Here is a 54,973-nt window from a genome sequence, read left to right as displayed (position 1 = left end):
TGCTGGTGCTCAACGGCCCCAACCTGAACCTGCTGGGAACCCGCGAGCCGGCGACCTACGGCCATGAAACCCTGGCGGACCTTTCCGCCCTGTGCGGACGCACGGCAGCCGAACTGGGCCTGACCGTGGAATTCCGCCAGACCAATCACGAGGGCGAGCTGCTCGACTGGATCCACGGGGCCCGCGGCCGCTGCGCCGGCATCATCATCAACCCGGCCGCCTGGACCCACACCTCGGTGGCGATCCGCGATGCGCTGGTGGCCAGTGAGCTGCCGGTGATCGAAGTGCACCTGTCCAACGTCCACGCCCGCGAACCGTTCCGTCATCATTCCTTCGTCTCCTCCATCGCCAAGGCGGTGATGTGCGGCTTCGGCAGCCAGGGCTACCGCCTGGCGCTCGACTATTTCAGCCAGACGCTCAAGGGGGCGCAGCCATGAGCCCGACCACCCACAAGGGCGTACTGGCGGGCCTGATCGGCGCGGGCATCCAAGCCTCGCGTACCCCCGCCATGCACGAGCGCGAGGGCGATGCCCAGGGCATCCGCTACCTGTACCGGCTGATCGACCTGGACCTGCTGCAACTGGACGTCAACGCCCTGCCCGAGCTGCTGCAGGCCGCCGAGCGCATGGCCTTCACCGGCCTGAACATCACCTTCCCCTGCAAGCAGGCGATCATCCCGCTGCTCGACGAACTGTCCCCCGAGGCCCGGGGTATCGGCGCGGTGAACACGGTGGTGTTCAAGGACGGCAAGCGGGTCGGCCACAACACCGACTGCCTGGGTTTCGCCGAAGGTTTTCGTCGGGGACTGCAAGGCGTCGCCGTAGACCGCGTGGTCCAGATGGGAGCCGGGGGGGCCGGCGCGGCGGTTGCCCACGCCCTGCTCGACGAAGGCGTGAAACAGTTGACGATCTTCGACGTGGACGCCGAACGGGCCCGCAGCCTGGCGGACAACCTCAACCAGCACTTCGGTGCCGGCCGGGCGCGGGCCGGCAGCGACCTGCCGACGGCCATGGCAACCGCCGACGGCCTGGTCAACACCACACCGATGGGCATGGCCAAGCTGCCCGGCATGCCGGTGCCCCGGGAACTGCTGCGAGCCGAACTGTGGGTCGCGGAAATCGTCTACTTCCCCCTGGAAACCGAACTGCTGCGCAATGCCCGGGCCCTGGGCTGCCGCACCCTGGATGGCGGGACCATGGCGGTGTTCCAGGCGGTCAAGGCGTTCGAACTGTTCAGCGGCGTGACAGCGGATTCGCAGCGGATGCTGGAGCATTTCCAGAGCTTATAAGGCTCGTTTCAGTGAGCCTTAAGTTGCTTAAAGCGCATTAAAACGCGCCTTACTATGGAGTCATTGGGAAATAAGACATGCTATAGTGAGCTTTATCCAATATAAGGCTCACTATGGCGAGTATTATGAAGGCGTTCTTTCCTGTCGGTTGCAGCGACACCCTCAGTAAAATCGGGCTTCTGATAAAGGCCAGGCGCCTCGACCTGGGCCTGCGCCAGTCAGACTTCAGGTCCAGCCTCGGCATCTCCGAACACACCCTGCGCAAGATCGAAAATGGTTCGGAACGGGTGGAGCTGCGCTCCTTCATGCTGGTGCTCTGGCGGCTGGGCATCGACGAGATGATTTTCGGCGCACTGGAGGGCATCGAGCAGTCCTCGCACATCACCAAGCACCTGCCCCATGAAGAGGACGCTCGCGCGAGCCTCTCTTCAAAACGAGTTCGCCTGCGCAAACCCAGGATGGAGGACTTCTGATGTCTCGCGCCTACATCTACATGGAGCATCCGCAGACAGGCGAAACCATCACCCTCGGCCGGCTGACCCTGCAGGGCAAGGTCGGCGAGTTCCTGTATGCCCCCGACTACGTGGCCAGTAACGGCTGGGGCCCCGACCCGATCCACTATCCACTGCGCGCCGAAGCCTATTCCGGCATCACCAAGAATCGCGGTATTCCGGGCTTCATCAACGACGCCATGCCGGACGGCTGGGGGTAACGCCTGCTCCATCGAGTGTACGGCCAGGACCTGCAGGAGCTGTTCAAACGCATGTGCTATAACGCCCTGGCCGGCAACAGCGATGATCATCCGCGCAATCACGCGATTATCTGGACGGGGGCCAGTGGCGCCTTTCTCCGATGTACGACGTACTGCCCATCCTCGACGAGAGCCCAGCCCAGGCACTGGCGATGGCCGTGGGCCGAGAAGGCCCCCGGATAAGCCGCAACAACCTCTCAGCCATCACGAACACTTTGCCCTGTCCCGCGAACAGGCCGAACAGCCCCTGAACGAAGTGATCAGTTGGGAAACGGAACTCAAGGACCACTACGGGCAGTGGCTGAGCGGGGTAGAGTTGCAGAAGGCGCAGGAGGCGACCAGCGCTGCACGGATGCGCTCATGACCTGTGCGGCTGATTCGCACACTCAAATTCGAATCAACGGCGCAGGCCACGGCAGGATGGCTCCTTCAGCAGCCGCTCAGGGCTGGCGGCAGTCGCGTTTCACCGACAGGTGCGGCGCAGGCTCCAGGCGAACCTGCTGCAAGCCCTTGTCGCCCTGAAAGATGAAGTACTTGCTGCGACAGTCCCGGAACATCGGCGAGTAGCCTTCGGCGCGCAGGGCCTGCCCTTCGATGGTCTTGGTCACCGTGTTGTTGCGACTGACCACGGCCAGCACCTGAGCGTAGCTGTCGCCCATCTGCACGCCCGGCTCGACGGTCGCCGAAGGCGACGGCGGCGAAGCGCAGCCGACCAGGCCCATCGCGCCAAGGACCGCCATTGCCAGCCAGCCGAACGAGCCGCGTGCGTGGGATCGCCAAAAATCCGAGGACAGAATCCTGAACTGAGGGCCGAAAAGCATTTCTCATCCTTGTGAATGAAATGTCCGATGGCCAGCAGTGTAACCAGAACCCGGGCAGGAAGGTGCAGTGACGAATCGTCAAACTGTGAGACAGCCCTCAGAAAGCGCCAGCCCTGCCCGGCAAGACCCTCAGGCCTGCAGATAGCGCAACACCGCCTCGCAGATCATCTCCCGGTGCCGCGCCTTGACCTCTTCGTTCGGCAGGTCGATCGGAAACAGTGCGCCGAGGGTATGGCGGTTGGATACGCGGTAGAAACAGAACGAGCTGACCAGGATATGCACGTCCAGCGGGTCCAGGCCACGGCGGAACACCCCCGACTGTGCGCCACGCTCGAGGATCTCGCCCAGCGCCGTGAGGATGGTGACGTTCAGCGAACGAATCGCCCCCGACTGCTTGACGTACTCGCCCTTGTGGATGTTCTCGATGCTGACGATACGGACGAAATCGACGTTGCGGTCGTGGTGATCGAAGGTGAACTCGACCATCCGCCGGATCGCTTCGCGCGGCTCCAGTTCTGTCAGGTTCAGGCGGCTTTCGGTGCTGCGGATGTCACCGTAGAGTTTTTCCAGTACCTCGACATAGAGCTGTTCCTTGCTGCCGAAGTAGTAATAGATCATCCGTTTCGAGGTGTGGGTACGCTCGGCGATCGCGTCGACGCGCGCACCGGCCAGGCCCTGCTGGACGAACTCGACGATGGCTTCCTGGAGGATGTTCTCGCGGGTCTTCTCGGGATTGTTCTTGCGACTCTTGCGCGGCACGACGACGGAGGCGTCAGCCGTGGCGGATAGTTCTGAAGTCATGGTCACTCTGGCTCACGGCCATCTCGGCGGATAGAGGCGATTATGGGCCGCGTGCCACCGAGAAGGAAGCAGGGAGACCCGCCAATTCACCTCCCTGCTTCAGCCAGCGCTACAACCGGGCCTGGCGGGTCCCGCCGCTGCGGGATTTGGCCATCGCCGCCAGACGCACCGCGACGTTCGCCGCGCCGTAGCCGGCATAACCGTTGCGGCGCTGCAGGATCTCGAAGAAGAACCGCCCCTCGAACGGCTCGGTATACACGTGGAACAACTCGCCGCCCTGGGCATCGCGGTCATACAGCACGTTGTAGTAGGCCAGTTCGCTGAGGAACTCGTCGTCGAAATCGAAACGCGCCGCCAGGTCGTCGTAGTAGTTGAGCGGGATATCCAGCAGCGGTACCCCGGCCTCCTTGGCCCGGCGGACTTCGGCGAAGATGTCCTCGCAATCGAAGGCGATATGGTGCACACCGGAACCGCGATAGCTCGACAGCGCGTGGGAAATCGCCGTGTTGCGGTTTTCGGAGATGTTCAGCGGCAGGCGGATCGAACTGCAGCGGCTGCGCAGCGCCCGGCTCTTGACCAGGCCGTAGGGGTCGGGCAGCACCACTTCGTCGTCGGCCTCGAAATCCAGCAGGCTCTTGTAGAACAGCACCCAACTGTCGAGGCTGTCGGCCGGCAGCGCCATGGCCATGTGGTCGATGCGCTTGAGGCCGGCCTGCGACGGTGCGACGGGCAGCAGGTGGAAGTCGGTTTCGTAGAGTTTCTGCCCGGCCGTATCCTGGTCGGCCAGGTAGATCAGGCTGCCATCCGGCGCGCGCACCGCGGCCAGTTCCAGCTCGTTGGGGCCGACCAGGCCGCGATAGGGCTGGCCCTTGTAGGCCACCGCCCGGGCCAGGGCACTGGCGCTGTCCTTGACCCGGATCGCCGTGGCGCACAACGACGGCCCATGGGCCTCGAAAAAGCTGTGGGCAAACGAATAGGGTTCGGAGTTGAGGATCAGGTTGATATCGCCCTGGCGCAGCAGGCTGACGCTTTTCGAGCGATGCTGCCCGGCCTTGCTGAAGCCCAGGCGCTCCAGCCAGTGGGTCAGTTTGGCGCCGAGGCTTTCGTCCACGGCGAACTCGAGGAACTCGATACCGTCGTTCTCACTGACCGGCGGCGGCGCGAACAGCGTGTCGAGATGGGCCACCGGCGGGGCCTCCCGGGCCAACCGCTCGCGGGTTTTCTCTTCCAGATAGAGCAACGAGCGCAGGCCATCGGCGGCATTGGCCCGCGGTGGCGCGGCGCGGAAACCGTCGTTGAAGATTTCCAGGGACAGCGGCCCGGTGTAACCGCTCTGGATGATCGGCGCGAGGAACCCCGGCAGATCGAATTCGCCCTGCCCCGGGAAGCAGCGGAAATGCCGGCTCCACTCCAGCACATCCATCGCCAGGATCGGCGCGTCGGCCATCTGCACGAAGAAGATCTTGTCGCCGGGAATCTGCGCGATGGCGCTCGGGTCGCCCTTGAGCGACAGGGTGTGGAAGCTGTCGAGCAGTACCCCCAGGCTGGGGTGATCGGCCTGACGGACGATGTCCCAGACCTGCTGGTAGGTGTTGACGTGCCGGCCCCAGGCCAGGGCCTCATAGCCGATGCGCAGGCCACGGGCACCGGCGCGCTCGGCGAGCAGGTGCAGGTCATCGACCAGGATCTGCCGCTCGCCCAGGCTGTCGGCCGAGGCGTTGCTGCAGACCAGCACCAGGTCGGTACCCAGTTCCTGCATCAGGTCGAACTTGCGCTCGGCCCGCTCCAGGTTGCGCGCCAGGCGGTCGCGGCGGCATCCTTCGAAATCGCGGAACGGCTGGAAGAGGGTGATGGCGATGCCCAGGTCCGCGCACCGCTGGCGGATTTCCCGCGGGCTGCCGTCGTAGTACAGCAGATCGTTTTCGAAGATTTCCACGCCATCGAAGCCGGCGGCGGCAATGGCATCGAGTTTTTCCGGCAGGGTGCCGCTCAGGGACACGGTGGCTATGGAACGCTGCATGAATCGACTCCCGGCAGTGGGCTTCTTATTGTGGACACGGACCGAAACCGAGGATTGTCGAACCTCGGGAAGTGACCGGATTATTGATGCAGCACGCCACCACTTCAATCAAAGTGTACGAACTGGTTAGTTTTGTGTGCGATTATCGACCACAATGGTCCGCAGCGAATTGACGGTCTTTTGCCCGCTGCGCACCATCATCCGGGCCAAGGCAGTGCTTCAAACGTTCCGCAAACCCAGCCAGACAATTCCAAAAAAAACGGGTAATCGCTCATGCTTTCATCCTCACAAAGCTCCCCTGTGACCCAGGGCAGCACCCGCGGCGGCATCGCCGCCAAACTTCGCGGCGCCATGGCCGTCGGCTCGACCCGCTGGGGCATGCTGGCCCTGGTGTTCTTCGCCACCACCCTGAACTACATCGACCGGGCCGCCCTGGGCGTCATGCAGCCCATCCTCGCCAAGGAGATGAGCTGGACGGCGATGGACTACGCCAACATCAACTTCTGGTTCCAGGTCGGCTATGCCGTCGGCTTCGTCCTGCAGGGCCGACTGATCGACCGGCTCGGCGTGAAGCGGGTGTTCTTCTGCGCCGTACTGCTGTGGAGCCTGGCCACCGGTGCCCACGGCCTGGCGACCTCGGCCGCGGGCTTCATGATCTGCCGCTTCATCCTCGGCCTGACCGAGGCCGCCAACTACCCGGCCTGCGTGAAGACCACCCGGCTGTGGTTCCCCGCCGGCGAGCGGGCGGTGGCCACCGGCATCTTCAACGCCGGGACCAACGTCGGGGCGATGTTCACCCCGATGCTGCTGCCGATCGTCCTGCAGGTCTGGGGCTGGCAGGCCGCCTTCCTGTGCATGGCCGCGCTGGGTGCCGTCTGGCTGCTGTTCTGGGGCCTGAAGTACTTCAACCCCGAAGACCACCCGTCGGTGAAAGCCTCGGAACTGGCGTATATCCAGAAGGAAGCCGAGCCGGAACAACCCGGCGTGCCGTTCTCGCGGATCCTGCGCATGCGCGGCACCTGGGCCTTCGCCCTCGCCTACTCGCTGACCGCACCGGTGTTCTGGTTCTACCTGTACTGGCTGCCGCCGTTCCTCAACCAGCAATACAACCTGGGCATCAGCGTGACGCAGATGGGTATCCCGCTGATCATCATCTACCTGACCGCCGACTTCGGCAGTGTCGGCGGCGGCATCCTGTCGTCGTTCCTGATCGGTCGCGGGATGGACCCGATCCGCGCCCGGCTGCTGTCGATGCTGCTGTTCGCCTGCTGCATCATCGGCGTGGTGCTGGCGGCCGGTTCCAGTCACCTGTGGGTGGCGGTGGGGGCGATTTCCCTGGCCATTGGCGCGCACCAGGCCTGGACCGCGAACATCTGGAGCCTGGTGATGGACTACACGCCCAAGCACATGATGAGCACGGTGTTCGGCTTTGGCGGCATGTGTGCGGCGCTCGGCGGGATGTTCATGACCCAGTTGGTGGGCTACATCCTGACCACCACGAACAACAACTATGCGGTGTTGTTCACGCTGATTCCGGCCATGTACTTCCTGGCGCTGACCTGGATGTACTTCATGGCCCCGCGCAAGATTCCGAAGCTGGACGACTGATCGCGTCGTAACAGAGGGTTATGGGTAGGGCTTGCCGGCCTATTCGCGGGCAAGCCCTGCTCCTACAGTGTGGATGTGGATGTAAATATCGCATGCGCCACAAAACCTGCGGGAGACGGCCGGGCGGCCGTCTCCCGCAGTCTTGTCAGAAGTCGAAGAACACCGTCTCGCCTTCACCCTGGATACGGATATCGAACCGGTAGGCCGTCCGTCCATTCACTTCGCAGCGCTGGGCAACCAGGGTCTCGCGACGCTGCGGCTGCTCGATCAGGTTGAGCACCGGGCATTTGCCGTTGGCCTCGGCCTCATCGGAGAAATACAGGCGGGTCTGCAGGTGGATGTTGATCCCCCGGGCAAACAGCGAGACGTTGATATGCGGCGCCATCGGTACACCGGCGGCGTTGTTCACCACGCCCGGCTTGATGGTTTCCAGGGTCCACTCCCCGGCATCGAAGGTGGTCGCGGTGCGGCCAAAGCTGTTGAACGCCTTCTCCGAGTCGAAGTCTCTGTCGTAGACGCCCTCGTGGTTGGCCTGCCAGAACTCCAGGAAGGAGTCGCGCACCAGGTGGCCGTTGCCGTCGTAGACGTTGCCGAACACCAGGATATGCTCGCCCGGCGCCTCGGGCTTGGCCATGCGGTTCCAGATTTCCTCGGGACGGGGCGGGTTGCCGGCAGCGGCCAGCGCCAGGCCGATGTGCACGTAGGGACCGGCGGTCTGGGACGGGGTTTCCATGAGCAGTTGAACAGGCATGGTCGGTCTCCTCAGCAGTTTTCGAAGTGGGTCTTGCGCTGGCCGCGCAGCACGATGTCGAAGCGATAGGCCAGGCAATCCATCGGATTGGCATTGCCCATGTCCAGGCGGGCGATCAGGCTCTGCACCGCCTCGGGGTTGGCGATCGACTTGACGATCGGGCACATCGGGATCAGCGGGTCGCCTTCGAAATACAGCTGGGTGATCAGGCGCGTGGCGATCGACGGGCCGCTGATCGACACATGGATATGCGCCGGGCGCCAGTCGTTCGGACCATTGCGCCAGGGGTACGGCCCGGGCTTGATGGTGCGGAAGCTGTAGTTGCCATCACGGTCGGTGAGCGCCCGGCCGACACCGCCGAAGTTCGGGTCCAGGGGCGCCAGGTAGCGGTCGTTCTTGTGGCGGTAGCGACCGCCGGCGTTGGCCTGCCAGATTTCCACCAGGGTATGGGGAATAGGCTTGCCGTACTGGTCGCAGACCCGCCCGGCGAGGACGATGCGCTCGCCCACCGGCAGGCCGCCGTTGTTGAAGTTGAGCAGCAGGTCGTTATCGAAACGGCCGAACTTCAGATGGGAAAAGTCCGGGCCGGTGCTTTCGCTGATCGATTGCGGAATGCTCACCAGCGCCTGGCGCGGGGAACGGGCGATGGAAGTCTTGTAGTCCGGGGTCAGGGCCTTGGGGTGCCAGTTACGGTCACGAATGACAAAACGACTGCTGTCTGCTTCAGACATGTCGGTCTCCTGTTGTTTTTATCGGGAAAGGTAGCTGCACGCTACACACTGCAAATCACGCGGTTGCAGCGTGCCCCAAGAGGAAACCGCTGAATATTGAAAAGCCGGGCCCCTTTCATAACCAAATGGTTATGGATAATGTCCTTCGCGATAGGCCTGCCCCACCTCCCGCAGCACCTCCACCGCCCATTGCGCGGCCAGCGCCAGCGGCAGGCTGGCGTTGCTGGAAATACCCACCGAACCACCCGGCTCACGCTGCCCGAGGTCGATCTCGCGCAAATCGCCCCGCGCCAGGTCCAGGCGCACCGCATCCAGCGGCGCCAGCCAGAGTGCCGCGCTGGACAGCACATAGCGCCGGCTCAACGCCACCGAGAGGGTTTCCAGGCGCTGCCGCGAGGGGTTGAGACCACACTGCACGAACAGGCTGTCGGCGAACTTGCGGATGGTGGTGCCCGCCAGCGGCAGCACCAGCGGATAGTTTTCCACAGCCGCACGATCCAGCGCGCCCTGCAACAGTGGATGATCGGGACGGGCCACCAGGGTCATGGATTCGCTGTACAGGTGCTCGAAGGTCAGCCCCTGGATCTGCGGGCTGTCGGTCATTCGCCCGACCACCAGGTCGACATCGCCGACCCGCAACTGCGAGAGCAGATAGGCGCTCGGTCCGGTGACCACACTGACCACCAGCGCGGGATGGCGCTCGTGCAGGCGCCGCACCACTTCCGGGATCAGCAGGCTTTCCACGGTCGACAGCACCCCGAGCCGCACCACGCCGGCGGCATACTCGCCTTCGCGCAAGACCTGCACGCCCTCGCGCAGGGTCTGCACCGACGGCCCGGCATAACGCAAAAAGGCCACCCCGGCCTCGGTCAGGCTGATACCGCTCTTGCTGCGCACGAACAGGCGGGTCTCCAGCAGTTCCTCCAGCTCCTTCAGGGTCTTCGACATCGCCGGCTGGCTGACCGCCATGACATCCGCCGCCCGTGCCAGGCTGCCCTGGCGGGCCATTTCGAGAAAGCACACGAGGTGACGGAATTTGATGCGACTATCGATGTTCACGGGACGGCGGGCTCCGGCTACGGATCGGGACAGCGGCAATTGTGTCTGATATTCGGCGCGGGTGGCGGTTTCTGAACTCAATCGGCAATCCAGTGCCTGACGACCGGACTGGCGGTGAAGCGTCACGGCAACGACACTCAAATGGCACAACGACGGGAGGATTCCCACATGCTCTGGAAAAAAGGACGGCGCAGCGACAACGTGGTGGATGCTCGCGACGATAGCAATGCCGGTGGCGGCGGCCTGCGTTTCGGCGGCGGCAAGGGCTTGAGCCTGACGGCGGTGGTCCTGATCGTCGGTATCGGCCTGTTGACCGGCCAGGACCCGATGCAGATCCTCGGACAGCTCAGCGGCCAGTTGGGCCAGCAGGCTTCGGTACCCACCACCACGCAGACGCGCCAGGCACCTGCGGCCAATGACGAACAGGCGGACTTCGTCCGGGCGATTCTGGGCGACACCGAGGACACTTGGGGCCAGATCTTCCAGCAGGCGGGGCGCCAGTACCGCGACCCGACGCTGGTGCTGTTCCGCGGCCGGGTCAACTCGGCCTGCGGCCTGGCGTCGTCGGCCACCGGACCGTTCTACTGCCCGGCGGACCAGCGGGTCTACCTGGACCTGGATTTCTTCCGTGAAATGTCCCAGCGCTTCAAGGCCGCCGGCGATTTTGCCCAGGCCTACGTGATCGCCCACGAAGTCGGCCACCACGTGCAGACACTGCTCGGTGTGTCGGCGAAGATCCAGGCGGCGCGCCAGCAGGGTCGGCGGATGGAGGGCGACGGCGGCCTGCTGGTGCGCCAGGAACTGCAGGCCGACTGTCTGGCCGGGGTCTGGGCCTGGCATGCCCAGCAGCGCCTGCACTGGCTGGAGCCCGGCGACGTGGAAGAAGCCTTGAATGCCGCCAATGCAATCGGTGATGATCGCCTGCAGCAACAGGGTCAGGGCCGCGTAGTCCCCGACTCGTTCACCCACGGCACCTCCGCACAGCGGGTGCGCTGGTTCAAGGTCGGCTTCGCCCAGGGGCAACTCAGTCAATGCGATACCTTTGCCGCAAAGAGTTTGTGAATGAACGGGGCAGTGGCTGGCTGACCGGAGTGTTTCGCCAGTTGGCTGCCCGCTCGTCCGGTCGGGCGCCATCGCCCGCAAGCCGGCTCCTGCAGGGAGCGCTGTTGCTGGGGCTGTGTGTCAGCGCGGGAGCGGCGGAGCATGGCGTCAGGGAGGTCAGCCCCGATCACCTGAAACTGTCGGGCGGCGAATTGAGCGTCGGCCTCAATCGCGACTGGAAGGGGCCGATGCCGGATGTGCAGCGGGTGCTGATCATCGTCCACGGCCGCCTGCGCAACGCCATGACCTATCTGCAGAGCGCCGAAACGGCCGCGTCCCAGGCGGACCAGGCGCGCAACACGCTGATCATCGCGCCGCAGTTTCTCAACGAGAGCGATGTGCGGCGCAATCACCTGCCCGACCGTCTGTTGCGCTGGCACGACAATGACTGGATGGCCGGTGAGCCCGCCACCGGGCCCGCTGCCATGAGCTCCTATGCCGCGCTGGATGAAGTCCTGGCGCGCCTGGGCAATCGCAAGAAATTCCCGGCACTGCGCAAGGTGGTGATTGCCGGGCACTCCGGCGGTGGGCAGGTGGTCCAGCGTTATGCACTGGTCGGGCACGGCGACGCACAGTTGGCCGGCAGCGGTATCCGGCTGCATTATGTGGTCGCCAATCCGTCGTCCTACGCCTATTTCAGTGCACAACGGCCGGCGAAAGGTTTCGACCCGGCGGGCTGCCCGGGCTTCAACGACTGGAAGTATGGCCTGCAGAACCTGCCGGCTTACGTCACCGGGCAATCATCGGCCCAACTGGAACAGGCCTACGTACAGCGTGATGTCACCTACCTGCTCGGGCAGAAAGACATCAACCCGAACCATCCGGCGCTGGACAGGAGCTGTGCGGCCGAGGCCCAGGGTGCGTATCGGCTGGTCCGCGGGCACAACTACTTTGCCTATCTGCAGCAGCGGCATCCGCAGGGGTTGGCTCAGAAGTTGGTGGAGGTGCCGGGGGTGGGGCATGACGGCAACCGGATGTTCACTTCTGCGCAGGGGCAGGAAGCCTTGTTCCCGCGCTGAGCCTCGTGGCAATCGCTACGACTGGCCAATCATCCGCTGCAACACCGCACAATCCTCGGCATGCCAGTCGGCCAGCTCCGGCCAGGGATTGTCCGGCAGGTTCACCAGCACCGTCCGGGTCCCCGCCGCCCGCCCGCAATCGAGGTCGAAGCGGTAGTCGCCGACCATCACCATCTCGCCCGGCGCCACGTCCCAGGCCTCGGCCAGTTTCAGCAGACCGCCCGGGTGCGGCTTGGGTGGCGCGTCGTCGCGGCCCAGCACATCCTCCATGGCGAAGCAGTCGGCCAGGCCGATCGCTTCCAGGGTGACATGGGCCAGCTCGCGGGCATTGCGCGTCAGGATGCCCAGGCGATAGCCGCGCCCGGCCAGTTCGCGCACCAGTTCCACCGCCCCCACCGCCGGCCTGGACCCCAGCGCCAGGTCACGCTCATGCTCCAGCAGCCAGGCATGCTTGGCCGCCGCCTCGTCGGCCGGCAGCGCCGCCAGGTGGGTGAGAATGTCGTCTTGCGGCGGAATCGACAGGGCCACGCGAATCGCCGCGAAATCATGCACGGCGACGGTCAGGGTGCCGTCCATGTCGAACACCCAGTGACGTACATCGGCCAGGCTCATGCCCAGTCCTTGCGGTGACGGATCAGGCCTTCCTGGGTCACCGACGCCACCAGCACACCGGCGCGGTTGTACACGCTGCCACGGGAGAAACCGCGGGAGTTGCCGGCCCAGGGGCTGTCCATCGCGTACAGCAGCCAGTCATCGGCGCGCAGGTCGGAGTGGAACCACAGCGCGTGGTCCAGGCTGGCGACCTGCATGTCCTTCTGCCACACCGACTTGCCATGGGGCAGCATCGAGGTGGTCAGCAGGCCGAAGTCCGAAGCGTAGGCCAGCAGGTACTTGTGCAACGCCGGAATATCGGCCAGGGCGCCGTCGGCGCGGAACCAGACATACTTGATCGGATCGGCCGGCTGCGGGTTGTAAGGGTCCTTCTCGGTCACCGGGCGCACTTCGATCGGTTTGGGGCACAACAGCTTGTCGCGCATGTGCTCGGGGATCAGGTGGGCGCGCTGGCGGGTGATTTCCAGCTCCGACGGCAGGTTCTCCGGCCCCACCACCTGCGGCATGCTGCTCTGGTGCTCGAAGCCTTTTTCGTCGTACTGGAACGACGCGCTGCAGGTGAAGATCGGGTGGCCCTTCTGGATCGCGGTCACGCGCCGGGTGCTGAAGCTGCCGCCGTCGCGCACGCGGTCGACCGAATACACCACCGGCAGCGCCGCATCGCCGGGGCGCAGGAAGTAGCCGTGCAGCGAATGTACGTGCCGCGCGTCCTCGACGGTCTGGCTCGCCGCCGACAGGGATTGGCCCAGCACCTGGCCACCAAACAGCTGGCGAAAGCCGAGGTCCTGGCTACGCCCGCGAAAGAGGTTTTCCTCGATAGATTCCAGGGTCAGCAAGTCGACCAGGTCTTCCAGCACGTGGCTCATCAAAACGCTCCTCACACAGGGCAATGCCGCCCAGCCTTGGCTGCGGCGGTCGAGGTCATTCGCTGTTCGACGACAGCGCTCATGCCGCAAATGATACAGCGTTTGCAGCCCCCAGGCCCTAGTGGCCCGTGTGGCTAATTCGCATGCTCGACTCCGAGCCCATGGCTTCGCCAGACAGCGTTGCCATTCCTCGCCGTAGCCCTGCTACGACTCGTCATGGCGCCTTGCCTGGCAACCCCCTGGGCCCGAATTTGAGTATTCGAATCAACCATACAGGCCACTAGCCGTGCAGGGTTTCCAGCCACTGGTCGCGGCTGATGCGGTACAGCACGTGCTTGCGCAACGGATGGTCCTCGGCCAGCTTGGGATGCTCGAAATCCGCCGACGGATCGTAGTGCATGCCGATGGCCTGCATGACCTTCTGCGAAGGGGTATTGGTTTCGGTGGTGAAGGCCACCACTTCCTCCAGCGCCAGGCGATCGAACGCACAGCGCAAGGCGGTCCAGGCGGCCTCGCTGGCATAACCCAGGCCCCAGTGCTCATGGGCCAGGCGCCAGCCGATCTCCACCGCCGGGGTGAAGTCGGCGTCGAAGCTGACATGGGCCAGCCCGGTCAGGCCGATGAACGCACCGGTGTCCTTGCGCTCCAGGGCCCACAGGCCAAAACCGTGCTCGGCGAAATGGCCGCGAAGGCGCCCGATCAGCGCGGCGCTTTCCAGGCGGCTCAAGGTCACCGGGAAATAGCGCATCACTTGAGGATCGGCGCACATCCGGGCAAATTCCGGCAAGTCGTCGTCACGCCACTGGCGTAACAGCAGACGCGCACTCTCAAGTTCCAGTATCGGCTCCATCATTCCCCCCTTCAGGTTTCCTTGCCACGCTGTTGCCTGCCCGCAAGTGTATCGCGCTGATAAGATCCTTCACTCATTCCTACATGAAATCGCCATGCCGTTGCCACTGATCTATCACGACGACTACAGCCCCGAGTTTCCGCCGGAGCATCGTTTCCCCATGGACAAGTTCCGCCTGCTGCGCGATCACCTGGTGGACAGCGGCCTGACCAGCGACCCGGCGTTGCTGCGCCCGCAGATCTGCCCTGTGGATATCCTCGCCCTGGCCCATGACCGGGACTACATCGAACGCTACATGGCCGGCGAACTGTCCCGTGAAGACCAGCGCCGCCTCGGCCTGCCCTGGAACGAAGCCCTGGCCCGGCGCACCGTGCGGGCGGTCGGCGGCTCGCTGCTGGCCGCCGAACAGGCCCTGGAACATGGCCTGGCCTGCCACCTGGCCGGCGGCACCCATCATGCCCACTACGACCACCCGGCAGGTTTCTGCATCTTCAACGACCTCGCGGTGATCAGCCGCTATTTCCTCGAAAGCGGGCGCGTGGACCGGGTGCTGATCTTCGACTGCGACGTGCACCAGGGCGACGGCACCGCCCGCATCCTTGAAGACACTCCCGAAGCCATTACGGTTTCCCTGCATTGCGAGAAAAACTTCCCGGCGCGCAAGGCCCGCAGTGACTGGGACATCCCCCTGCCCATGGGCATGGGCGATGCCGACTACCTGCGGGTGGTGGACGATGCGCTGAACTATCTGCTGCCGCTGTATCAGCCGGACCTGGTGCTGTATGACGCCGGTGTCGACGTGCACAAGGACGATGCCCTCGGCTACCTGCAACTGACCGACGAAGGCGTCGCGGCCCGCGACGAAAAGGTCCTGCGCCACTGCCTGGGCCGTGACATCCCGGTGGTCGGGGTGATCGGCGGCGGCTACAGCAAGGACCGCCAGGCCCTGGCCCGCCGCCACGGTATCCTGCATCACAGTGCACAGCGGGTCTGGACGTCATCAGGCTGTCATTGAGTTGTGCAGGCTTACCCACAATGCCTGTGGAACCGCCTGTGGATAACCTGCGTGAAAGGCTGCACAGGCCTTGCAGAGCAAGGCTCACAGGTGGCTGTATGTTTTTCGTACACATGCCGATGCCGTGCCGGTTCGATGGAAGTGTGCAAGACAGGAGGGCCTATTCGCGGGCAAGCCCCGCACCGCCCACCCCACACAAGGCTGTGGAAAAACGTAGAATACGCGCCCCCATCCAGCCGATTCGCAGCCCGCCATGACCCGTCCAGCCCCCGATACTCCTTCCCGCGTCGCCATCATCGGCGGTGGCCCCGCCGGCCTGATGGCCGCCGAGGTCCTGAGCCAGGCGGGTACCCAGGTCGACCTGTACGACGGCATGCCCTCGGTCGGACGCAAGTTCCTGCTGGCCGGCGTCGGCGGCATGAACATCACTCATTCCGAGCCCTACCCGGCCTTTCTCTCGCGCTACGCCGAACGTGCACCGCAGATCGCGCCGATGCTGCGGGCGTTCGGCGCGGATGAACTGCGCGAGTGGATTCACGGCCTGGGGATAACCACCTTCGTCGGCACCTCCGGCCGGGTTTTCCCCAGCGACATGAAGGCCGCACCGCTGTTGCGCGCCTGGCTCAAGCGTCTGCGCGAGGCCGGGGTGGTTATCCACACCCGCCATCGCTGGACCGGCTGGCAGGACGGCAAGCTGGTTATCCACAGCCCGGACGGCGAAAAGCTCGTCAACCCCGACGCGACCTTGCTGGCCCTCGGTGGCGGCAGCTGGGCCCGGCTGGGCTCCGACGGTGCCTGGCTGCCGCTGTTGGCACAGCATGCGGTCGGGGTTGCGCCGTTGCAACCGAGCAACTGCGGCTTCGAGGTCGAGGCCTGGAGCCCACTGCTGAAGGACAAGTTTGCCGGCGCGCCGCTGAAGAACGTCGCTATCGGGCTGCAGCACGACGCCCTGCGCCTCGGCGAGTGCGTGATTACCGTCAGCGGGATCGAAGGCAGCCTGATCTACGCCTTGTCCGCCGGGATTCGCGAACAGATCAATCAGCACGGCTCGGCCGTGATCGAGATCGACCTGCTGCCCGGCAAGACCCGGGAACAACTGCGCAACGCCCTGGCCAAGCCACGTGGCTCGCGCTCGATGGCCAAGCACCTGCACAGCCAGGTCGGCATCGACGGGGTCAAGGCGGCGTTGTTGCGTGAGCTGACGGATGCTGCCTGCTTCGGCGACCCCGAGCAGCTGGCAAACGCGATAAAGGCCCTGCCATTGAAGTTGGTAGCGCCCCGCCCGCTGGACGAGGCCATCAGCAGTGCCGGTGGCGTGACCTTCGAAGCGATGGATGAGCGCCTGATGCTCAAGGCGTTGCCGGGGGTATTCTGCGCCGGCGAAATGCTCGACTGGGAAGCGCCGACCGGCGGCTACCTGCTGACCGCCTGCTTCGCCAGCGGGCGGGTGGCGGGGAAAGGCATGCTGGAGTGGCTGCGGCGCCAGTCCTGAAGTCTGACGACTCGATGTTCATGATCGCTCCCACGCGCCGCGTGGGAACGATCGGAAGATCAGGCTCAGGGCTTGCGCTTGCGCGGCCCGGTATTGAACGCCGGCACCTTGCGCACCGGTTTGACCGGCGGCGCCACGTCCTCCGGTTTCTCGCCACTGTCCACCCAGCGCCCCAGGTTGCGCTTGCCACCGCCCGATTCCTTGGGTTTCTTTGGCTTTTTCGGTTTCTTCACCACGTTGCCGGCCCCGTCGGTCTGCGGCACCCGGTGATCCGGCTCGAAACCGGCCTCGTCCTGCCGCTTGAGGGTCTGGCGGGTCAATGTCTCGATCGCCGACAACAGGTTCACTTCATCGGCACACACCAGGGAAATCGCCTCGCCGGTGGAACCGGCACGACCGGTGCGACCGATCCGGTGCACGTAGTCCTCGGCGACGATCGGCAGGTCCAGGTTGACCACCAGCGGCAGGTCCTCGATATCCAGGCCACGGGCCGCGACGTCGGTCGCCACCAGAATCTGCACTTCGCCCTGCTTGAAGCTGTCCAGCGCCCGTTGCCGGGTCGCCTGCGGCCGGTCGCCATGGATGCCGTCGGCACTCACGCCCAGTCCCTGGAGCTTTTCCACCAGTTGGTCGACGCCGTTGCGGGTCTTGGCGAACACCAGCACCTGTTTCCACTTGTTCTTGCGCAGCAGGTGCACGAACAGTTCCGACTTGCGCTTCTTGTCGACCGTCACCACCCACTGCTTGACAGTGCTGGCCGCCACGTTGCGCGGGCTGACCTCGATGCTCAGCGGATTGTTCAGCGTCTGCCCGGCGAGCAGGCGGATGGCGTCGGAGAAGGTCGCCGAGAACAGCAGGGTCTGGCGCTTCTTCGGCAAGGCCCGGTAGATGTTGCCCAGCTCTTCCTGGAAACCCAGGTCGAGCATGCGGTCGGCCTCGTCCAGTACCAGGGTCTGCAACTGGTTGAACTTGATGGCGTTCTGGCGAAACAGATCGAGCAGGCGGCCCGGAGTCGCCACCAGCAGGTCGACGCCGCGGCGCAGCTTCATCATCTGCGGGTTGATGCTGACCCCACCGTACACCGCGTAGGTACTCAGCGGCAGGTGCTCGGCGTACTGGCGAACGCTTTCGTGGACCTGCTCGGCCAGTTCGCGGGTCGGCACCAGGATCAGCGCGCGCAGCGAGTTGGCGGCGACCTTGGGGCCCTCCATGGCCAGCAGTTGCAGCAGTGGCAGGGCGAAACCGGCGGTCTTGCCGGTACCTGTCTGGGCCGCGGCCATCAGGTCGCGGCCGGCCAGTACGGCGGGAATGGCCTGGGCCTGGACCGGAGTCGGCTCCTTGTAGCCAAGAGTGTCCAGGGCCCGGGTCAGGGGTTCGATCAGGCCGAGAGTGGCGAATGTCATGCAAGTACCATAAAAAAGAGCACCGTAGGAAAAGAGTCAGCGCAAGAAGCCGTGCGCGGCAGTTTAACCTGTCAGGCCCCTTTCGGCTTGCGCCACTGCGGCAAACCGATCAGCACCACGGCACTGATGATCACCGCCATGGCCAGGCATTCGTGCCAGCCAATGTGCTCGTCGGCGAACAGGATGCCCAGCAGCACCGCCACCGCCGGGTTGACGTAGGCATAGCTGGTGGCCGCCGCCGGACGGACATTCTTCAGCAGGTACATGTAGGCGTTGAAGGCGATGATCGAACCGAAGAACACCAGGTAGGCCATGACCACCCAGCCTTCGACGGAGGGCATGTGGGCCAGGCGCTCGCCGCGGGCAAAGCTGGCCAGCAGCAGCACCACGCCGGCCACCAGCATCTCCGCCGCGCTGGCCATGCCGCCGGGCGGCAGTGGCAGGTGCTTGCTCCACACCGAACCGAAGGACCAGGTGGCGGCCGCCAGCAGGATCAGGCCCGCACCCAATGGGCTGCCCTGCAGGTTGGAGCCCATGTTGAGCAGAGCGATACCGATCAGCCCGAGCACGATGCCGGCCCATTCGAGACGGGTGGCGCGGCCCCCCCAGAAGTAGCCGCACAGCAGGGTGAACAGCGGTACGGTGGCGACCGTCAGCGCGGCAATCCCCGAGGCTACGCCGATATGCTCGGCCAGGGTCACCGCACCGTTGCCGAAGGTCAGCAGCAACACGCCGATCACCGCGGCGGCCTTCCACTGCTGCCAGGTCGGCGCCGGCACCCCGCGCCAGCGCTGGTAGGCATACATCAGGGCACCGGCGATCACGAAACGGATCCCGGCCATCATCAGCGGCGGCCAGGACTCGACGCCAATGCGGATCGCCAGATAGGTCGATCCCCAGATGAAATACAGCGCGAAAAAGGCACCGATCAACGGTAGCGGAAAGCGGCGAGGGGCAGGCATGGGAGGCTCTGGGCAGGACAAGGGAAGGCTATTCTAGAAAGGCCTTCGGTAAATAATAAGTTACAAAACCGCGTAATCACGCCGGTACACTTTCTAAATCATGGATATCACGGGTATAAACCGTGATTTCGAAAGTCGGCCTTGCGGAGACCCTGCAGATGGATAAATACGACCGTTTGATCCTCGGTGCTTTGCTGGAAAACGGCCGCGCCTCGTTCGCCGAACTGGCGCGCAAGGTCAACCTGTCGGCCCCGGCGGTGGCCGAGCGGGTCTCGAAGCTGGAGAGCAGCGGCGTGATCACCGGCTACCAGGCCAAGGTCGACCTGGACAAGCTCGGCCTGCCGATCCGTTGCGTGATCGAGTTACGGATGAACCAGCATGGCAAGCAGCAGATCTACGACGATCTGGCGCAGATCCCGCAGATCACCGAATGCCATCGGGTCACGGGCGACCCTTGCGTGATCATGCAGGCGGCGGTGGGCTCGATGGGCGAGCTGGAGGACCTGATCAACCGGGTGGCCCAGTTCGGCCTCAGCAAGACCTCGGTCGTGCTGTCCAGCGCCATCGAGCCGCGGGTGCCACTGGGGCACTTGGAAACCAACGGCAATGGCAAGGCCAAGGGCTGACAAGACATGGAAGCTGGCTCCAGCTTGTGGTGATCGGACCAGGGGGATGTGGCGATCAAGCTTTTGTGGCGAGCGGGCTTGTCGGGACGCCGCACCGCCGCGCTGGGGCGCAAAGCGGCCCCGAAACCAGACAACCGAGAACGCCCAGGCCACTGAGGTGTCCGGTTTTACGGCTGCTTCGCAGCCGAGCGCGGGCAAGCCCGCTCGCCATAGAGTCATTCAGGTCAGCCCCTCACCAGAGACAACCACTCCCAGCCACCGGCACCACCTGCGGCATGTCCCGCAGGCGGATCCAGGGCTCCTTGCGCCAGTGCAGCAGGCTCAGTGCCCCTCCTTGCCACTCCAGCAAGCCCAGGCTCGGCGCCTGGGTCTGAGCCGGTTGCGGCTGGTCGCGCAACATCGGCAGCACCTGGTGAGTCAGCCACTGGCGCAAGTGGCGGTTCTCCGGCAGGTAGTGATAGACCAGCATCGCATAGACACCGGACTCGCTGATCATCAGATGTTCCTCGGGGCCGCTGTTGCCCTGCAGGTTCAGGGTACGACGCTGATCCGGGTCGAGCTTGACCGCCTTGCGCTCGTGCCACTCGATCCCCATCAACCGCCCGACATCACGGGCGCAGAACCAGGCTTCGTCATGCAGGAGCAAGGCGCGGAGTTTCAGGTGGTGGCGGTTAAATATCTGCGGTTCGAAGGCCATGTTGGCTGCAGGTCCAAGCTGCCCTGACGCACCAGAAGCAGTGCCGTTATCAAGAAGGCCTTGTATGGTTTCAGCGAGACTTTCGAGAATGACTTTTCCCATTTTGGAACACTCCGAGAGATTCAAGGAGCTGCCATGTAAAGCCTTCCTACGGACTTGGGTGGCAGCCGTACGCGGGGTAGGAACCGAGCTCTCTCGGACACTCGGCCACGAATCAACGTGCCCGCGCACGGCCACCATAAAGGGCACACTGGCTAAAGAAGCCAGCGAGTATGGTGGATGCTCAGTATCGAAAGAGTCAATTGCAAGGGTTCCTACGCCCTGTCACCGATTTGGCGATGACGCGGAAAGGCTAGCGGCGATACACCACACGGAAAAGACAGCACATGTCGCCACCAGAAGTACGACATTTCCCAAAGTCGGGAAAATAGCCGTAGGTACCGTGCAGGCTTATCCATCTCCCCATACTATCCCTATCTCTGCAAATGGCTGATGGCTGATGGCTGATGGCTGATGGCTGATGGCTGATGGCTGATGGCGAGGAGTTTGCCCAGAATCTTACGAGCGGTTCAAATTCGGACTGAATTAGGTTCATACTAGTCAAGGATCATCCGGCCCAGCCTGATACTCCAACACACCGCTCGCACCTCGATGGAGACAGTCGCTCATGCGCGTCGAGACAATCAGCTACCTGAAAGCACATGCGTCCGATCTGGACCTTCAAGAACCGATGATCGTTACGCAAAACGGCAAGCCGGCTTATGTCGTCGAATCCTATGAGGATCGAGTTCACCGGGATGAAGCCTTGGCCCTTGTCAAGCTACTGGCTATCAGCTCTCGCGAATATGCCGAAGGCAAGTTCCTGACGGCTGACGAAATGCGCGCTCGTAGAGCCAGAAAATGACCCGTACGGTTTTCACCCACGCCGCCATCCGCTCGATCGACATGCAGGAACTCCATCTGGCCAACAAGGTTGGCCATCAAGCCGCCTCAAAGTACTTTGGTGAACTGGAAGATAAAGTAGAAAACCGACTCAACGACCACCCGGAATCCGGACAGCTCTGCCTGCAAGCTGCGGAACTGGGGGCCATTCAGTATCGAGAACTGAATTACAATCCTTATCGGGTTATCTACAGCCATGACGCCGCCAGCGACACAGCCGTTGTGCACCTGGTATTGAATCAGGCACAAAACGTGAGGGATTGGCTGGTGCATTACTGCCTGATTAAAGATCTCGATTAACACGACTCAGGGCAACACTCATCCTGGTTTGACTCAAACACCCCGATACCGCTTCAACTGCTCCCCCACCTTCGCCGCCGGCACTTTCTGCAGCTTGCACAACAGGTCATGGGACAGCTCCCGCAGCCCGTGCTTGTCACGCAATTCCCCAACCATATGCGCCAGCAGGTTCGCCGCCATCTCGGCATCGGCCATGGCCCGGTGCGCCTTCCCGGTATTGGGCAACTGTGCATAGGTGGTCAGGGTGCCGAGCTTGTGGTTCGGCGCCGCCGGCATCAGGCGGCGCGCCAGCAGCAGTGAGCAGGCAAAGTTCTGCAGGCGGGTGCGCTTGATCCGCGACAGCTCGTAGTCCCAGAACTTCTGGTCGAACGCCGCATTGTGCGCCAGCAGCGGCGTGACGCCGACGAACTGGTTGACCTCGTTCATCACCTGCTCGGCCGATGGCGCCGTGCGCAGCATGGCGTTGCTGATGCCGGTCAGTTGTTCGATGAACGCTGGCACTCGCACACCGGCATTCATCAGGCTCTGGTAACGGTCGACGATGCGCCCTTCTTCCAGGATGACCACGGCGATTTCCGTCGCCCGGCAACTGCTGCTCGGCGAGATCCCGGTGGTTTCAAAGTCGATGACCGCAATACGTTCCAAAAGCCCTGCCCTTTCAATAATCGGTTGTTCAGTTTTTCAGCAGCAACGCGCCTTCGATCGGCACGTAGCGGCTCGCTGCGCGAATCAGCGAGTTGGCGGTCAGCCCCGGCACACCATAGGCCACCGCGTCGACCCCGTGCCTGGCGATGATGCGTTCGAGCAGCAGGTCGAAGTCGCCATCGCCGGAAGCCAGCACCACTTCATCGACATTCGGTGCCGCATCCATGATGTCGAGGGTGATGCCCACGTCCCAGTCGCCCTTGGCCGAACCGTCGCTGCGCTGGATGTACGGCTTGAGTTTCACCGTGAAGCCCAGGTTGCGCAGGATCTGCTGGAATTGCTGCTGCTTGCTGTCGCCGCGGTCGATCGCATAGGCATAGGCCTCGACGATTTCCCCACGCCGGCTGATATCAGCCCACAGGGCGGCATAGTTGAAATGGCAACCATAGGCCTGGCGGACGGTGTAATAGAGGTTCTGCACATCGGCGAACACAGCGATTTTCTTCACCGCGAATCCTCATGGCGCAGACGCGCACTGGCGGGCTGACGGACACTCGAAAGCGAGCAGACGCTCAGTATGCCAGCATGGGGCAAGATTCCGCGAACAATCGCCACCTGCGCTTCGTCCGCGAATGGCCGGGAAGACGGCCTTCCGTAGGGGGATAAGGGTAGTCCGGGGCACCCTGGCGCCCCGGATTGCGAGGGATCAGACGTAGGAGTCGTCGTCAGAGAAGGAGCTGTCGTCGCTGTCGAGGAAACCGCCCTGATCGTTATTGCCCCAGGCGTCGTTGTTGGCCATGCGCTGCTCGTCGCCCCAACCGCCACCATTGCCCCAGCCATCGTTGTTGCTCATCGGCGCGGGCTCGATGATTTCCTCGATGATCTGCGGCTGTTGCTGGTTGTGGTGGAACAGGCTGCTGATGCCTTCGGCCAGCATCACGCCGCCGGCCACGCCCGCTGCGGTTTTCAGCGCGCCACCGAGGAAGCCGCTGCCGATCGGCGCGGCCGGGGCCGCCTGCTGTGGTGCGTAGCTGGGTGGAGGGTTGTAGCTCTGCTGCGGCTGGGCGTTGAAAGCTGGCCGCGCCGGCTCACGCCAACCGCCACCCGAGCTGGCAGGGGCCGGAGCCGGGGCCGCTTCGCGATTGCCACCGCCGAAGAGGCTCGACAGGAACCCGCCGCTGCTCTGCGCCGGTGCCGCGCCCTGGGCACGGGCCTGCTGCAATTCGGCCTGAAGCTGCTGGACCTGGGCCTGGAGTTGCTTGTTCTGCTCGTCGAGACTCTTGATCGCGTGCTCCTGCACCAGGATCGATTGAGTCATGTAGTACGGCGCAGCCGGCTGGCGCGTCAGATGCTCCTTGATCCGCGCCTCGGCCTGGGCGTCACGCGGGGCTGAATCCTTTTCGGCTTGTTGCAACCGTGAAAACAGTCCATCGATCAGGGTTTGCTCTTCGCTATTCATGGCGACCTCATCAGATTGCCGGGTAGAAATCGGTCGTCCGGGCCAACGCTGGCAGGGACGTGCATCAGTTATGGGGTTGTTGCAGGAAGTTTCAATGATCCTTACGCAACGTTTACATTTGAGTGTCGGCCAGCCGCATCGGTTAAAGTGGCGCCTTGCTTTGACCTTGATAGCGATCCCATGACTCCGTTCACCGTACTGCGCGACTCCCTGTATTTCTTCCGCCGCAACCTGGGCCGGATCGCCGGGCTCTGCCTGCCCCTGATAGTGCTCGAAACCGTGCTCCAGCACCTGCTGGATAATGCCATCGGCCCCGACGCCCCACCCACCTACGACCTGCTGGCCGGGCTGGTGGTCTACCCGCTGTACACCGCGGCACTGATCCTGTTCCTCGATGCCCGTACCCGCGCAGAAGCACCCGCCAATCGCGTGCTGCTGGCCGCGGCCCTGAGCCTGTGGCCACGCATGGCCCTGCTGGCGGCGACCACCACCGTGGCGACCGTGCTGGGTCTGTCGTTGTATTTCCTGCCCGGCATCTGGCTGACCGTGGTCCTGGCTTTCGCCGAATACCGGCTGGTGCTGAACAGGAGCGAGCCCCTGCGGGCGATGAAGGAGAGCTTCAATCTCAGCCGTGGGCATTTCTGGCTGATCTTCACCTGCATCCTCTGCGTCATGGCGCCGCTGTGGATACTCAAGGGGATCACCGCCAACCTCTACCCGGAGCCGCAGAACCCGCTGCTGACGCTGGTCATCGACAGCGCCCACAGTTTTTTACAACTGTTCACCAGCGTCGTGCTCTTCCGTTTGTATATGCTGATCAGCGAAAAGCCTGGCCGGGACTGACCGGACAGCCCTCAGGGAGCGGGGTTAACCGCTGACAAGGCTGTCGGGTATGCTCCCACATCAACTGCAACGTCATAAGCCGCGCCCATGACCCGTTTATTACGTTACACCGTTCTCAGCCTCGTCCTGATCGCCGCCCTGCTCGGCCTCGCCCTCTACAGCCTGACCTGGCGCCCCGCCGACAAGGAAACCCTGCCCGTCAGTTGCACCGCCCAGGCGCCGGTGCTGGTCGCCGGCCAGGCGCTCAAGGTGATGACCTGGAACGTCCAGTACCTGGCCGGCAAGCGCTACGTGTTCTGGTACGAAACGGCCGACGGCAACGGCAAGGATGAACGCCCGACGCAGGCCGACATGGCCTTCAGCCTCGATGAAGTCTCGCGGGTGATTCGTGACGAGCAGCCGGACCTCGTGCTGTTGCAGGAAGTGGACGACAACGCCAAGGCCAGCGCCTATCAGGATCAGCTCAAACTGCTCCAGGAACGGGTCGCCGACCTCTACCCCTGCAGCACGCAGGCCTTCGACTGGAAAGCCGATTTCGTGCCCAACTGGCATATCCTCGGCAGCGTCGGCCGCAAGCTGGCGATTCTCAGCCGCTACCAGGTCGAACATGCCGAGCGCCTGCAACTGCCCCTCGGCCCGGCCAACCTGATCGCCCGCCAGTTCCAGCCCCGCCCGGCACTGCTGCTCAACTACCTGCCGATGAGCAATGGCGATCAACTGGCGGTGATCAACACCCAGCTGGCGCCCTTTGCCCAGAACGATACCCAGTTGCGCCAGGTGCAGGCGACCACCCATCTGCTGGACAAGCTCGAAAGCCAGGGCACGCCCTGGCTGATCGGCGGCGATTTCAACCTGCTGCCCCTGGGCCAGTATCTGCGCCTGCCGGCGCAGTTGCGCGGCGGCTATTCGGCGGACAGCGAACTGCACGTGCTGTGGGACAAGTACCCGATGATCCCGAGCAACAATGAAGCCAGCGGGATCGACCGCGAGCAGTGGCTGACCTTCTATCCGAACAACCCCGCCATCAGCGGCCCGGACCGCACGCTGGACTACTTCTTCTACAGCGCGAAGATGCGCCGGGTGCAGGCACAGGTGCGCCAGGACGATACGCTGAAGATCTCCGATCACCTGCCGCTGGTGGCGCGGTTTCTATTGCCGGCCGGGCACTAGCGGCCTTCAGGGCCCTCAGTGGGTCGCCGCCGGCTTGGCGTCGATCCGCACCCGCATCAGCCGGTAGGGTTTTTCCCGCTTGTCCTGCCCATCATGGAAACCGGGCGAGCGATGCAACTGGTTCGCGGTGAAGTAAAGATAGCCGTCCGGCCCGATCGACAGGGTGTCCGGCCACTGCGCCCGCGGGTCCTGGACGATGGTCTGCCAGCGCCCGTCGGGCAGGCGCTGGCGGATGGCGTCGTGTTCGTAGTCGCCGGCATACACCGAACCGTTGGCGTCCGCCTCGAGGCCGTCCGAGGCGCCCTTTTCCCCCAGGTCGACGACCGCCTTCTCCAGTTCGGCCTCGCTCACGCTGGCGTCGCGCAGCAACGCGGTCGAAATCGAATAGAGGTGCCGGCTCGACAGCGGGCAGAAGTACAGGGTCTGGCCATCGCTCGACAGGGCAATGCCGTCGGAGGCGACCTTGAGGAAGCTGTTCCCCCCCTGGGCGTCACGGGTGATCAGTGCCGGCTTGCCCTCGATCACCGGGACGAAGGACGGGTCGACCGAAGTCGACTTCGCACCGCTCAGGCGCCGGCTGGCGTTGCCAGTGGCAAGGTCGACCACGATGATCCCGCCGGGACCGCTGACGGAAGAGTCGGTCACATAGGCGACACCGGCCTGGCCGACGCGGAAGTCGAAGCGCACATCGTTGACGTAGGTACTCGGCAGGATGACGCTGGCGGGGAACACCAGCGTCTTCACCACCTTGTTCGAGGCCAGGTCGATCGCCACCAGCTTGGCGCCCCCGGCCCTGGGTCGGGAAAACCCGGGAGCGGCGGTGTCGAGCACCCAGAGCCGGCCACGGCCATCGGCGACCACGCTCTGCACGCTGATGAAGCCGGCGGCGGGGTCCTTGGGATCGGCGGTATTGATCGACCGGTTCGGGTAGGCGACCAGCTTGCCGTCGACGATTTCCGCCACGGTGAATTCGACGTTGTCACCCCAGCGCGGGAAGTTGACGAAAATCCTTCCGGTTTCGCTCACCGTCACCCCCGTCGGCATGGCGCCGTCGAACGCGTAGACCTGTTCGAGAGCGGCCTTGCCGGCCGGCGTGGCGGCCTGCTCGGCGAAAGAGAAAGCGCTGGCGGAAATGGCCAGCGCGAGGCTTGCAACCTTGAAGAGGGTTTTCATTTTCGATTTCCTGGACTTCGAACTGACACTGCCGGGAGCCCGCCACCTCATCAGAGGTTGGCACCGACAGAATGGGAGTGGTGTCAGGCTATCCGTGCCGCTCAATCGGAAAAACCGCCCGATCGGGGCAAGACCTTCAATGTTTCATTGAAAATGCTGGGGCACCTGCCGGAACACGGCAGGTGCCCACCCACTCAGGCGACAGGAATCGGGTTGTCGACCAGCGACAGGTTGAACTGGTGGATCAGCTCATGCTCGCCCTGGCCCTGGTTGGCACGCAGCGGCACGACCCGGTCCACCAGTACTTCGGTGGTCGCGGTTTCGAGCTTGACCAGGGTTTCGCGGATGAACTCGTCCAGCGGCATGGCGCGCTCGTCGCCGCTCTTGTGGATCAGGTCGGTGTCCACCCACGGCGGCGCGATTTCCAGCACCTTGACGCTGGTATCACGCAGGGCGAAACGTTGCGACAGCGAGTAGGAGTGGATCGCGGCCTTGGTCGCCGAGTACAGGGCCGTGGCCGCCAGTGGCAGGTAGGCCAGTACCGAACTGTTGTTGATGATGTACGCCTCGGGCTGGCGCTTGAGATGCTCGACGAACGCCGCGCTGATCCGCACCGGGCCGAGCAGGTTGGTTTGCAAGAGGCCTACGGCCTGCTCATCGTCGTAGTCACCGGAGCCAGGATTGTCGAAGGGCATGATGCCGGCGTTGTTGATGACCACGTTCAGCGACGGATGGCGGCGAATGACTTCCCCGGCGACCGCCTTGATCTGCTGCGGATCGTTGATATCCAACTGGATGGTGTCGATCCCCGGGTTGGCCCGGGCGATCTCGTCCAGCAGGGCCTGGCGCCGGCCGGCGATGATGACCTGGTTGCCACGCTGGTGGAACGCCTCGGCCAGGGCCCGGCCGATACCCGAGGTGCCGCCGGTGATGAAGACAGTGTTTGCGCTGAGTTTCATGGGTCGTGTCCTTCTCAATGAACGGGGATCAGTTGGCGCTGTAGCGAGGCGCCAGGCGGTTGCTGGAAAGCTGGCTGAACAGGGCCTGCCGGCTGGCTTCGTAGTGTTCGAACGGTTGCAGGTCATGCAGCGACGGGATGGAAATCAGCACATCCCGGTCGAAGTCCTGCAGGGCGCCGTCGACCAGGTCGGAGGCCGACATCACGATGCCCGGGTCGAGGTTTTCCAGCGGCAGGCCGCCGATCTGCCAGAAGTCGGTCGCGGTCGCCCCGGGCAGGACGGCCTGGACCTTGATGCCCTGTGCCGACAGCTCCTTGTGCAGCGACTGGCTGAAGGCGGTGACATACGCCTTGCTGCCGCCGTACACGCCATTGAGCAGTTCCGGGGCCAGGCTGACGATCGACGAGATATTGATCAGCGCGCCCTGCCGGCGGGCGATGAAGCCCGGTACCGCGGCGTAGGTCAGGCGGGTCAGCGCGGTGACGTTGAGGCCGATCATCTCGGCCATCCGCTCCACGTCGCTTTCCAGCAGGCTGGTGTGGGTGCCGATCCCCGCATTGTTCACCAGCAGGGTGATGCTCGCGTCTTCGCGCAGCTTGCGCTCGACCCGGGCCAGGTCCTGCGAGTCGGCCAGGTCCGCCGGGAAGACTTCGACGTTGCGCTGGGTGTCGGTGGTGATGCGGCTGGCCAGCATGTTGAGGCGGTCACGGTTGCGGGCCACCAGCACCAGGTCGTAACCGCGACGAGCCAGGCGCTCGGCATAGATGGCACCGATTCCGCTGGAAGCGCCGGTGATGAGGGCGGTGCCTTTGTGTTCCTGAGTCATGTTGCTGCTCCGTCATGTGTGGGGGACTGGAGCCATGATGCGGAAAACCGACTATGTCTTAAACGACGTATATGGTAGTTTTTCAGGACATCAGAACAGGAGCATTGCCATGCACCGAGTGGGCTATTTGCTGACCGAAGGTTTTCAGGTCATGTCCCTGGCGACCCAGGCAGTTTTCGAGTTCGCCAACATAGTCGCGGGGGAGCCGGTCTACCGGATCCAGAACTTCTCCCTGGCGGGAGGCCTGGTGCGCTCGTCCCTGGGCATGCAGATCGACACGCTGGCGCTGGGCAAGCCCGGCCTCGCCGACAGCTGGATGGTGGCGGGCACCCTCGAGCCGCTGACGCCACCAGACGCGGGCGTGCTCGACAGTGTGCGCGGCTTCACCGAAAACGCCCGGCGCACGGCGGGGATCTGCACGGGTGCCTTTGTCCTGGCCGCAGCGGGCGTGCTCGACCATCGTCGCGCGACCACGCACTGGGCCTATGCCGCGGACCTGCAGGCGAATTACCCGGACATCGAAGTCGAGGACGACCGGATCTACATCGTCGATGGGCCGGTATGGACCTCCGCCGGCATGACCGCCGGGATGGACATGACCCTGGGGATGGTGGAGAAGGATCTGGGGCCCGAGCTCGCACGGTCGGTGGCACACCGCCTGGTCATGCATCAACGCCGCTCCGGCGGACAGTCGCAGCACTCCGAACTGCTGTCGCTGTCCCCCAAGTCGGACCGGATTCAAAGCGCCCTGGACTATGCCCGCCAGCACCTGAGCCGGCCGTTGAGCGTCGAGGAACTGGCCGAGGTGGTGCACCTGAGCCCGCGGCAGTTCACCCGCGTGTTCACCGCCGAGACCGGCCAATCGCCGGCCAGGGCCGTGGAGAGCCTGCGGCTGGAGGCGGCGCGGTTGATGATCGAGCAGAGCCGCCACAGCCTGGATGTGGTGGCCCGGGAAACCGGCTTCCGGGACCGGCGTCACATGCGCGAGGTGTTCATCCGCGGCTTTGGCGTGCCACCGCAGGCGGTGCGGCGGGACGCCCGGCGGGTTGGCTGAACAGACGCCGATCACGCGCCTGCAGGTGGGCGGTGTCGGGTGGTTATTTGCGCGGCTTGGCCCGCGCCGTCGCCTCGGCCACCAGCGGATCATCCGGCCAGTAGTGCTTGGGGTAACGCCCCTTCAGATCCTTCTTCACGTCGGCATAGGTGCTGCGCCAGAAGTTCGCCAGGTCCTGGGTCACCTGCACCGGCCGTCGCGCCGGAGACAGCAGGTGCAGCTTCACCACCTGCCGGCCGCCGGCCACCCGCGGCGTCTCGGCCAGCCCGAACAGCTCCTGCAGGCGCACCGCCAGGATCGGCGGCTGCTCGCTGTAGTCCAGGCGGATCGACGAGCCCGACGGCACGCTCAGATGGTGCGGGGCCAGTTCGTCCAGGCGCTGCGGCAACGGCCACGGCAGCAGGTTGTGGACGATGCTCGCCAGTTCCAGGTTGGCGAAATGGCTGAGCCGCGAAACCCGCCCCAGGTAAGGTGCCAGCCAGTGCTCCAGGCTCGCCAGCAGGGCCGGGTCGCTGACGTCCGGCCATTCGCTCTCGCCCTTGTCCGCCAGGTCAAGCTGGCGCAACAGGGCCACCCGCGCCTGCCACTGGCGCAGTTCCGGCGTCCAGGGCAACAGTTCGAGGCCCTTGCGCCGCACCAGGTTGACCAGCGCCTGGCTGCGGGCGCTCTCGTCCAGGCCGGTCAACGGCTCGCGACTGAGCACCAGTTCGCCAACCTTGCGCTGGCGTTCGGCACGCAGCACGCCCTCACGCTCATCCCAGTCCAGTTGATCGACAGTGCTCACCTGCTCGGCCAGCACCGTGTCGAACAGAGCGGGGTCGAACTCGGCCGCCAGGTAGATCCGCTCTTCGCGCTGCCCCTGGCGACTGCCGAGGTCGGCGATCACCAGCCAGGGCTGCTTCATCAGACTGTCGGTTTCGCTGAACATCGCCGCGCGGCCGTTGGCCAGGCGGTATTCCGCACCACCGGCGCGGCGCTGCTGGGCGACCCGGTCCGGGTAGGCCAGCGCCAGCAGCGCACCGAGCCAGCGCGAATGCTCGGGATCGGCCACCGGCTCGGTCGCCTTGCCGCGCAGGTAACCCCGGTATTGCCGCGCCAACTGCCGGGCGCGCTGCACCCCGCCCTGTCCACCGCGGGCCACCCGTTCCTCACCCGCCAGCAAGGCCAGGCGGCTGTGCAGGTCGGCACCACCGCCACGCTGGATATCGCGCTCGCCGAGCAGGGCCGCGACATCGCAGGCCATGTTCGCCAGACCCAGCGCCTGGCCACGCAACAGCAGGTGGGCGATACGCGGATGCGCCGGCAGCTCGGCCATGGCCTGGCCATGGCGGGTCAGCGTCGGTGCTTCGCCCGGCTTCACCGCCAGGGCCCCCAGGCGCTGGAGCAGGTCGCGGGCTTGGGTAAACGCCGCGGCCGGGGGCACATCGAGCCAGACCAGTTGCTCGACCGCCACGCCCCAGCGCGCCAGTTGCAGGGCCAGCCCGGCCAGGTCGGCCTGGAGAATCTCGGCGCTGCCGTAGGCCGCCAGTTGTTCATGCTGGGCCTCGGACCACAGCCGATAGCACACGCCCGGCTCCAGGCGCCCGGCCCGGCCGGCACGCTGGGTCGCACTCGCGCGGGAAATGCGCTGGGTATCCAGGCGGGTCATGCCGCTGCCCGGGTCGAAGCGCGGCACCCGCGCCAGCCCGGCGTCGATCACCACCCGCACGCCGTCAATGGTCAGGCTGGTTTCGGCGATGTTGGTCGCCAGCACCACCTTGCGCTTGCCCGCCGGGGCCGGCTCGATGGCCGCACGCTGGGCCGCCAGGTCCAGCTCGCCATGCAACGGGCAGAGCAGGATCTCCGGGCGGCTGCCCAGGGCTTCCTCCAGTTGCTGATGCACGCGGCGGATCTCAGCCTGCCCCGGCAGGAACACCAGCAGGCTGCCGCTTTCATCGCTGACCGCTTCGTGCACCGTCTGCACCACCCGCGGCTCGATGAACTCGCCGGGCTGGAAAGGCCGCCCCCAACGGGTCGCCACCGGGAACATGCGGCCCTCGCTGCGCACCACCGGCGCGTCCCCCAGCAGGCTGGACAGGCGCTCGCCCTCCAGGGTCGCCGACATCAGCAGGATCTTCAGCGGCTGCTCGTCACGAAACATCTCGCGACCATTGAGGCTCAGGGCCAGGGCCAGGTCGGCGTCCAGGCTGCGCTCGTGGAACTCGTCGAAGATCAGCAGGCCGACGCCCTCCAGGGCCGGGTCATCCTGCAGGCGCCGGGTCAGGATACCTTCCGTGACCACTTCGATCCGCGTGCCGGGGCCCACCTTGCTCTCCAGGCGGATACGATAACCCACGGTTTCGCCGACCTTTTCCCCCAGCTCCGCCGCCAGTCGCTCGGCCGCCGCACGGGCCGCCAGGCGCCGAGGTTCGAGCATCAGGATGGTTTGCCCGGCCAGCCACGGCTCGTGCAGCAGCGCCAATGGCACACGGGTGGTCTTGCCCGCGCCGGGCGGGGCTTCGAGCACGGTTTCGTGGCGTTCGCCCAGGGCCTGGCGCAGGGCAGGCAAAACTTCATCAATCGGCAAGGAAATCATGGTGGCTCCAGAACAGGCCGCCGAGTATAACGGCGAACCGAGCTGCATTAATCACGGTCTTATTCGTTGACCCTTGTATAGTTGGCCTTTCCCCCAGGAGATCCTTGCATGCGTATTTCTTCGCGCGTTATCGGCGGCGTCGTGGTTGCCACCCTGCTGACCCAGTTGACCGCCTGTGGCTCGATCTTTTTCCCCGACCGCCGTGGCCAGATCGAAGGCAAGATCGACCCGCTGGTCGCCGGCCTCGATGCCATCGGCATCCTGTTCTATGTCATCCCCGGGCTGATCGCCTTCGGCATCGACTTCGCCACCGGCGCCATCTACCTGCCCAACGGCACCACCGCGCAGATCGCCCCGGAAAAACTCCATGAATCCATTGGCACCGATGGCCGGGTGGACAACCAGAAACTGCAGGCCATCATCCAGACCGAACTGGGCCAGAGCCTGCCGCTGAACGATCCGCGGCTGATCCAGCACAAGGGCAGCCTGCAGCAACTGGCGCTGTACGGCCTGCAACCTTCCGCCTGATACCCGCCCGCACAAGGACCGCCCCTGCATGAGCAACAGCCCCGAACACGCTCGCCTGCTGCGCCTGGCCACCCGGGCCTCGGTGGCGGTCGCCAGTATCCTGATCGTGACCAAGGCCATCGCCTGGTGGCTGAGCGGCTCGGTGAGCATGCTCGCCGGCCTGACCGACTCGGCGCTCGACGGCGTGACCTCGTTCCTCAACCTGCTGGCGGTGCACTATGCGCTGCGCCCGGCGGATGACGATCACCGCTACGGCCATGGCAAGGCCGAGTCGCTGTCCGGCATGGCCCAGGCGCTGTTCATTGCCGGCAGCGCCATTCTGATCGCGGTACAGGCGGTGGAACGGATCCGCCATCCGGAGCCGGTCGGCGCGCCCTGGCTGAGCATCGGCGTGATCGTGCTGTCGCTGGCGCTCACGGCCGCGCTGCTGGTGCTGCAACACCGGGTCATCCGTGCCACCGGCTCCACCGCCGTGCGCGCCGACTCGCTGCATTACCGCTCGGACATGCTGCTCAACGGCAGCATCCTGCTGGCCCTGGTCTTCGCCAGCCTCGGCTTCGCCCAGGTGGACGCCTGGTTCGGCCTGGGGATCTCGGCCTACATCCTGTGGAGTGCGATCCAGATCGGCCGCGAGAGTTTTGCCGTGCTGATGGACGAGGAACTGTCGCCCGAAATCAGCCAGCACATGCTGGAGCTCGCCAAGGGCGTGCCGGGTGTGCTCGGCGCCCATGACCTGCGTACGCGGGTGTCGGGCAACCACTGGTTCGTGCAGTTGCACCTGGAGTTGCCGGGGGAATTGACGCTGTCGGTGGCCCATGGCCTGAGCGACCAGGCCGCCGATGCGATCAGCGCCGTTTACCCGAAGGCCGAAGTGCTGGTGCACGCCGACCCTCGGGAAGTGGTGAAGCGCCGCGACTGATCAGTAGTTGACCTGGTAGCCGCGGCTGCTCAGGCAGTTGCCCTGTGCCTGGCGGTAGGTCTGCACCACCGAGGGGTCCGGGGCATAGGTGGCCCGGGCCGGGTCGAAGCCGCTCTGCTGCACGGCCCAGCGATAGCAGTCCTCGCCATCCTGCTGCACCTGCTCGGGGCTCTGGCCGTTGGCCGGGTAGGCCACCACGTCATAGCCATTGCCCGATGGCGTCGGCGCCACCTGTGGCGCGGCGGCGGGCGGATCGACCACCACGTAGTCCTGGGTATCTTCCTGATAGAGGTAGTAGGCGCCTGCCGCAAGGAAGAACAGCGTGCTGCCGACCCAGACTTCCCGTGCATAGTCGGGCAGGTAACTGATACGGATCCCGCGCGGTGGTGCGACCACCACATAACGTGGCCCCTGCGGGCGATACCAGTAGCCGCCGGAGAAGAAGTAGTCCTGCCCGCGATACGGCACCCGCCAGTTGCGGTCGGGGAAACGGTCGATCACATAACCGGGACGATACTGCGGCCCGGGGCCCCAGCCATTGCCATGGCCGGACGGCCGCCCCGGCCAGCGGTGGTCGTTGGGGTGATCGAAGTTGCCACCGGGCCGGCCGTTGTAGCCGCCGGGCTGCCAGCCGGGGTTGTAGCCGTTGCGCCGGGGAATGTCCGAGTAGTTGCCACGCAGCGGCTCCTGGGTCTGGCGCACGGTATCGGGCCGGCTCTGGATCGGCAGGTTGTTCTGCGGCTGTGGCGCCGGGCGACTCTGCTGGTTGGGATCGTTCTGGGGTGGACGCGGCTGCCACTGGCCGCCGAAGTTCTGCTCGCGCCGCTCGAAGTGCGGGTTGTTCTCCGGACGGGGCTGGCTGTTCTGCGGATGGAACGGGGTCATCTCCGGACGGGCCTGGGGTGCCTGCGGGCGAACCTCTGGTGTCTGCGGACGCGGTTGGACGTTCTCCGGGCGCGGCTGATTGTTCCCCGGCCGCTCCTCATGACCGCCCGGCCGCCCTTCGGGGCCACGCTGGCCACCGTTGGGATGGGGATGTTGCTGATTATCGTCACCCCGATCTTCAGCCAGCGCTTGCGCACCAACACTCATACAGAGCAAGCCAACACCTGCCAGACGCCAGATGCGCGATTTCATTCGGTTCCTCACTGCGGTTCAGGGCATGACCATAAGACTGGGAAAGCGGATTCCGGTTCTGCAACACTTTATCAGTCACGCGACTTATTTTACGCCCAATAAAAAAGGGAGGCTCGTCAGCCTCCCTTTGGGGAATTTCGTCCGTGCTCGACGCTTTTGACGCCGGCTCACCTCACACCGTCTTCTGGACCGTGTGTAGCCCGGGGGCCTGCACAACCCTGTGGGATTGCCGGCCGCGGCGCGCCTGATTCGGCGGACCGCTGTGGACTCGATGTCCGGGCAGTGATTCGTGTTGCAGTGATTCTGGTGATAAGAATAGGCCGACAGCGGCGGCAGGCGATTGCGAACATTGCTCGAATAAACATGACTTGCGCAATATTTCGCTTCAGATGGATAATTCAGCGCAATTGTTATGATAAAGGTCTGAATGATGAGCAAACTCGACCGATACGACCTGAGCATTCTGGCGGAATTGCAGCGCGATGCCCGCATCTCCAACCAGGAGCTGGCCGAACGCATCGGCCTGTCGCCATCGCCCTGTTCGCGGCGGGTCAAGCAATTGGAAGACGACGGCTACATCTCGCGCCAGGTCGCCCTGCTGGACCGCAAGAAGCTCGGCTTGAGCCTGACCGCCTACGTGTTGATCGGCATGGACCGGCACACCCCTGAACGCTTCGAGAACTTCGAGGCGGCGATCCGCAGCTTGCCGCAGGTACTGGAGTGCAGCCTGGTCACCGGGATGGATGCCGACTACCAGCTGAAGGTGGTGGTGGCCGACATGGATCACTACCAGAAACTGCTGCTCGGCCACCTGACCCGTATCGAAGGGGTGACCAGCGTGCGCTCCAGCTTCGTGCTCAACCAGGTGCTCAACAGCACCGAGTTGCCGTTGAATCACCTGCGCAACTGAACCGGGATCTGAGGCAAACCGCCGCAGGTCAATGCCGGCCGATTCTTCGCTGGCGTATACTCGGTGGGCTTTTTACCTCGCGTGTGCTGGAGAGTCCCGATGGATCCTGCCGTTTTCGAAGAATGGATGATGACCGGCCTGGTCAGCATCCTGATCATTTTCATGGGTTTCATCGTCTGGGACCTGGCGAAAAAGTCCAAGGCCGGACGCTTCGGTACGCTGATCCTGTTTTTCGTGCTGGGCCTGGGCGTGGCGGCGTTCGTGATCAAGAGCGTGGTGATCGGCCTGATCGAGTCCGGCTCGCTATAACCGCGCCGGGACTTCCTTCCACTGGCCCTGGTCGAGCCCATCGAGCGTCCAGTCGCCAATCCGCACCCGTACCAGGCGCAGGGTCGGCAGGCCCACCGCAGCCGTCATCCGCCGCACCTGGCGGTTGCGGCCTTCGCGGATGATCAGTTCCAGCCAACGGGTGGGGATACTCTGGCGAAAGCGCACCGGTGGGTTGCGCGGCCAGAGCTGGGGTTCCTCGAGCAGCCGGGCCTGGGCCGGCAGGGTCATGCCATCGTTCAACTCGACGCCCTTGCACAAACGCTCGATCTGCTCCGCCGTGGGAATGCCTTCGACCTGCACCCAGTAGGTTTTCGCCAGCTTGTGCTTCGGGTCGGCGATGCGCGCCTGGAGCTGGCCGTCGTTGGTCAACAGCAACAGCCCCTCGCTGTCGCGGTCCAGACGGCCGGCCGGGTAGACACCCGCNNCCGGCCGGCGGGGTAGCCCCCCGCCACATCGATGAAGTCCTTGAGCGTTGCCCTTCCCTCACCGTCGCTGAACTGGGTCAGCACATCGAACGGCTTGTTGAACAGGATCAGCTTGGGCTCGCGCGGCGGCGCCTTGGCGACACGACGGGGAGCGACAGGGCTTTTCGCCGCCGAACGGCGGGCGATGGGACGGGGGGGACGAGGCATGGCGAAGTGGACATCTGAGGATCAGGAGCCGTCATGCTAGGGCGTGCCGGGGATTATTTCCAGACGGGCCATGACCAATGCTTTCGAGGATGATAAAAGCTTCGCGGGCAAGCCCGGCTCCTACAGTACTGCGTCGTTCACAGATTTTGTATACGACGCGGTACTGTAGGAGCCGGGCCTGCCCGCGAAAGCGTCAACCTGGGCGACACAAGACTCCGCGGCCGCCCACGCCAGCGATATCAGCGGAACGGCGGCTCGTCGAAACTGCGCAGCTTGCGCGAGTGCAGCGAGTGCAGCTCGGTACGCAGCAGGTCCACCGCGGCGATGCCGATCTTCAGGTGCTGGCTGACCGCCCGCTCATAGAACGCGTTCGCCGACCCCGGCAGCTTGATTTCGCTGTGCAACGGCTTGTCCGATACGCACAGCAACGTCCCGTAGGGCACACGCAGGCGATAGCCCTGGGCGGCGATGGTGCCGCTTTCCATGTCCACCGCCACGGCACGGGACAGGTTGATCAACGGACGCTCCTGGGCCCAGCGCAATTCCCAGTTGCGGTCGTCGTAAGTCAGCACGGTACCGGTACGCAGGCGCTTCTTCAGGTCGTCGCCCTTGTCGCCGGTGACATTCGCGGCCGCTTCCTGCAGCGCCAGTTGCACTTCGGCCAGGGCCGGAATCGGGATGTTCGGCGGCACCACCCGGTCGAGGATGCCGTCACGGCGCATGTAGGCGTGGGCCAGCACGTAGTCGCCGATGGTCTGGGATTGGCGCAGGCCGCCGCAGTGGCCGATCATCAGCCAGCAATGCGGACGCAGCACCGCCAGGTGGTCGGTGATGTTCTTGGCGTTGGACGGACCGACGCCGATGTTGACCAGGGTCACGCCATGACCATCCGCGGCCTGCAGGTGATAGGCCGGCATCTGGTAGCGGTGCCAGACCACCGCGGCCGCCACCGCCTGGGCCTCGGCGTAGTCCATGCCCTTGTCGATGATCACGTTGCCCGGCAGCACCATGCGCACGAAACGCGGATCGTCGCGCAGTTGTTCCAGGCCATGGAGGATGAACTGGTCGACGTAGCGGTGATAGTTGGTCAGCAGAATCCACGGCTGCACATGGCGCCAGTCGCTGCCGGTGTAGTGCACCAGGCGACGCAGGGAAAAGTCGACCCGCGCCGCATCGAACAGCCCCAGCGGCAGCGGCTCGGCGTTTTCCCAGTCGTGCAGGCCATCGGCGATATCGTCGGTGGCGGCGGACAGGTCGGTACTCGGGAACACCCGTGCCAGGGCCGCGGCGGTCACGCCGGAACCGGCCAGTTCATCGCCCTGCTCGACCACGTACGGATAGGGAATGTTCTGCTCGCTGACACCGACTTCCACCGTCACGGTGAAATCGCGCATCAACGGCACCAGCTGTTCCAGCAGATATTTGCGAAACGCCCTGGGATGGGTGACGGTGGCGCTGTAGGTGCCCGGCAACTGGACCTTGGCATAGGCGCGAGTGGTCGTCGGAACCTCGCCCTGATAGGTGTAGGTCAGGCGCAGTTCGGGGTAACGGAACAGGGCGCGCTGGTCGGCGTCGGGTTCGACGCGGTCCTTGAGATAGCGCTTGAGCGCCTGGCTCAGGGCGGTCGTCGCACGCTCGTGGAGTTCGGCCAGGCGGTCGACGGCCTGCTCGGGGGTTTGCACGACAATAAAAGCTTCGGTCACGGAGAGTATCCTGTCTTTTGATGTTGCAGGCCCTCATCTTGCCTGCAACCTCGTCGGACGGGAACATCGGCGTTTCGTTCCGCCACGCGATCAGAAGCCCTGCGGGGTCGAACGGGCAACGATGGCTTCGACATTCACCCCGCGTGGCAAGGTGCCGTAGACCCGGCCAGCGCCGTCCAGGCGCCCGGCGATGAAACCGTCGCTGACCGCCGAGTTGCCCGCCTCCAGCAGCAGCTTGGCCTGCAGGGCCAGGGCGATGTCCTCGGTCAGTTGCCGGGCACGGTACTGGATGTCGCCGGTATCGGCGAACGCCTGCCTGAGTTGCCCGATATGCCGGGCCAGGCGCGGGTCGCCATGACCATCGCCCAGCTCGTCGAACAGCACTTCGAGCACCCCCGGCTCCTTCGACAGCGAGCGCAGTACATCCAGGCACTGCACGTTCCCCGAACCTTCCCAGGTCGAGTTCACCGGTGCCTCGCGGTACAGCCGCGGCAGGATGCTGTCTTCCACGTAGCCGGCGCCGCCCATGCATTCGGCCGCCTCGTTGATCATCGCCGGCGCCCGCTTGCAGATCCAGTACTTGCCCACCGCCGTGACCAGCCGGGCGAAGCGGGCCTCGCGCTCATCTCCCAGGCGGTCCAGCGCCTGGCCCATGCGCAGGCTCAGGGCCAGGGCCGCCTCGCTCTCCAGCGCCAGGTCCGCCAGCACGTTCTGCATCAGCGGCTGCTCACTCAGCAGGCGCCCACCGACCCGTCGATGCGCACAGTGGTGGCTGGCCTGGGTCAGGGCCTGGCGCATCAGGGCACTGGAGCCGACCATGCAATCGAAGCGGGTCATCGCCACCATCTCGATGATGGTCGGCACGCCACGCCCTTCTTCGCCGATCATCCAGGCCAGGGCGCCACGAAATTCCACTTCGCTCGAGGCGTTCGAGCAATTGCCCAGCTTGTTTTTCAGGCGCTGGATGTAGAACTGGTTGCGGCTGTCGTCCGGGCGGTGCCGCGGCAGCAGGAAACAGGTCAGGCCCTTGTCGGTCTGGGCCAGGGTGAGGAAAGCGTCGCACATCGGTGCCGAGCAGAACCACTTGTGCCCCACCAGCTCATAGGGCTGGCCGGGACCGCCAGCGCCGACGGGATACGCGCGCGTGGTGTTGGCCCGGACATCCGTGCCGCCCTGCTTCTCGGTCATGGCCATGCCGATGGTGGCGCCGCTCTTGTGGGCGATTCCGACATTACGCGGGTCATAGCGGGTGCTGAGGATGCTCGGCAGCCACTGCCCGGCGATGTCCGCCTGCAGCCTCAGGGCCGGCACGCAGGCGAAGGTCATCGTCAGCGGACAGCCGGTGCCGGCCTCGGCCTGGCTGTGCAGGTAAGTCATCGCGGCGCGGGCCACGTGGGCACCGTCCTGCGGGTCGGTCCAGGGCAGCGAGGGCAGGCCGTGCTCGATGGCGGTACGCATCAGCTCGTGATAGGCAGGATGAAACTCCACCAGGTCCTGGCGATGACCATAGCGGTCATGGCTGACGAACACCGGCTTGTTCTGGTTGGCCTGGAAACCCGCCTCCATCAGCGGCCCTCCGGCCAGCGCCCCATACTCGTCGATACGGGCCTGCGCCCAACCGGCGCCAAGGCGCCGCGACCACTCCTGCAGCGGCAGGTCGATCCGGTAGAGGTTGGCGCCATCGAGCGAGGGTGGCTGATTGGTGACTTCGTGGGTTTCGGCGTACTGATGGAGATTCATCGGGGCTGCTCCTGCAGGAAGTACCTGGAAGGCCAGTGAATCATGCAGCACACCGGGAAAAAAGTGGCATATACGCCTAAATGCCGGCGCTTTCGCCCTCTACCTGACTCAACAGCCGCCGCGCCAGGACACTCTGCAACTCCTCGAAACGCACCGGCTTGTGCAGGTAATCGGTGACGCCAGCGGCCCGGGCCCCCTCGTGCTCCACGCCATTGACAAGGCCGGTCAGCGCCAGGATCGGCACCTGCGCGAGGCGTACCTGCTCGCACAATATCGCCGCCCCCTGCGGTTCGGCCGCACTATCGAGCAGCAGCGCGTCGACACTGTCCTGCCGCAACAGGTCGATGGCCGCCCGAGGCACGTTGGCGGTCAGCACCCGATAGCCGAGCTTGAGGAGCATGCCCCTGACCACCAACTGGCTGACCTCATTGCCGTCCACCAGCAACACCGTGCACTCCTGCGGCTTGCGCGGTGTCGACAATGGCCGGGAAAGCCGCGGCGCCGACACCGTCACATCGACCTCGATCTGGAAGCGGCTGCCCATGCCCGGTTCGGATTGGTGAGTCATGCGCCCACCCAGCAGTTCGATCAGTTGCCGGCAGATCGCCAGGCCAATGCCCAGGCCGCCGTATTCGCGGGTCATCGAGCCATCGAGCTGGAAGAACCGCTGGTACAGCGTGGCTTCGTCCAGATGGGTGAAACCGATTCCGCTGTCGATCACGGCAAAGGACAGGGTCAGGTGCCCGGGCTCGGCCGAGTGGCCGATCACCCGCAACACCAACCCGCCTTCACGGGTGAACTTAATGGCATTGTCCACCAGGCACTCCAGGCACTGGACAATTTTCGTCGCATCGCCGTGGAGGCTGTCGGGCAGTTCGTCGGCCACTTCGACGGAGAAATGCAACCCCTTGTTCAGCACATTCCCGGCGAACTGTTCCTGCAGGCCCTTGAGCAGGCCCCGCAGGCTGAAAGCCTGCGGATACACCTTGAGCCGCCCGGCCTGCAGCTCGGTGAGGGTGAGCAGGCCGTTGACCATGCGCATCATGTCCCGCGCCGAACCGGCGGCCGTCTGCTGGTACTGCTCCAGTTCCGGATTCAGTTCCAGGGTCTGCATCAGTTCCAGCGAACCGATCACCCCATTCATCGGCGTGCGCAATTCATGGGTGACCGTCGCCAGGAACTCGTCCTTGAGGCGATTGCTGTTGGCCAGTTCCTGGTTCAGCACTTCCAGTTTCTGCCCGGACTCCAGCAGGGTCTGCGCCTGCTGTTCGCGCATGGCATTGATCCGGTCGGCCAGGGCCAGCGACAACAGGCCAACCTCCAGGGCCGAGCCGATCTGGCTGGCGTACATGGTCAGGAACATGTTCGGCAGATAGCCCAGCACCATCAGGGTGTTGACCAACCCGCCCAGCAGGAACGCCGACCAGGCGATAATGAAATAGCGGGCCACCCTCTGGCCGCGGTACCAGGCACTGAGCCCGGCGAAGAAGATGGTCACGGTAAAGGCCAGGGCCAGCGCCGTTGCCAGGCGCAGGGCCAGCGCATAGCCGCTCATCAGCGACAACGCCATGACCAGCGCCCCCACCGCCATCAACAGCAGCAACAGGCGATCCAGCCAGCGACTGTGGGCCGCCGTATTCAGGAAGCGGCGGGAAAACTGGCAACCGAAGAAACCCGCCGAACCGATCAGGAACGGCGTCGCGGCGTTGGCCCACCAGGGGTTGTTCGGCCAGAAGTACTGGACCGCCGCACCGTTGACCGACAACTGGTAGAAGCCGAACGAGGCGATATAGAAGATGTAATAGAGGTAGCTGGTGTCGCGCACGCTGAGGTAGATGAACAGGTTGTAGACCAGCATCCCCAACAGCACGCCATAGATCAGCCCGAGCACGTACAGGCGCACCGGCTGCTCCTCCAGGTAGGCCTGGCTCGACCACAGGCTCAGCGGCGCCTGGACCGAACCCGCGGTCTGCAGGCGCAGGTAGACGGTCTTGCTTTCGTTCGGGGCGAAATCCAGCTCGAACAGGTAGTTGTTCTGCTTGATCGGCCGGCTGGCGAAGGGCAGCTCATCACCGGTACGCTGGTTCAGACGGTATTCGCCGCTGGCGTCCGGCAGGTAGAGGTCGATGTGGTCCATCGGCGGGTAGGCCAGTTCCAGCAGCCAGGTTCGCCGTGCGTCGGGATTTTTCGGCTTGTAGGTCAGGTCGACCTTGAGCCAGAACGCCGATTGCGAATAACCGGCGTTGAGCGCGTCCTTGTCGTGCTGACGAAAGTGGCCGGCCATGGCGGGCGAGGCAATTTGCGCGATAGCGGCCTGGCCGCCCACGTCCTCGAACACTTGCATGACCCGGCCCAGGGGCAGGCTCTGAGTGGATTCATCAAACTCGACTGCGCTCGCCATCAGCGGCAGCAAGCTCAACAACATCATCAGCAAATAGCGCATACAGCCCCAGCATGGCCATTCCGGTCGCGTCAGGAGCCCCCATTCCCTTGAGACGACGTGATGCCGCATAGCCTGTTATTCGTTTGGATCCACTCTAGCATAGCCACTGATGGCTAAAAAACACCATTGTAATATTTCGGCGAATCGCTCTAGAACGGGCATTTGCGCGATTGAATCGAATTTGTGAGTAGCTGCTGTCGGCCACATCGGACAAACCTTCCGGGAAAAGATGCAACGCTGCGTGGACGATTCCGAAAAAAGCGATTGGTGGTAAGCTCGCGCCCCATGAATATCTACAGCTCTCGTCCCGTTGTTCTCTGCCTTTCCGGACACGACCCCAGTGGCGGCGCCGGCCTCCAGGCGGATATCGAAGCCCTGCTCGCCCAGGGTTGCCATGCCGCTCCCGCGGTCACCGCGCTGACCGTGCAGGATACGGTGAATGTCAGCGACTTCCGCGTGCTCGATCGCGAGTGGGTGTTGGCCCAGGCCAATGCGGTGCTCAACGACTCGACGGTCGCGGCGGTCAAGCTGGGCATGCTCGGCTCCCTGGAAATGGTCGACACGGTAGTCGAACTGCTCCAGGCGCACCCCCATCTGCCGATGGTCTGCGACCCGGTGCTGCGCGCTGGCGGCGGCGGCCGACTGGGCAAGGACGAGGTCGGCTACGCCATGCGCGAGCGCCTGCTGCCCCTGGCGAAGATCGCCACCCCCAACCTGCCCGAAGCGCGCATCCTGGCCGAGTTGCCCGAAGGCAGCGCCGATGAATGCGCGCAAAAGCTCCTGCCGTACTGCCAATACCTGCTGATCACCGGCGGCCATGGCGATGAGGAGCAGATCCACAACCGCCTGTACGGTCGTGACGGCAGCCGCCAGACCTTCAAATGCCAGCGCCTGCCCGGCAGCTATCATGGTTCGGGCTGCACCCTGGCGAGCGCCCTCGCCGGTCGCCTGGCCCAGGGCGAGCAACTGGTCAGCGCCGTGCAATCGGCCCTGGACTACACCTGGCGCACCCTGCGTGACGCCGAACAACTGGGCCAGGGGCAGTTCGTACCGCGCCGCCTGCCGCTGGATTTCTGCTCGTAATGTCTCCACCCGTAACGTCTTGAGGCCGAATCGATGAAACTACGTGGCCTGTATGCCATCACCGACAGCCAGTTGCTGGCCGGCAAGTTCCTCGCCCATGTCGAGGCCGCACTGGAAGGTGGCGTGACGCTGCTGCAGTATCGCGACAAGAGTACCGACGAGGCCCGCCGCCTGCGCGAGGCCGAGGCCCTGCTCAGGCTCTGCGAGCGCTACGGGACCCGGCTGATCATCAACGATGACGCCGAACTGGCCGCGCGCCTAGGGGTCGGCGTACACCTCGGGCAGACCGACGGCCCACTGACCCCGGCCCGTGCACTGCTCGGCAGCCGGGCGATCATCGGTGCCACCTGCCATGCGCAACTGGAACTGGCCGAACAGGCCGCCCGGGAAGGCGCCAGCTACGTCGCCTTTGGCCGCTTCTTCAATTCCAATACCAAGCCCGGTGCACCGGCGGCCGATATCGCCCTGCTCGAACGGGCCCGCCCTGCGTTGCACCTGCCGATCTGCGTGATCGGCGGTATCACCCTCGACAATGCCGCGCCGCTGGTCGCCCAGGGTGCCGACCTGCTGGCGGTGATCCACGGGCTGTTCGGTGCCGAAAGCGCCCAGGAAGTGACGCGCCGCGCGCGCGCCTTCAATGCCCTCTTCACTTCATGATTTTCTGAGAGCCCGACCATGTCTCGTTCCGAAACGCTGTTTGCCAATGCCCAGAAACATATTCCCGGTGGCGTGAACTCGCCCGTTCGGGCGTTCAAGAGCGTCGGCGGCACCCCGCTGTTCTTCAAGCACGCCGAAGGCGCCTACGTCACCGATGAGGACGACAAGCGCTATGTCGACTACGTCGGTTCCTGGGGGCCGATGATCCTCGGCCACAGCCATCCGGACGTGCTCGATGCGGTGCGCAGGCAGCTGGAACACGGCCTGTCCTATGGCGCACCGACCGCCATGGAAACCGAAATGGCCGACCTGGTCTGCTCGATCGTGCCGTCGATGGAAATGGTGCGCATGGTCAGCTCCGGCACCGAGGCGACCATGAGCGCCATCCGCCTGGCCCGTGGCTACACCGGCCGCGACAGCATCATCAAGTTCGAAGGCTGCTACCACGGCCACTCCGACAGCCTGCTGGTCAAGGCCGGCTCCGGCGCGCTGACCCAGGGCGTACCGAGCTCGGCCGGCGTGCCGGCGGCGTTCGCCAGGCACACCCTGACCCTGCCGTTCAACGACATCGACGCGGTGGCGAAGATGCTCGGCGAGGTCGGCCAGGACGTGGCGTGCATCATCGTCGAGCCAGTGGCTGGCAACATGAACTGCGTGCCACCGACGCCAGGTTTCCTCGAAGGCCTGCGCAGCCTGTGCGACCAGCACGGCGTGGTGCTGATCTTCGACGAAGTGATGACCGGCTTCCGCGTCGCCCTCGGCGGTGCCCAGGCCCACTACGGTGTGACCCCGGACCTGAGCACCTTCGGCAAGATCATCGGTGGCGGCATGCCCGTAGGCTGCTTCGGCGGCAAGCGCGAGATCATGTCGCGCATCGCCCCACTGGGCCCGGTCTACCAGGCCGGCACCCTGTCCGGTAACCCGCTGGCCATGGCCGCCGGCCTGACCACCCTGCGCCTGATCAGCCGTCCGGGCTTCCATGCCGAACTGACCGACTACACCACGCGCCTGCTCGACGGCCTGCAGCAGCGTGCCGATGCCGCCGGTATCCCGTTCGTCACCACCCAGGCCGGCGGCATGTTCGGCCTGTATTTCAGCGGTGCCGACGACATCGTCACCTTCGACGACGTGATGGCCAGCGACGCCGACCGCTTCAAGCGCTTCTTCCACCTGATGCTCGAAGGCGGCGTATACCTGGCGCCAAGCGCCTTCGAAGCCGGCTTCACCTCGATCGCCCACGGCGACACCGAGCTGAAACTGACCCTGGATGCCGCCGAGCGGGCCTTCGCCGCGCTGAAATAAGCGCAGGCACCCGTCACCGATTCGACGCCGGGCCCGACCGGCGTCGACTTTCCCGGCTAAACTTTCGGTGTCGCTCCCCGTCATCCCATCCATGTCCGGCAAAACCGGGCGATATAACGCCCACGCAGCAGAAAAACGAGTAAAGACTTTGTAAGGTGGCCCCCGCTTATTTCATAATGCGCGCCATACACATCCCCTGGCCGGGTACGCCCGCCCTTCAGAGGTACGTCGATTCCCATGAACCGCACCAGCCGCGCCCTTTCATTGGGCTGCCTGTTGCTCCTTCAGCCGCTGCTGGCCCATGCCGGTGGCAACTCGTTGTTGATCCCGGCAATGGGGCGTTGCACCCTCAACACCCAGCCGCAGGATCTCGCCGAGGCCCTGAGCGCCTGCGAACAGGCAGCCAAGGGCGGCGACGCGCAGGCGCAATACGAGTTGGGCGAGTTCTACTACGATGGCAAGAATGCCCCACGCGACCTCAACAAGGCCCTGAGCAACTTCGAACTGGCTTCCCTGCAGGGTCACGCCCAGGCCCAGTTCCAGCTCGGCATCATGTTCTACAAGGGTGAGGGCGTACCGGCCAACAATGTCCAGGCCTATATCGTGCTGAAGATGGCGGCGGTCAATGGTGCCGAGGACGCCCTGGACACCGCCGACGAAGTCGCGGCACAGATGCCGCGGGACGAACTGGAGATGGCGACCCAGGTACTGGGGCAGATCTTCCGCAAGTACCTGCTGGAATTGCAGACCGCGGATGGGCGCACGCCCTTTTCACCGCTGCCCTGACCCGTTCCCTTGCGGGAAGTGACCGCCTTCAAGCCAGCGGTTATTTCTCCGGCATCGGCATCGGAAACGGCGTGACATTGCCCATGCCCCGCGCCTCGCTGATCTTCGGTGTACCCAGGCGCTCGACCTCGTCGATCCGCACGATCGAGTGCATCGGCACGAAACTGCGCACCACGCCCTCGAACTGTGCCTTGAGCTTTTCCTCGCCCGGATCGACCACCAGTTGCGTGCGCTCGCCAAAGACGAACTCCTCGACCTCCAGGAAGCCCCACAGATCGCTCTGATAGATCTGCTTGGCGTACATTTCGAACACCTGGCCCTGGTTGAGGAAAATCACCTTGTAGATCGGGGTTTCACGTTTGCTCATGGCGGGCGGACAACACATCGGGGCTATGGAAAGAGGGCGCGAACTATAGCATAGCCGTCGGACGCACAATGCTAGGAAGCGACCGCGATGACCCTTATAATGCGCGGTTATTTGAATCACTCGACGACACCCGCCCATGGCCAAGAAGCTCTATATCGAAACCCACGGTTGCCAGATGAACGAGTACGACAGCTCGCGCATGGTCGACCTGCTGGGCGAACATCAGGCCCTGGAAGTCACCGCCCGCGCCGAAGACGCCGACGTCATCCTGCTCAACACCTGTTCGATCCGCGAACGCGCCCAGGATCGGGTCTATTCCCAGTTGGGCCGCTGGCGCGAGCTGAAGGAAGGCAATCCGGACATGGTGATCGCCGTCGGCGGCTGCGTCGCCAGCCAGGAAGGCGAGGCGATCCGCAAGCGCGCGCCGTATGTCGACGTGGTCTTCGGCCCGCAAACCCTGCACCGCCTGCCGGAGATGATCGACGCAGCGCGGGTCACCCGCCTGCCGCAGGTGGACATCTCGTTCCCGGAAATCGAGAAGTTCGACCACCTGCCCGAACCGCGCATCGACGGCCCCAGCGCCTACGTCTCGGTGATGGAAGGCTGCAGCAAGTACTGCACCTTCTGCGTGGTGCCCTACACCCGTGGCGAAGAGGTCAGCCGGCCATTCGACGACGTGATCGGCGAAATCATCCACCTGGCCGAGAACGGTGTGCGCGAAGTGACCCTGCTGGGGCAGAACGTCAACGGTTATCGCGGCGTCACCCATGACGGACGGCTGGCCGACCTGGCGGAACTGATCCGGGTGGTGGCGGCCGTCGACGGCATCGAACGCATTCGCTACACCACCTCTCATCCGCTGGAGTTCTCCGACAGCCTGATCCAGGCCCACGCCGAGGTCCCGGAACTGGTCAAGCACCTGCACCTACCGGTGCAGTCGGGCTCGGACCGCATTCTCGCGGCCATGAAACGCAATCACACCGCGCTGGAATACAAGTCCAAGCTGCGCAAACTGCGTGCCGCCGTGCCGGGCATCTGCATCAGTTCGGACTTCATCGTCGGCTTCCCCGGAGAAACCGAAAAGGACTTCCAGCAGACCATGAAGCTGATCGAGGACGTCGGTTTCGACTTCTCCTACTCGTTCGTCTACAGCCAGCGCCCCGGTACGCCAGCGGCGGACCTGCCGGACGACACCCCGGAAGAACTGAAGAAAGAGCGCCTGAACGCGTTGCAGCACCGCCTGAACCAGCAGGGGTTCGAGATCAGCCGACAAATGGTCGGCTCGGTCCAGCGCATCCTGGTGACCGACTACTCGAAAAAGGATCCGGGCGAACTGCAGGGCCGGACCGAGAATAACCGTATCGTCAACTTCCGCTGCGACAATCCGCAGTTGATCGGCCAGTTCGTCGACGTCCACATCGATTCCGCGCAGCCGCATTCGCTGCGCGGCTCGATGCTCCAGTAACGCCGTTGTGAGCAGCCTGGCCCCGGTGAACCGTGTTCCTCGTCAAAGAGGGGACGGTCTGTCAGACGGAAGCGCTTTCGTCCCCCGGCTGCTAGCGTTATCCTTGAATTCATCTCCATTGCCGTCGGGCGGCTGATAAACAACCTTGAACGCACCCATAGAACCCCATCGTTTCATCCTCGAGCCCTTCGAGGCCCATCGCTTCGCCAATCTGTGCGGGCAGTTCGACGAGCATTTGCGTCTGATCGAACAGCGCCTGACCATCAAGATCCGCAACCGCGGCAATCAGTTCGAACTGATCGGCGAACCCAAGCTCACCACTTCCGCAGAACAACTGCTGCGCCGCCTGTACCGGGAAACCAAGGGTACCGAGCTGTCTCCGGACATGGTGCACCTGTTCCTGCAGGAATCCACTGCCGATGACCTGGAGAACAATCCGGTCGCCGAAGCCGCGGTGGCGCTGCGCACGAAAAAGGGCATGATTCGCCCGCGCGGCCTGAACCAGCAGCGCTACGTGAAGGAAGTGCTGGCCAACGACATCAACTTCGGCATCGGCCCGGCGGGTACCGGCAAGACCTACCTGGCGGTGGCCTGTGCCGTGGACGCCCTGGAGCGCGAGCAGGTGCGGCGGATCCTGCTGGTGCGCCCGGCGGTCGAGGCCGGGGAAAAACTCGGCTTCCTGCCGGGCGACCTGGCCCAGAAGATCGACCCGTACCTGCGCCCGCTGTACGACGCGCTGTATGAAATGCTCGGTTTCGAACACGTGGCCAAGCTGATCGAGCGCCAGGTGATCGAGATCGCCCCGTTGGCCTACATGCGCGGCCGCACGCTGAACAACAGCTTCATCATCCTCGACGAAAGCCAGAACACCACCGTCGAGCAGATGAAGATGTTCCTGACCCGGATCGGCTTCGGCTCGACTGCGGTCATCACCGGTGACATCACCCAGGTCGACCTGCCACGCGGCACCAAGTCCGGCCTGGCCCATGTCATCGAGGTACTCAAGGACGTGCCGGGTATCAGCTTCACCCACTTCCAGCCCAAGGACGTGGTGCGCCACCCGCTGGTGCAGCGCATCGTCGAAGCCTACGAGCGTTTCGACAAGCGCACCGAGTCCGCTGCGGCCAGGGACAGCCAAGCCGATGCTTGAACTCGACCTGCAACTGGCCACTGACGCACCGGCCCCGAGCGAGGCCGATTTCCGTACCTGGTGCGCCCTGGCCCTGCGCCAGCGCAGCGCCGACTCGGAGCTGACCATTCGACTGGTGGACGAGGCCGAGGGCCGCGAACTGAACCGTACCTGGCGCCAGAAGGACTACGCGACCAACGTGCTGTCCTTCCCCGCCGACGTGCCGGACGAGTTGCTGGATATTCCCCTGCTGGGGGATCTGGTGATCTGCGTTCCGGTGGTCGCCCGCGAGGCGGCCGAGCAAGGCAAGGCACTGGAGGCCCACTGGGCCCATCTGGTCATTCACGGCTGCCTGCATCTGTTGGGTTACGACCACATCGATGACGAGGAAGCCGAGGAAATGGAAGCACTGGAACGAGAGTTGCTTGCTGAACTGGGTCATCCGGACCCTTATGCCGATGACGAGCACTGATCACTCATCCATTGATCACCAACGACTGATCACTCAATCAAGGAAAACGAGTAAATCGCTATGAGCGAAGACCGATCGAGCAACGGGCAGAAGTCCTGGCTGGGTAAGCTGACCCAGGCTTTTGCCCATGAGCCGAAAAACCGCCAGGAGCTGATGGAGCTGCTGCGCGAAGCCCACCAGAACAAATTGCTGGACAGCGAAGCGCTGGCCATCGTCGAAGGCGCCATCCAGGTTGCCGACCTGCAGGTACGCGACATCATGGTCCCGCGCTCGCAGATGATCAGCATCAAGGCGACCCAGACACCCCGCGAATTCCTTCCCGCCGTCCTCGATGCCGCCCACTCGCGCTATCCGGTGATCGGCGAAAGCCACGACGACGTCATGGGCGTCCTGCTGGCCAAGGACCTGCTGCCGCTGATCCTCAAGGAAAACGGCGAAGGCTTCAACATCAAGGACCTGCTGCGCCCGGCGACCTTCGTCCCCGAATCCAAGCGCCTGAACGTGCTGCTGCGCGAGTTCCGTGCCAACCACAACCACATGGCCATCGTCATCGACGAATACGGCGGCGTGGCGGGCCTGGTGACCATCGAGGACGTGCTGGAGCAGATCGTCGGCGATATCGAGGACGAGCACGACGTCGAGGAAGACAGCTACATCAAGCCACTGCCCAGCGGAGATTTCCTGGTCAAGGCACTGACGCCGATCGAGAACTTCAACGAATTCTTCGACAGCGAATTCTCCGACGACGAGTTCGACACCGTCGGCGGCCTGGTGATGAGTGCGTTCGGCCATCTGCCAAAGCGTAATGAAACCACCGAGATCGGCGCGTATCGTTTCCGTATCCTGAATGCCGACAGCCGTCGGATCCACCTGATCCGCCTGACACCCATCAATCGCTAAGGACTGAAGCCTCCCTATGCTGCGCTTAACCCGTCCCGGCTGGCCCGGTAACCTGCTGGCCGTGGCGGCTGGCGCGCTGACCACCCTGGCCCTGGCGCCGTTCGATATCTGGCCCCTGGCGTTGCTGGCGGTCGGCCTGTTCTATGCCGGCCTGCGCGAACTGTCGCCACGCCAGGCCCTGTGGCGCGGCTGGTGTTTCGGCTTCGGCCTGTTCGGCGCCGGCACCAGCTGGATCTATGTGAGCATCCACACCTACGGCGGCGCCTCGGTGCTGTTGGCGGGCCTGCTGATGCTGGCGTTCATCGCCGCCATCGCCTGGTTCTTCGCCCTGCCCGCCTGGCTCTGGGCACGCGGGATCCGACGCAATGAGGCGCCGCTGGCCGATGCCCTGGCCTTCGCCGCCCTGTGGGTCGCGCAGGAAGCCTTCCGCGGCTGGTTCCTGACCGGCTTCCCCTGGCTCTATTCCGGCTACAGCCAGCTGGACGGCCCCTTGGCGGGTCTCGCTCCACTGGGCGGTATCTGGCTGATCTCCTTCACCCTGGCCCTCACCGCGGCCCTGCTGTACAACGCCCGGTGCCTGCTCAAGGGGGGTCGCAAGGCGTTTATCGCGGCGGGCCTGGTGCTGCTGGTCGGGCCATGGGCCATCGGCCTGGCACTCAAGCATCATGCCTGGACCAGCCCGGCGGGCGAACCGCTGAGCGTTGCCGCCCTCCAGGGCAATATCGAACAGAGCATGAAGTGGGACCCGGCGCAACTCAACGCACAATTGGCCTTGTATCGCGACATGAGCTTCAGCGCCAGGCGGACTGACCTGCTGGTGTGGCCGGAGACCGCGGTCCCGGTACTGAAGGAGTCCGCCGAAGGCTACCTGTCGATGATGGGCAACTTTGCCGCCGACCGGCATTCGGCCCTGATCACTGGCGTACCGATCCGCCAGGTGGTGCATAACGAGAAGCGCTACTTCAACGGCATCGTCGCGCTTGGCGAAGGCGACGGGGTCTACCTGAAGCAGAAGCTGGTACCGTTTGGCGAGTACGTCCCCCTGCAGGACCTGCTGCGAGGGCTGATCGAGTTCTTCGACCTGCCGATGTCCGACTTCGCCCGTGGCCCCGTCGACCAGCCGCTGTTGCAGGCCAAGGGCTATCAGATCGCCCCGTTCATCTGCTACGAAGTGGTCTACCCGGAATTCGCCGCCAGCCTGTCGGCACGTAGCGACCTGCTGCTGACCATCAGCAACGACACCTGGTTCGGCACCTCGATCGGCCCGCTGCAACACCTGCAGATGGCGCAGATGCGCGCACTGGAAGCCGGACGCTGGATGATCCGCGCCACCAACAACGGCGTGACCGGGCTGATCGATCCGTTCGGCCGGATCACCACGCAGATCCCGCAGTTCGAGCGCGGCATCCTGTATGGCGAAGTGGTACCGATGCACAACCTGACACCGTACCTGCAGTGGCGTTCGTGGCCGCTGGTCATTCTCTGCGGCCTGCTGTTCGGCTGGGCGTTGCTGGCCAGCCGGATTGCCAAGACCGTCTGAAACACACCTGCGTCTTGTAGGAGCGTGGCTTGCCCGCGAAGCGCTTAACGTCCTTGAGGACGCCTTCGCGGGCAAGCCCTGCGCCTACAGAGGCGGTGAGCTGCTTTCGGGCACAGCCCGGTAGAAAAGTCGGTACCCTACCTGCCCCACCGCCTCGTTGATCAGTTGCCCACTGCGCCAGATCGCCTTGAACTCCGGCATCCAGCCACCCAAAGGGCTGGCGTTGTCCCGCCCCAGGAAGCCGACCGGTGCCGGCACCACACTGAAACCGGCCTGTTCGAAGCTCCAGACCGCCCGCGGCATATGCGCGGCATGGGTGACCACCACCACGCGCCTGATCCCCAACGGCGCCAGCAATTCATGACTGAACCGGGCATTTTCCCAGGTCGTGGTGCTGCGCTCCTCCAGCCAGCGCACCGTCACCCCGGAATCCTCCCGCATCGACTCGGCCATCAACGCCGCCTCGCTGGGCGGTGTGCCATAGTGCAGGCCGCCGCTGGTCAGCACCGGCAAGCCCGAAGCCTTGGCCAGCCGCGCCGCATAGCGCTGGCGCTCCAGGCCGATACCGGTCGGCTGGTCGCTGCCCCAGGCCGAATCGCCGCGCTCGCGCCCGGAACCGAGCACCACGATGGCATCGGCGCGCTGCGCCAGCCCCGCCCACTCGCTACGCTCCAGCGCCGGCACGGTCTCCAGCGCCCGCGCGGACCATTCGACCACCACCGGCAAGCTGATCAGCCAGAACCCGCCAAAACCCAGGGCAAAGCACACCGCCGCCAGCCGCGGCCGGCGCCTGCGCAGCCACCAGGCCAGCGCCAGCAACAGCAGCAACAGGCCGGGCGGCAGCAACAATTGTTTTAGGATGTAGCGAACAGGCATCGGGCACCTCCAGAAGATGCCCGAAGCCTAAGTGCATCAGGGTCAATCAACAACCTTGCGGATCCTTGGCCCGGGGAACAGGCCAGGACAGACAACAGGATGCAGCCGGGCGGGCCTCATTTGGCCCGAAATGACTTGAACCGCGCCGAATACAGCTTCGGCGCCCTGTCCTTCAACCAGATGATCTCGGCCGAACGTACGTCTTCCCTCGGTTGTGAAACGGTTGCGCCAGACGTGTGCACGCCGCGACCGCTCAGGTCCAGATAGGCCCTGATCAGTTCGAACTCGGCGCTACTCAGGCCCCGCAACTCCAGCTCGGCAGGCCGCTCGTCACGCAGGCGGACCGCCGTCCTCGCCGCGTCGAGGGCGAGCCCAAGACGCGTGATCAGGCGTTCGTACAGCTCGGGATCAGTTACATTTCGCTGCGACTCCACCATCCGCTCACCTCATTGAAGATAAGTATCACTTCCCCCTCTATGAGCTTAGCGGCGCACGGCCAACCAGCCTGCCGCCGCGACCAACGGCCTTCGTCGCGCAATCAGGGTTTCCCTCGGCGGAGCGGCGTCATGTATGCTACGGGGCTTCCTGTAACTCCACTTCCAGCAGCACCCGCACGGTGCGTTGAAGAGGATTGGGCCACCCTTTCCAGAACAAGTAGCCATGCACGAACACTATCAGCCCCGTGAAATCGAAAACGCCGCCCAATCGTTCTGGGACGAGCAGAAGTCCTTTGAAGTCAGTGAACAGCCAGGCAAGGACACCTACTACTGCCTGTCGATGTTCCCTTACCCCAGCGGCAAGCTGCACATGGGGCACGTGCGCAACTACACCATCGGCGACGTGATCGCCCGCTACCAGCGCATGCAGGGCAAGAACGTCCTGCAACCCATGGGCTGGGATGCCTTCGGCATGCCGGCGGAAAACGCCGCGATGAAGAACAAGGTCGCACCGGCCAAGTGGACCTACGAAAACATCGCCTACATGAAGAGCCAGCTGCGCAGCCTGGGCCTGGCGGTGGACTGGTCCCGCGAAGTGACCACCTGCAAGCCCGACTACTACCGTTGGGAACAGTGGCTGTTCACCCGCCTGTTCGAGAAAGGCGTGATCTACCGCAAGAACGGTACCGTGAACTGGGACCCGGTGGACCAGACCGTACTGGCCAACGAGCAGGTGATCGACGGCCGCGGCTGGCGTTCCGGCGCGCTGATCGAGAAGCGCGAAATCCCGATGTACTACTTCAAGATCACCGCCTACGCCGATGAACTGCTGGAAAGCCTCGACGAACTGCCGGGCTGGCCCGAGCAGGTCAAGACCATGCAGCGCAACTGGATCGGCAAGTCCCGCGGGATGGAAGTGCAGTTCCCGTACGACGTCGATTCCATCGGCGAAGCCGGCACGCTGAAAGTCTTCACCACCCGTCCGGACACCCTGATGGGCGCGACTTATGTCGCCGTCGCCGCCGAGCACCCGCTGGCGACCCAGGCCGCGCGCAACAACCCCGAACTGCAAGCCTTCATCGCCGAATGCAAGGCCGGCAGCGTCGCCGAAGCCGACGTCGCCACCCAGGAAAAGAAAGGCCTGCCAACCGGCCTGTTCGTCGCCCACCCGCTGACCGGCGAAAAACTGCCGGTGTGG

Annotated in this window: 56 protein-coding genes and 2 pseudogenes (2 of these 58 running past the window's edge); 30 read left to right on the top strand and 28 right to left on the bottom strand. The window is 64.5% G+C overall.

Annotation, left to right across the window (positions count from 1 at the left end; genetic code table 11):
• The 5 genes from aroQ to PF66_RS34010 form a co-directional block, all read left to right on the top strand.
• Positions 1-437, top strand: the 3' portion of a protein-coding gene (gene aroQ / locus PF66_RS21270) for a type II 3-dehydroquinate dehydratase (protein WP_054063757.1). Its footprint begins 13 nt before the window's first position; 437 of the gene's 450 nt are visible here — the last part of the coding sequence; the start codon falls outside the window, past its left edge; the stop codon is at positions 435-437.
• A complete protein-coding gene (locus tag PF66_RS21265) occupies positions 434-1,288 on the top strand; it encodes a shikimate dehydrogenase (protein WP_054063756.1) in 855 nt (284 codons plus the stop codon). The genes aroQ and PF66_RS21265 overlap by 4 nt, the downstream gene beginning before the upstream one ends.
• A 125-nt stretch (positions 1,289-1,413) precedes the next feature.
• The gene (locus PF66_RS21260; protein WP_054059085.1) at positions 1,414-1,761 is read left to right on the top strand and encodes a transcriptional regulator; all 348 of its coding nucleotides are present in this window, start codon (positions 1,414-1,416) and stop codon (positions 1,759-1,761) included.
• A complete protein-coding gene (locus tag PF66_RS33500; RefSeq protein WP_054063755.1) occupies positions 1,761-2,000 on the top strand; it encodes a HipA N-terminal domain-containing protein in 240 nt (79 codons plus the stop codon). The genes PF66_RS21260 and PF66_RS33500 overlap by 1 nt, the downstream gene beginning before the upstream one ends.
• Positions 2,001-2,051: 51 nt before the next feature.
• Positions 2,052-2,222 (top strand): hypothetical protein, encoded by a 171-nt coding sequence (locus PF66_RS34010; RefSeq protein WP_425357911.1) that lies wholly within the window; start codon positions 2,052-2,054, stop codon positions 2,220-2,222.
• A gap of 257 nt (positions 2,223-2,479) precedes the next feature.
• On the opposite strand, the gene PF66_RS21250 is transcribed toward PF66_RS34010, so the two are convergent.
• From PF66_RS21250 to quiC, 3 genes are all read right to left on the bottom strand, one after another.
• Positions 2,480-2,779 (bottom strand): hypothetical protein, encoded by a 300-nt coding sequence (locus tag PF66_RS21250; protein WP_054059098.1) that lies wholly within the window; start codon positions 2,777-2,779, stop codon positions 2,480-2,482.
• Between the two features lie 210 nt (positions 2,780-2,989).
• The gene (locus PF66_RS21245; RefSeq protein ID WP_054059088.1) at positions 2,990-3,667 is read right to left on the bottom strand and encodes a TetR/AcrR family transcriptional regulator; all 678 of its coding nucleotides are present in this window, start codon (positions 3,665-3,667) and stop codon (positions 2,990-2,992) included.
• A gap of 103 nt (positions 3,668-3,770) precedes the next feature.
• The gene (gene quiC, locus PF66_RS21240; protein WP_054063754.1) at positions 3,771-5,681 is read right to left on the bottom strand and encodes a 3-dehydroshikimate dehydratase QuiC; all 1,911 of its coding nucleotides are present in this window, start codon (positions 5,679-5,681) and stop codon (positions 3,771-3,773) included.
• A gap of 273 nt (positions 5,682-5,954) precedes the next feature.
• On the opposite strand from quiC, the gene PF66_RS21235 reads away from it, so the two are divergent.
• A complete protein-coding gene (locus PF66_RS21235) occupies positions 5,955-7,289 on the top strand; it encodes an MFS transporter (protein ID WP_054059090.1) in 1,335 nt (444 codons plus the stop codon).
• 145 nt (positions 7,290-7,434) lie between these two features.
• Here PF66_RS21235 and pcaG read toward each other — a convergent pair whose 3' ends face one another.
• From pcaG to pcaQ, 3 genes are all read right to left on the bottom strand, one after another.
• The gene (gene pcaG / locus PF66_RS21230; RefSeq protein ID WP_054063753.1) at positions 7,435-8,040 is read right to left on the bottom strand and encodes a protocatechuate 3,4-dioxygenase subunit alpha; all 606 of its coding nucleotides are present in this window, start codon (positions 8,038-8,040) and stop codon (positions 7,435-7,437) included.
• Positions 8,041-8,051: 11 nt separating this feature from the next.
• Positions 8,052-8,771, bottom strand: a complete 720-nt coding sequence (pcaH, locus tag PF66_RS21225) for a protocatechuate 3,4-dioxygenase subunit beta (RefSeq protein WP_054059092.1) — start codon at positions 8,769-8,771, stop codon at positions 8,052-8,054.
• 129 nt (positions 8,772-8,900) lie between these two features.
• The gene (pcaQ, locus tag PF66_RS21220; RefSeq protein ID WP_054059093.1) at positions 8,901-9,830 is read right to left on the bottom strand and encodes a pca operon transcription factor PcaQ; all 930 of its coding nucleotides are present in this window, start codon (positions 9,828-9,830) and stop codon (positions 8,901-8,903) included.
• A gap of 168 nt (positions 9,831-9,998) precedes the next feature.
• On the opposite strand from pcaQ, the gene ypfJ reads away from it, so the two are divergent.
• The gene (gene ypfJ / locus PF66_RS21215) at positions 9,999-10,892 is read left to right on the top strand and encodes a KPN_02809 family neutral zinc metallopeptidase (RefSeq protein WP_054059094.1); all 894 of its coding nucleotides are present in this window, start codon (positions 9,999-10,001) and stop codon (positions 10,890-10,892) included.
• A gap of 101 nt (positions 10,893-10,993) precedes the next feature.
• Positions 10,994-11,950, top strand: coding sequence for an alpha/beta hydrolase (locus PF66_RS21210; RefSeq protein ID WP_152973069.1), 957 nt, complete (start codon positions 10,994-10,996; stop codon positions 11,948-11,950).
• Between the two features lie 15 nt (positions 11,951-11,965).
• Here the strand turns inward: PF66_RS21210 and PF66_RS21205 are convergent, their stop codons facing one another.
• The 3 genes from PF66_RS21205 to PF66_RS21195 form a co-directional block, all read right to left on the bottom strand.
• Positions 11,966-12,562 carry an HAD family hydrolase gene (locus PF66_RS21205; RefSeq protein ID WP_054063752.1) on the bottom strand — a complete coding sequence of 199 codons (597 nt, stop codon included), beginning with the start codon at positions 12,560-12,562 and terminating at the stop codon, positions 11,966-11,968.
• Positions 12,559-13,428, bottom strand: coding sequence for an acyl-CoA thioesterase II (gene tesB / locus PF66_RS21200; RefSeq protein WP_054058689.1), 870 nt, complete (start codon positions 13,426-13,428; stop codon positions 12,559-12,561). Before tesB ends, PF66_RS21205 begins: the two co-directional genes overlap by 4 nt.
• A gap of 280 nt (positions 13,429-13,708) precedes the next feature.
• Positions 13,709-14,278, bottom strand: a complete 570-nt coding sequence (locus PF66_RS21195; protein ID WP_054058691.1) for a GNAT family N-acetyltransferase — start codon at positions 14,276-14,278, stop codon at positions 13,709-13,711.
• Positions 14,279-14,372: 94 nt separating this feature from the next.
• Here PF66_RS21195 and PF66_RS21190 point away from each other — a divergent pair, with 94 nt between their 5' ends.
• Together PF66_RS21190 and PF66_RS21185 are read left to right on the top strand one after the other, a co-directional pair.
• Entirely contained in the window at positions 14,373-15,293 is a 921-nt protein-coding gene (locus PF66_RS21190; RefSeq protein ID WP_054058688.1) for a histone deacetylase family protein, read from the top strand.
• Between the two features lie 253 nt (positions 15,294-15,546).
• Entirely contained in the window at positions 15,547-16,785 is a 1,239-nt protein-coding gene (locus tag PF66_RS21185; protein WP_054063751.1) for a TIGR03862 family flavoprotein, read from the top strand.
• A gap of 65 nt (positions 16,786-16,850) precedes the next feature.
• Here the strand turns inward: PF66_RS21185 and PF66_RS21180 are convergent, their stop codons facing one another.
• Together PF66_RS21180 and yedA are read right to left on the bottom strand one after the other, a co-directional pair.
• Positions 16,851-18,188, bottom strand: coding sequence for a DEAD/DEAH box helicase (locus PF66_RS21180; protein WP_054063750.1), 1,338 nt, complete (start codon positions 18,186-18,188; stop codon positions 16,851-16,853).
• 71 nt (positions 18,189-18,259) lie between these two features.
• Positions 18,260-19,150, bottom strand: a complete 891-nt coding sequence (yedA, locus tag PF66_RS21175) for a drug/metabolite exporter YedA (RefSeq protein WP_054058685.1) — start codon at positions 19,148-19,150, stop codon at positions 18,260-18,262.
• Between the two features lie 158 nt (positions 19,151-19,308).
• Here yedA and PF66_RS21170 point away from each other — a divergent pair, with 158 nt between their 5' ends.
• Entirely contained in the window at positions 19,309-19,776 is a 468-nt protein-coding gene (locus PF66_RS21170) for an Lrp/AsnC family transcriptional regulator (protein WP_054058690.1), read from the top strand.
• Between the two features lie 232 nt (positions 19,777-20,008).
• Here the strand turns inward: PF66_RS21170 and PF66_RS21165 are convergent, their stop codons facing one another.
• Positions 20,009-20,473 (bottom strand): BRO-N domain-containing protein, encoded by a 465-nt coding sequence (locus PF66_RS21165; protein ID WP_054058684.1) that lies wholly within the window; start codon positions 20,471-20,473, stop codon positions 20,009-20,011.
• Positions 20,474-21,140: 667 nt separating this feature from the next.
• Here PF66_RS21165 and PF66_RS21160 point away from each other — a divergent pair.
• Together PF66_RS21160 and PF66_RS21155 are read left to right on the top strand one after the other, a co-directional pair.
• The gene (locus tag PF66_RS21160) at positions 21,141-21,377 is read left to right on the top strand and encodes a type II toxin-antitoxin system Phd/YefM family antitoxin (RefSeq protein WP_054058683.1); all 237 of its coding nucleotides are present in this window, start codon (positions 21,141-21,143) and stop codon (positions 21,375-21,377) included.
• Positions 21,374-21,715, top strand: coding sequence for a type II toxin-antitoxin system RelE/ParE family toxin (locus PF66_RS21155; protein WP_054058682.1), 342 nt, complete (start codon positions 21,374-21,376; stop codon positions 21,713-21,715). Before PF66_RS21160 ends, PF66_RS21155 begins: the two co-directional genes overlap by 4 nt.
• Before the next feature lie 33 nt (positions 21,716-21,748).
• Here PF66_RS21155 and PF66_RS21150 read toward each other — a convergent pair whose 3' ends face one another.
• The 3 genes from PF66_RS21150 to PF66_RS21140 all read right to left on the bottom strand — a co-directional run bounded on the left by PF66_RS21150 (position 21,749) and on the right by PF66_RS21140 (position 23,819).
• On the bottom strand, positions 21,749-22,360 hold the full coding sequence (locus tag PF66_RS21150) for a 3'-5' exonuclease (protein WP_054058681.1): 612 nt from the start codon (positions 22,358-22,360) through the stop codon (positions 21,749-21,751).
• Positions 22,361-22,388: 28 nt separating this feature from the next.
• Entirely contained in the window at positions 22,389-22,868 is a 480-nt protein-coding gene (locus tag PF66_RS21145) for an NYN domain-containing protein (RefSeq protein WP_054058680.1), read from the bottom strand.
• 198 nt (positions 22,869-23,066) lie between these two features.
• A complete protein-coding gene (locus PF66_RS21140; protein WP_054063749.1) occupies positions 23,067-23,819 on the bottom strand; it encodes a DUF2076 domain-containing protein in 753 nt (250 codons plus the stop codon).
• Between the two features lie 180 nt (positions 23,820-23,999).
• Between PF66_RS21140 and PF66_RS21135 the strand changes: the two genes are divergently transcribed.
• Positions 24,000-24,662: a YciC family protein gene (locus tag PF66_RS21135; protein WP_054063748.1), complete on the top strand. Its 663-nt coding sequence runs from the start codon at positions 24,000-24,002 to the stop codon at positions 24,660-24,662.
• An 87-nt stretch (positions 24,663-24,749) separates the two neighbouring features.
• Positions 24,750-25,832, top strand: coding sequence for an endonuclease/exonuclease/phosphatase family protein (locus PF66_RS21130; RefSeq protein WP_054058677.1), 1,083 nt, complete (start codon positions 24,750-24,752; stop codon positions 25,830-25,832).
• Between the two features lie 15 nt (positions 25,833-25,847).
• On the opposite strand, the gene PF66_RS21125 is transcribed toward PF66_RS21130, so the two are convergent.
• The 3 genes from PF66_RS21125 to PF66_RS21115 all read right to left on the bottom strand — a co-directional run bounded on the left by PF66_RS21125 (position 25,848) and on the right by PF66_RS21115 (position 28,790).
• Complete coding sequence (locus PF66_RS21125) at positions 25,848-27,005, bottom strand: L-dopachrome tautomerase-related protein (RefSeq protein WP_054063747.1); 1,158 nt, start codon at positions 27,003-27,005, stop codon at positions 25,848-25,850.
• Positions 27,006-27,199: 194 nt separating this feature from the next.
• The gene (locus PF66_RS21120; protein ID WP_054058675.1) at positions 27,200-27,964 is read right to left on the bottom strand and encodes an SDR family oxidoreductase; all 765 of its coding nucleotides are present in this window, start codon (positions 27,962-27,964) and stop codon (positions 27,200-27,202) included.
• Positions 27,965-27,992: 28 nt separating this feature from the next.
• Complete coding sequence (locus PF66_RS21115) at positions 27,993-28,790, bottom strand: SDR family NAD(P)-dependent oxidoreductase (protein WP_054058674.1); 798 nt, start codon at positions 28,788-28,790, stop codon at positions 27,993-27,995.
• A gap of 109 nt (positions 28,791-28,899) precedes the next feature.
• Between PF66_RS21115 and PF66_RS21110 the strand changes: the two genes are divergently transcribed.
• Complete coding sequence (locus PF66_RS21110) at positions 28,900-29,844, top strand: GlxA family transcriptional regulator (RefSeq protein WP_054063746.1); 945 nt, start codon at positions 28,900-28,902, stop codon at positions 29,842-29,844.
• Between the two features lie 43 nt (positions 29,845-29,887).
• Here PF66_RS21110 and hrpB read toward each other — a convergent pair whose 3' ends face one another.
• Positions 29,888-32,419: an ATP-dependent helicase HrpB gene (hrpB, locus tag PF66_RS21105; protein ID WP_054063745.1), complete on the bottom strand. Its 2,532-nt coding sequence runs from the start codon at positions 32,417-32,419 to the stop codon at positions 29,888-29,890.
• 108 nt (positions 32,420-32,527) lie between these two features.
• Here hrpB and PF66_RS21100 point away from each other — a divergent pair, with 108 nt between their 5' ends.
• Entirely contained in the window at positions 32,528-32,947 is a 420-nt protein-coding gene (locus PF66_RS21100; protein WP_054061504.1) for a hypothetical protein, read from the top strand.
• A 28-nt stretch (positions 32,948-32,975) separates the two neighbouring features.
• Positions 32,976-33,866: a cation diffusion facilitator family transporter gene (locus PF66_RS21095; RefSeq protein WP_054061505.1), complete on the top strand. Its 891-nt coding sequence runs from the start codon at positions 32,976-32,978 to the stop codon at positions 33,864-33,866.
• Here the strand turns inward: PF66_RS21095 and PF66_RS21090 are convergent, their stop codons facing one another.
• Complete coding sequence (locus tag PF66_RS21090; RefSeq protein WP_054063744.1) at positions 33,867-35,003, bottom strand: DUF6515 family protein; 1,137 nt, start codon at positions 35,001-35,003, stop codon at positions 33,867-33,869.
• 430 nt (positions 35,004-35,433) lie between these two features.
• Here PF66_RS21090 and PF66_RS21085 point away from each other — a divergent pair, with 430 nt between their 5' ends.
• Entirely contained in the window at positions 35,434-35,913 is a 480-nt protein-coding gene (locus PF66_RS21085) for an Lrp/AsnC family transcriptional regulator (RefSeq protein WP_054061508.1), read from the top strand.
• A gap of 99 nt (positions 35,914-36,012) precedes the next feature.
• The gene (locus PF66_RS21080) at positions 36,013-36,222 is read left to right on the top strand and encodes a DUF2788 domain-containing protein (protein WP_017903158.1); all 210 of its coding nucleotides are present in this window, start codon (positions 36,013-36,015) and stop codon (positions 36,220-36,222) included.
• Here PF66_RS21080 and PF66_RS21075 read toward each other — a convergent pair.
• From PF66_RS21075 to PF66_RS21060, 5 genes and pseudogenes are all read right to left on the bottom strand, one after another.
• Positions 36,217-36,666, bottom strand: a pseudogene (locus tag PF66_RS21075) (pseudouridine synthase); the annotation flags it as partial. The gene PF66_RS21080 and the pseudogene PF66_RS21075 sit on opposite strands and share 6 nt — an antisense overlap.
• 2 nt (positions 36,667-36,668) lie before the next feature.
• Positions 36,669-36,875 (bottom strand): annotated as a pseudogene (locus PF66_RS33495) (pseudouridine synthase); the annotation flags it as partial.
• Positions 36,876-37,114: 239 nt separating this feature from the next.
• A complete protein-coding gene (gene amn, locus PF66_RS21070) occupies positions 37,115-38,578 on the bottom strand; it encodes an AMP nucleosidase (protein WP_054057108.1) in 1,464 nt (487 codons plus the stop codon).
• 90 nt (positions 38,579-38,668) lie between these two features.
• Complete coding sequence (locus PF66_RS21065) at positions 38,669-40,318, bottom strand: acyl-CoA dehydrogenase family protein (protein ID WP_054057107.1); 1,650 nt, start codon at positions 40,316-40,318, stop codon at positions 38,669-38,671.
• Between the two features lie 76 nt (positions 40,319-40,394).
• Positions 40,395-42,761, bottom strand: a complete 2,367-nt coding sequence (locus tag PF66_RS21060) for a hybrid sensor histidine kinase/response regulator (protein ID WP_054057106.1) — start codon at positions 42,759-42,761, stop codon at positions 40,395-40,397.
• A 285-nt stretch (positions 42,762-43,046) separates the two neighbouring features.
• On the opposite strand from PF66_RS21060, the gene PF66_RS21055 reads away from it, so the two are divergent.
• The 4 genes from PF66_RS21055 to PF66_RS21040 all read left to right on the top strand — a co-directional run bounded on the left by PF66_RS21055 (position 43,047) and on the right by PF66_RS21040 (position 46,589).
• A complete protein-coding gene (locus tag PF66_RS21055; RefSeq protein WP_054063743.1) occupies positions 43,047-43,844 on the top strand; it encodes a hydroxymethylpyrimidine/phosphomethylpyrimidine kinase in 798 nt (265 codons plus the stop codon).
• Between the two features lie 33 nt (positions 43,845-43,877).
• Positions 43,878-44,501, top strand: a complete 624-nt coding sequence (thiE, locus tag PF66_RS21050) for a thiamine phosphate synthase (RefSeq protein ID WP_054057104.1) — start codon at positions 43,878-43,880, stop codon at positions 44,499-44,501.
• An 18-nt stretch (positions 44,502-44,519) separates the two neighbouring features.
• The gene (gene hemL, locus PF66_RS21045; RefSeq protein WP_054063742.1) at positions 44,520-45,803 is read left to right on the top strand and encodes a glutamate-1-semialdehyde 2,1-aminomutase; all 1,284 of its coding nucleotides are present in this window, start codon (positions 44,520-44,522) and stop codon (positions 45,801-45,803) included.
• Positions 45,804-46,040: 237 nt separating this feature from the next.
• Positions 46,041-46,589: a tetratricopeptide repeat protein gene (locus PF66_RS21040; protein WP_054057102.1), complete on the top strand. Its 549-nt coding sequence runs from the start codon at positions 46,041-46,043 to the stop codon at positions 46,587-46,589.
• A 40-nt stretch (positions 46,590-46,629) separates the two neighbouring features.
• On the opposite strand, the gene PF66_RS21035 is transcribed toward PF66_RS21040, so the two are convergent.
• Positions 46,630-46,956 (bottom strand): DUF1820 family protein, encoded by a 327-nt coding sequence (locus PF66_RS21035; RefSeq protein WP_054057101.1) that lies wholly within the window; start codon positions 46,954-46,956, stop codon positions 46,630-46,632.
• Positions 46,957-47,092: 136 nt separating this feature from the next.
• On the opposite strand from PF66_RS21035, the gene miaB reads away from it, so the two are divergent.
• From miaB to lnt, 5 genes are all read left to right on the top strand, one after another.
• A complete protein-coding gene (gene miaB / locus PF66_RS21030) occupies positions 47,093-48,421 on the top strand; it encodes a tRNA (N6-isopentenyl adenosine(37)-C2)-methylthiotransferase MiaB (RefSeq protein WP_054057100.1) in 1,329 nt (442 codons plus the stop codon).
• Positions 48,422-48,566: 145 nt separating this feature from the next.
• Positions 48,567-49,571, top strand: a complete 1,005-nt coding sequence (locus tag PF66_RS21025; protein WP_054063741.1) for a PhoH family protein — start codon at positions 48,567-48,569, stop codon at positions 49,569-49,571.
• The gene (gene ybeY, locus PF66_RS21020) at positions 49,564-50,022 is read left to right on the top strand and encodes an rRNA maturation RNase YbeY (protein WP_054057098.1); all 459 of its coding nucleotides are present in this window, start codon (positions 49,564-49,566) and stop codon (positions 50,020-50,022) included. The genes PF66_RS21025 and ybeY overlap by 8 nt, the downstream gene beginning before the upstream one ends.
• 60 nt (positions 50,023-50,082) lie before the next feature.
• The gene (locus PF66_RS21015) at positions 50,083-50,922 is read left to right on the top strand and encodes an HlyC/CorC family transporter (RefSeq protein ID WP_054063740.1); all 840 of its coding nucleotides are present in this window, start codon (positions 50,083-50,085) and stop codon (positions 50,920-50,922) included.
• Positions 50,923-50,938: 16 nt separating this feature from the next.
• Positions 50,939-52,462, top strand: coding sequence for an apolipoprotein N-acyltransferase (gene lnt, locus PF66_RS21010; RefSeq protein WP_054063739.1), 1,524 nt, complete (start codon positions 50,939-50,941; stop codon positions 52,460-52,462).
• 84 nt (positions 52,463-52,546) lie between these two features.
• Here lnt and PF66_RS21005 read toward each other — a convergent pair whose 3' ends face one another.
• Both PF66_RS21005 and PF66_RS21000 read right to left on the bottom strand, forming a co-directional pair.
• A complete protein-coding gene (locus tag PF66_RS21005) occupies positions 52,547-53,338 on the bottom strand; it encodes a YdcF family protein (RefSeq protein WP_054063738.1) in 792 nt (263 codons plus the stop codon).
• A gap of 116 nt (positions 53,339-53,454) precedes the next feature.
• Positions 53,455-53,775: a hypothetical protein gene (locus PF66_RS21000; protein ID WP_054060057.1), complete on the bottom strand. Its 321-nt coding sequence runs from the start codon at positions 53,773-53,775 to the stop codon at positions 53,455-53,457.
• Positions 53,776-53,998: 223 nt separating this feature from the next.
• Between PF66_RS21000 and leuS the strand changes: the two genes are divergently transcribed.
• Positions 53,999-54,973: the start of a leucine--tRNA ligase gene (gene leuS, locus PF66_RS20995; protein WP_054063737.1), read on the top strand. The gene runs 1,632 nt beyond the window's last position; 975 of the gene's 2,607 nt are visible here — the first part of the coding sequence; the start codon lies at positions 53,999-54,001; the stop codon falls past the right edge of the window.

Source organism: Pseudomonas asplenii, from assembly GCF_001293465.1.
GTDB lineage: Bacteria > Pseudomonadota > Gammaproteobacteria > Pseudomonadales > Pseudomonadaceae > Aquipseudomonas > Aquipseudomonas fuscovaginae_B.
Note: the sequence above shows the minus strand (reverse complement) of the source record. Positions and strands in the feature narration are given on the sequence as shown.

What these genes read in the sequence shown, in the direction of transcription:
- PF66_RS21165 (WP_054058684.1), bottom strand. Translation starts at nt 20,473, where the DNA reads ATGGCCTTCGAACCGCAGATATTTAACCGCCACCACCTGAAACTCCGC.
- PF66_RS21095 (WP_054061505.1), top strand. Translation starts at nt 32,976, where the DNA reads ATGAGCAACAGCCCCGAACACGCTCGCCTGCTGCGCCTGGCCACCCGG.
- PF66_RS21060 (WP_054057106.1), bottom strand. Translation starts at nt 42,761, where the DNA reads ATGCGCTATTTGCTGATGATGTTGTTGAGCTTGCTGCCGCTGATGGCG.
- PF66_RS21195 (WP_054058691.1), bottom strand. Translation starts at nt 14,278, where the DNA reads ATGGAGCCGATACTGGAACTTGAGAGTGCGCGTCTGCTGTTACGCCAG.
- PF66_RS21015 (WP_054063740.1), top strand. Translation starts at nt 50,083, where the DNA reads ATGAGCGAAGACCGATCGAGCAACGGGCAGAAGTCCTGGCTGGGTAAG.
- PF66_RS21260 (WP_054059085.1), top strand. Translation starts at nt 1,414, where the DNA reads ATGAAGGCGTTCTTTCCTGTCGGTTGCAGCGACACCCTCAGTAAAATC.
- PF66_RS21040 (WP_054057102.1), top strand. Translation starts at nt 46,041, where the DNA reads ATGAACCGCACCAGCCGCGCCCTTTCATTGGGCTGCCTGTTGCTCCTT.
- yedA (WP_054058685.1), bottom strand. Translation starts at nt 19,150, where the DNA reads ATGCCTGCCCCTCGCCGCTTTCCGCTACCGTTGATCGGTGCCTTTTTC.
- PF66_RS21180 (WP_054063750.1), bottom strand. Translation starts at nt 18,188, where the DNA reads ATGACATTCGCCACTCTCGGCCTGATCGAACCCCTGACCCGGGCCCTG.
- ybeY (WP_054057098.1), top strand. Translation starts at nt 49,564, where the DNA reads ATGCTTGAACTCGACCTGCAACTGGCCACTGACGCACCGGCCCCGAGC.
- PF66_RS21000 (WP_054060057.1), bottom strand. Translation starts at nt 53,775, where the DNA reads ATGGTGGAGTCGCAGCGAAATGTAACTGATCCCGAGCTGTACGAACGC.
- PF66_RS21135 (WP_054063748.1), top strand. Translation starts at nt 24,000, where the DNA reads ATGACTCCGTTCACCGTACTGCGCGACTCCCTGTATTTCTTCCGCCGC.
- PF66_RS21125 (WP_054063747.1), bottom strand. Translation starts at nt 27,005, where the DNA reads ATGAAAACCCTCTTCAAGGTTGCAAGCCTCGCGCTGGCCATTTCCGCC.
- hrpB (WP_054063745.1), bottom strand. Translation starts at nt 32,419, where the DNA reads ATGATTTCCTTGCCGATTGATGAAGTTTTGCCTGCCCTGCGCCAGGCC.
- PF66_RS21265 (WP_054063756.1), top strand. Translation starts at nt 434, where the DNA reads ATGAGCCCGACCACCCACAAGGGCGTACTGGCGGGCCTGATCGGCGCG.
- PF66_RS21115 (WP_054058674.1), bottom strand. Translation starts at nt 28,790, where the DNA reads ATGACTCAGGAACACAAAGGCACCGCCCTCATCACCGGCGCTTCCAGC.
- PF66_RS21155 (WP_054058682.1), top strand. Translation starts at nt 21,374, where the DNA reads ATGACCCGTACGGTTTTCACCCACGCCGCCATCCGCTCGATCGACATG.
- PF66_RS21090 (WP_054063744.1), bottom strand. Translation starts at nt 35,003, where the DNA reads ATGAAATCGCGCATCTGGCGTCTGGCAGGTGTTGGCTTGCTCTGTATG.
- PF66_RS21100 (WP_054061504.1), top strand. Translation starts at nt 32,528, where the DNA reads ATGCGTATTTCTTCGCGCGTTATCGGCGGCGTCGTGGTTGCCACCCTG.
- PF66_RS21065 (WP_054057107.1), bottom strand. Translation starts at nt 40,318, where the DNA reads ATGAATCTCCATCAGTACGCCGAAACCCACGAAGTCACCAATCAGCCA.
- PF66_RS21110 (WP_054063746.1), top strand. Translation starts at nt 28,900, where the DNA reads ATGCACCGAGTGGGCTATTTGCTGACCGAAGGTTTTCAGGTCATGTCC.
- PF66_RS21140 (WP_054063749.1), bottom strand. Translation starts at nt 23,819, where the DNA reads ATGAATAGCGAAGAGCAAACCCTGATCGATGGACTGTTTTCACGGTTG.
- PF66_RS34010 (WP_425357911.1), top strand. Translation starts at nt 2,052, where the DNA reads ATGTGCTATAACGCCCTGGCCGGCAACAGCGATGATCATCCGCGCAAT.
- hemL (WP_054063742.1), top strand. Translation starts at nt 44,520, where the DNA reads ATGTCTCGTTCCGAAACGCTGTTTGCCAATGCCCAGAAACATATTCCC.
- PF66_RS21170 (WP_054058690.1), top strand. Translation starts at nt 19,309, where the DNA reads ATGGATAAATACGACCGTTTGATCCTCGGTGCTTTGCTGGAAAACGGC.
- PF66_RS21055 (WP_054063743.1), top strand. Translation starts at nt 43,047, where the DNA reads ATGAATATCTACAGCTCTCGTCCCGTTGTTCTCTGCCTTTCCGGACAC.
- PF66_RS21185 (WP_054063751.1), top strand. Translation starts at nt 15,547, where the DNA reads ATGACCCGTCCAGCCCCCGATACTCCTTCCCGCGTCGCCATCATCGGC.
- PF66_RS21005 (WP_054063738.1), bottom strand. Translation starts at nt 53,338, where the DNA reads ATGCCTGTTCGCTACATCCTAAAACAATTGTTGCTGCCGCCCGGCCTG.
- PF66_RS21235 (WP_054059090.1), top strand. Translation starts at nt 5,955, where the DNA reads ATGCTTTCATCCTCACAAAGCTCCCCTGTGACCCAGGGCAGCACCCGC.
- lnt (WP_054063739.1), top strand. Translation starts at nt 50,939, where the DNA reads ATGCTGCGCTTAACCCGTCCCGGCTGGCCCGGTAACCTGCTGGCCGTG.
- tesB (WP_054058689.1), bottom strand. Translation starts at nt 13,428, where the DNA reads ATGAGCCACGTGCTGGAAGACCTGGTCGACTTGCTGACCCTGGAATCT.
- PF66_RS21085 (WP_054061508.1), top strand. Translation starts at nt 35,434, where the DNA reads ATGAGCAAACTCGACCGATACGACCTGAGCATTCTGGCGGAATTGCAG.
- quiC (WP_054063754.1), bottom strand. Translation starts at nt 5,681, where the DNA reads ATGCAGCGTTCCATAGCCACCGTGTCCCTGAGCGGCACCCTGCCGGAA.
- pcaG (WP_054063753.1), bottom strand. Translation starts at nt 8,040, where the DNA reads ATGCCTGTTCAACTGCTCATGGAAACCCCGTCCCAGACCGCCGGTCCC.
- PF66_RS21190 (WP_054058688.1), top strand. Translation starts at nt 14,373, where the DNA reads ATGCCGTTGCCACTGATCTATCACGACGACTACAGCCCCGAGTTTCCG.
- thiE (WP_054057104.1), top strand. Translation starts at nt 43,878, where the DNA reads ATGAAACTACGTGGCCTGTATGCCATCACCGACAGCCAGTTGCTGGCC.
- PF66_RS21080 (WP_017903158.1), top strand. Translation starts at nt 36,013, where the DNA reads ATGGATCCTGCCGTTTTCGAAGAATGGATGATGACCGGCCTGGTCAGC.
- PF66_RS21130 (WP_054058677.1), top strand. Translation starts at nt 24,750, where the DNA reads ATGACCCGTTTATTACGTTACACCGTTCTCAGCCTCGTCCTGATCGCC.
- PF66_RS21205 (WP_054063752.1), bottom strand. Translation starts at nt 12,562, where the DNA reads ATGAGCCTGGCCGATGTACGTCACTGGGTGTTCGACATGGACGGCACC.
- PF66_RS21160 (WP_054058683.1), top strand. Translation starts at nt 21,141, where the DNA reads ATGCGCGTCGAGACAATCAGCTACCTGAAAGCACATGCGTCCGATCTG.
- PF66_RS21120 (WP_054058675.1), bottom strand. Translation starts at nt 27,964, where the DNA reads ATGAAACTCAGCGCAAACACTGTCTTCATCACCGGCGGCACCTCGGGT.
- PF66_RS33500 (WP_054063755.1), top strand. Translation starts at nt 1,761, where the DNA reads ATGTCTCGCGCCTACATCTACATGGAGCATCCGCAGACAGGCGAAACC.
- miaB (WP_054057100.1), top strand. Translation starts at nt 47,093, where the DNA reads ATGGCCAAGAAGCTCTATATCGAAACCCACGGTTGCCAGATGAACGAG.
- ypfJ (WP_054059094.1), top strand. Translation starts at nt 9,999, where the DNA reads ATGCTCTGGAAAAAAGGACGGCGCAGCGACAACGTGGTGGATGCTCGC.
- PF66_RS21035 (WP_054057101.1), bottom strand. Translation starts at nt 46,956, where the DNA reads ATGAGCAAACGTGAAACCCCGATCTACAAGGTGATTTTCCTCAACCAG.
- PF66_RS21250 (WP_054059098.1), bottom strand. Translation starts at nt 2,779, where the DNA reads ATGGCGGTCCTTGGCGCGATGGGCCTGGTCGGCTGCGCTTCGCCGCCG.
- pcaH (WP_054059092.1), bottom strand. Translation starts at nt 8,771, where the DNA reads ATGTCTGAAGCAGACAGCAGTCGTTTTGTCATTCGTGACCGTAACTGG.